Below are 57,671 nucleotides of genomic sequence, written 5' to 3'. Positions count from 1 at the left end.
AAAACTATTTGAATTAAGTAAGAAAGATTAGGGCATTATGTCGGCAATTAAGAGACGCAAATCAATACAGGTAATGGTTGGGCACGTACCCGTTGGGGGAGATGCTCCGATTGTGGTTCAATCCATGACAAACACCGATACAGCAGATATCGATGAGACGGCAGATCAGATTGAACATTTACACCGGGCCGGTTCCGAGCTGGTTCGTATCACCGTAAATAACGATGAAGCTGCTAAAGCTGTCCCACATATAAAAGAGAAACTGATGAACCGGGGAGTTACCGTTCCCATTATCGGTGACTTCCACTATAACGGGCACAAGCTACTGACTCAATATCCTGATATGGCCGAGGCGTTGGCCAACTTCCGCATTAATCCGGGAAACACTGGCACCAAAACCCGGGACGAAAACTTTACAACCATTGTAGAACAAGCCATCAGATATGACAAATCAGTTCGTATCGGGGTAAACTGGGGTTCACTGGATCAGCAGCTGCTTGCAGACAAAATGGATGCCAACAACGAATTGCCTAAACCAAAATCGGCTAAGGAAGTTATGTTGGATACCATGGTGGAAAGCGCCAAACGCTCATCTAAACTGGCCGAAGAAGTAGGACTTGCTTCCAATAAGATCATAATAAGTTGTAAAATGTCCGGCGTGCAGGATGTTATTACTGTGTACGAGCGTATAGCTAAAGAAGTGGATTACCCGCTTCATGTTGGGTTGACGGAAGCCGGAATGGGGATGAAAGGTATTGTAGCCAGTTCTGCAGCGTTATCTGTTATTTTACAACAAGGGATTGGAGACACCATCCGGGTTTCACTGACTCCACAACCCGGAGCAGATCGAGCATTGGAAGTTCAGGTAGCCCAGCAGATTCTCCAATCACTTAAAATAAGAAGCTTTATTCCGCAAGTAACCTCATGCCCGGGCTGCGGAAGAACCAAAAGCACCTATTTCCAGGAACTGGCTGAAGAAATACAGGATTATATTGTTGAATCTATGCCGGTGTGGAGGAAAGCTTATCCCGGTGTGGAAGAAATGGATGTAGCCGTGATGGGATGTGTGGTAAACGGACCGGGTGAATCCAGGAATGCAAATATCGGGATTTCTCTGCCCGGAACCTTCGAAGAGCCCAAAGCCCCTGTTTATGTAGATGGAGAACATTTCACTACGCTGAGAGGGGATAATATCGGTCAGGAATTCCAGGATATTCTGGATAACTACATTCAGAAAAATTACGGGAAGAAGAAAGCGGTAGAGTTTGAATAGATAAAAAACTTGTAAGCACTTTCATACATTCTCAGGATTTTGATCTCGGAAATGAAAAAAACTTACATTTTGATTTCATCCATCGAAAGAAGTGGTTAAAATTTCGAGATTATCTTTAGGTTAAAGAGCTGTTAATTAATTACTAATACTCAGCTAAATCACACCAATAAAATTGCCGGTTAGTCAACATTAGAAAAGCGGTTTTTTGAAAATAATCCTTGAAAATTTGTAAGCGCTTACATTACATTATATTTCAAGAACCGGAATAAATAATGTTGGATTAATGCGCTATCTCTTCATACTCTTTTTTAGCCTTACCACCGCGACTGCCTTTGCTCAATATGGGAAAATTCGTGGAGTAGTTACCGATTTTGAAACAGGGGAAACAATTATCGGTGCCAGTGTAATAATTGAAGGGACAACCAAGGGTGATGCAACCGATGTTAACGGAGAGTACATTATCACAGGTGTTGAGCCGGGCAGCTACAACTTGTTGGTTTCATACATTGGGTACAGCCAGACTACCGTACAAGATGTGCGTGTTTCCATTGATCTGACTACAGAAATTAATGTTGAACTTCGGGCTCAGGTATTGGAAGGGGAAGAGGTTACGGTTACCGCAGGGCGGGAATTAATCAGAAAAGATGTAACAGCAAGCCTTTCTTCAGTAACAAGCGATCAGATTGAAGCTATTCCCGTAGAAAATTTCTCAGAAGTTGTTGAGCTGCAAGCCGGTGTCGTTGACGGTCACTTTAGAGGAGGCCGTACCGGTGAGGTAGGATATTGGGTGGATGGAGTTCCCGTAACAGATGTTTTTGATGGCAGTCTTTCCGCCGGTGTTGAGAATAGCTCAGTTAAGGAAGTACAGGTGGTTACCGGTGCTTTTAATGCTGAATACGGGCAAGCCATGAGTGGAATCGTGAATATTGTGACCAAAGATGGAAGCAATAATTTTACAGGATCGGTAAATACTTTTTTGGGTGATTATGCTTCAACCCGTACAGATTTATACAGAGGTATAGGTCAGATTAACCCCATTGCTGTACGAAATCTTGAAGCAAGCCTTGATGGTCCTATCATTAAAGATAAATTGTTCTTTTTTGTGAGTGGCCGGTACTTTGGTAACGACGGCTGGTTCTACGGCCGGGAAGTGTTCGACTATAATGATGTCGGGATTAATTCACTCGGTCAGCTTGGGCTGGTTGATACTTTAGGCTCCGGTGATTCTTCATTAGTGAATATGAATCCCTATGAAAAACTGAATGCCCAGATGAAGTTAACCTGGCGTCCTGTTTCAGGGGTGAAGATTGCAGCTAATGCTATTTTTGGTGGAGAAGAGTTCCAAAATTACAATCATTCCGCTCAGTTCATGCCACAGTTTTCGCGGCAGGAGTTTACCAGGAATTACAGCGCCTACCTGAAAGGCACCCACACGCTTTCAAGCAATACTTATTATGATGTAAGCGTATCGAATACGTATAAAATGTATGAGTCGTACTTATTTGAAGACCCCAATGACTCAAGATATCTGCCGAATGATTATGCGGGATTCCGGGCAAGCAACATTACATCCAACTTTATAGTTGGGGGAACCGATAACGGACGCACCAGCCGGGAAACCAGCACGTTGATCGGTAAGTTTGATATTACCAGCCAGGTAAACAGCGCCAACCAAATTAAATCCGGTGTTGAGTACAGGTATCACACCCTTAAGTACAGCGATAAAACCTCTATCGTTAACAATCCTAATGGCGGGGTGGCAACCGTTTTTGTGAACTCGAAATATGATGTAAACCCTATTGAGATTTCCGGTTACATACAGGATAAGGTGGAGATCGGGAACCTGATTATTAATGCCGGAGTGCGTTTCGACTACTTCGATTCAAATTTCAAGGTATTTACAGACCCAACCGATCCTAATGTTGTATTTGAAGAGCAGCGTCCTGAGGATGAAAGTCAGGTATTTGAATCTTCAGAGCCAACCTGGCAATTCAGTCCCCGTTTAGGAATTGCTTTCCCGATTTCGCAGACCGGAGCTCTGCACTTTTCTTATGGTCACTTTTTCCAGATTCCAAACTTCAACCTGCTGTACCAAAACCCATTCTTCCGACTGGGAAGCGGGTCGGGACTTATTGGACTGCTTGGTAACGCAAACCTGAAGCCTCAGAAAACCATTAACGGTGAATTGGGATATAAGCAGGAATTAACCAGCAGTTCAGCTGTAGAGGTAACCGCTTTTTTCCGGGACATCAGAAACCTCGCGGGTACGGCCACCGATCCTACCGTTGTTGATGGTACCTCTGTGCGATATGGTATTGTAAAGAACTCTGACTTTGGTTTTATCAAAGGGGTAGTGTTAAGCTTCGAACAGGCGCTTTCAAGCGGACTCTTTTTTACCGCAGATTATACCTTTCAGATCGCCAAAGGAAATGCCTCCGATCCATCTCAGGCATACAACGCAGCGGCTGCCAAAACAGAACTTGAAAAGAGGATTGTACCTCTGGACTGGGATCAGCTGCACACGGTTAATCTGACAGCTAATTATACTTCCAGAAATGGTTGGGGATTTGGTGCTATTTTTAATGCGGGTTCCGGTTTCCCATACACCCCGGATTACACCCTGCGCAGTGGAACAACACCTCCATCCGTAAATCCATTAAACAGCCAGCGACGCCCGCCTAAGTACAACCTGGATTTAAACCTTACCAAGAACTTTGAAATGGCCGGCAATCAAAGGCTTCAGGTTTATGCCAAGATTGACAACGTGCTCGACACCGGTAACGAGCAGGGAGTGTTTTCTGATACAGGAACTGCAGAATATTCGCTCTACAGAAATGAAGACCTGAAAACGTTCAGGGGAGATATCCGATATCTGAATGAGAATTACGACCGACCTGATTTTTATAATGAACCGCGACGTGTGGTTTTCGGAGTCCGATATAATTTTTAATTGAATACCAATATGCATTCGTTTGATACTCAAAAAAGCATGAAAAAATTTACATCCAGCTTAGTTTTTTTATTTGCGGTCCTGTTTTTTGCGCAGGATTATGCAACCGCTCAAAATGTGCCCGACTTCCTTAAAGATCCACAATACCGCTCCAGCCGGGAGTACCGAAAAAGTGCTGAATCGGATGGAAATCGCGTGTGGATTACCTTCCACAATACCGGTCTGTTAGGTGGCGTAGGTGAAATTCGAGGACAGTGGCCGCGCGGTTCGGATGTGAATTACATCGGTGATGTATCTCCGGTAATCTCTTTGGAAATTCCGGTTGATACCAATGGTGATGGAGAAGCAGACTCATTGGTTCAGCACTCTGTTACAAACTTTGGTCCACGGGCAGGGCAGGGTATTCGTCCCGGCCAAACCCGTTTCTGGGGTTTTGAGCCTATGGGAGGTTTTGCAAATGATGATGGCGAAAACGACCGACCGGCAATCAGTGTGGATGAATCGACCTGGCCGAATCGCTGGCCCGATCAGCCTACCTGGATAGCTCCCGATGGAAGCCCGGAGTGGAATGGTTTCTTTGGCCGCGGTATTCAAAATGCTGACTTCGAGACGTATTTCTGGACCGACGATCACAATGACAAGTATATGAACGATCTGGCCAACCAGGGGGAAATTTCACCCTTCCAGCCAGACAGTACCGATCCTTCCAGGGATGGACAGGGGCTGGCTATGAGCGTGCGTGGCCTTCAATGGTCTCAGTTCCTGGCTCAGGACGCCATGTTTTATATCTACGAATTGACAAACACCAGTACCACGACCTATCCGAGGGTATCTGTCGGTTTGGTTGTAGGTACAGCTGCCGGAGAAAGTGCCGTTACCGGTTCAGGAGATACGCAGGATGACCTGGCTTTCTTTGATCAGGCTAACCGAATTGTGTACTCATGGGATGCCGATGGAACCAACAACGACGGTAACGACGTGGGATATGTAGGGTACGCCTTTATGGAAAGTCCCGGCGACCCTGAAGATGGTATTGATAACGATGGTGATGGCGATCCTAATGAGTTAAACATTGACGGATTCCCTTATATTGACCCATCCCTTGCCGGACAAGGTAACGTGTTTCAAAGTCAGGATTTTCAGCCTCGCACTTTAAGTGAAGGCGATCCCATTATTTTGATTGATCAAGAGACAGGCGAACGCTCGTTTGTATTCCTGGGAAGCGGAACTACCACGGTAACATCTCAGGGTATAGAGTATCAGCTTTCTCCCGGAATGACTCTTGAAGAAGTAACTAAAGAGGTTCAGAACCGAAACGAGACGATTACAGTAACCGAGAAGAATCTTATTGACGATGACCTGGATGGATTGATTGATGAAGATCAGCTGCTGCACTTTGAGCGACGCCAGCAGGAAATTACCGGTGGCATTCGCTTCCTTCCTGCATTGTATTACAAAAATTACCTCGGTTTTGCCGAAGATGTGGGTAATGGTGCACCAACCCGCCAAGATTCTATCACCCATGGTCTGTTAAACCCTATGATTGATGAATCCGGTTCGGACGGAATTGACAACGACTCTGACTGGAACCCGCTTACCGATGATGTGGGTGCAGATGGTGTATCCGGAACCGGTGATGCCGGTGAAGGAGATGGCGTACCCACCGTTGGTGAACCCAATTTTGAAAACCTTGATGTGGACGAGACAGATCAGGTTGGTCTTTCAAGTTTCTATTATTTTACACCTCCGGGTGCTGTTCGCCTGAATGAAGACTCCCAGGTTTGGGATGCGATGTCTCCGGGCTTCTTCACCCCAAATAATCAGCTTAACGAAGACAGGCAGGCTGGTGGTGTAGATGGTGACTTTATCTTTAGCTCGGGATATTTCCGACTTGAACCGGGCGAAACCATTCGATTCTCACTTGCCCTGGTATTTGGTGAAGACCTTGCCAACATCACCAACAACGTGCAGACTATTCAGGAAATCTATAACCGGAATTATAACTTTGCCCGTCCGCCTGAAAAACCAACCCTTAAAGCAGCCGTTGGAGATGAACGGGTTACCCTGTACTGGAATAGTATAGCCGAAGAAAGTATTGACCCGATTTTAGGACAGGATTTTGAGGGCTACAAAATCTTCAAAAGTACCGATCCCAACTTCCTGGATCCGGGCCGTATTACAGATGCCTTTGGGAATGATGCTCTTTTGGAGCCGATCGCACAGTTTGATCTGGATAATGGAATCAACGGATTATGGCAGGCAGCAGAAGACACCTCAACCGGACAGAACGACCCGACTTATGTGTACAATCCCGATCTTGCCGATCGTGTACGTGGCGTTCCATTCTATTTAGGGGATGATACCGGCCTTAAACACTCCTTTGTTGATACCAATGTTGTGAACGGACAAACCTACTATTATGCACTTGCTGCATACGACAGGGGAAGCATCGATTTTTATCCCGCTGAGAATAACTTCTCGGTAACTATTCGGGATGATGGTTCCACGGTAACAGATATTAATGTTGTTGAAGTTGAGCCAAACACACCTGTTCTTGGTTTTCAGGCCGGATCGGTTGTTGGAGATGTAGGCCACCCACAGGGTAATGCAACCGGTGATGTATTTGTGGAAGTACTGGACCCGGTATTCCTGAAGGAGAATGCAGAGTATGAAGTACGCTTCCCGGGGAATACCTACCCGGCAACAACCTATTCTGTGGTTAACAATGGCGACATCATACTTTCCGATGTGCCACTTTCTGATTCAGAATCGAATATTTTTGACGGAATGAGACTGGCTTTCCAGAATGATGAAACCCGTATAAATCAGGACGAATCAGGCTGGGCAGACGATGATTCCCTTAAAATTGATGTTCTGGTTCGTGATGGAACGTTGAGTAACAGTCCGTTTTGGCAGTTTACCGCTCTCGAAGCTCCATATGATTATGAAATTGAATTTTTTGATCAGGATGTTGCAACCTCTCTTGATACGGTGAATGGTACCGGACCAAGTGCCAGAAATACACCGGCTGTGGATGTCAACTTCACCGTAACCAATACCGTTACCGGAGAAGAAGTGCCATTCGCTTTTGATGAAACCCAGGGCACTCAGGACGGAAGACTGGGCGATCGTGAATTCGTCTATATCTACGACAGCTTTGGTGATTCTCTAAGCCCGGTTTTTGAATTCCGAATTGTATATGAAACAGTGCTGGGACAAGGGCGCGTGCCAACCGGAGACCTGCCGGAAGCCGGCGATATTTATGAAATCAAGACGTATAAGTCTTTTGGTTCCAGTGATACCTATTCGTACACCACCAAATCATCTAACGTAGATAATGAGTCAGCTAAAGACAGGCTCGATCAGGTAAGAGTGGTGCCGAATCCATATGTAAGCGCAGCCAGCTGGGAAGGGAAATTACCGCCAACTATCACAAGTGGGCGAGGGGAACGCAAAATTCAGTTCCAGAATGTACCCGAGGGTTCAACGATACGAATCTTCACAGTTAGGGGGGAACTGGTACGTGAACTTCAGCACGATGCTTCCATCGATCGCGGATATGTTGACTGGGACTTGCGCACAAGAGAAAATCTTGATGTGGCGTATGGAGTCTACTACTATCACCTGAAGGCTCCGGGCGTTGGTACTAAAACAGGAAAAATTGCACTTATTAAATAATGAAAGGTCAAACAATGAACATAGTTAAGGCAGTCAAGTACTGTTTGTTGTTAGCAACCAGCGTGGTTTTAGCAGCGAATGTGCAGGCACAAGATAAAGTTGGAACTACAGCCGCCGCTTTTTTAAGTATTTCGTCTGGCGCCAAGGCTACGGCCATGGGTGGTGCATATGTAGCTATTGCTGATGACGGAAGCTCCATGTTTTGGAACCCGGCAGGCATGGCACAGCTCGAAAACAACACGGTGACATTCTCGAACATGAACTGGTTCCTCGACTCCCAGATTCAGGATGCTTCGGTAGTTATAAATGGGGGTAATCTTGGTAATTTTGCCCTTTCCGTACGCGCCATCGATCACGGTGAAATTGAGGTGAGAACCATTGAGATACCGGAAGGAACCGGAGAGGTGTTTACCCCGACTAACCTGGCTGTTGCTGTTTCTTATTCAAGATTTATCACCGACCAGTTTTCTATCGGAGCCAACACCAAGTTTGTACAGGAAAAGATCTGGAATGAGTCGGCCACCGGTTTTGCGGTTGATCTCGGCGTATTTTACCGTACGGATTTCAAAAACCTGAGAATTGGGATGTCGATGACCAATTTCGGAAACGAAATGAAAATGTCGGGTGATGATCTGAGGCAAGCCATCGATATTGACGAAAGTATAAATGGGAATAATGACCGGCTGGAAGGGTATCTCGGTACCGATTCCTGGCCAATGCCGCTGCTGTTTAAAGTAGGGGTTGCCATTGATGCCCTGGATATTGAAAGCCATAAAGTTGAGTTAGCCATTGATGCTAAACACCCAAGCGATAACTCGGAAAGTATAGATCTGGGAATTGAATATGGGTTCAATGATCTGTTGTTTTTGAGGGGAGGATACCGAAGTTTGTTTTCCACTCAGATAGAAGATCAGGGACTGACCGCAGGATTTGGCCTGAAGTATGATTTTAACGGGATAGGCGCCAATTTTGGAGCGACCTATATGACCCATGAGTATTTGGAAGATCCCATTCTTTGGACCTTACAAATAGATTTTTAATAAGAAACTGCACACGCAGAAACAATAACAATAAACATAGGAGCAACTATGAAAAAGGTTACAACCTTATTCAGTGCTGTACTTTTCGCCCTTTTAGGGTTTGTAAATGTACAGGCACAAGAAGCCCTTATTATTTCTGAGTACATAGAAGGCTCAAGTAATAACAAGGCGATAGAGCTATTTAATGCAAGTGGTGATACACTAAATTTAGATGACTACCAACTTGCACAGTCGGTAAATGGTGGTGGCTGGGAGTATTATCATACATTTCCAACAGGAGCCAGTCTTGCACCATACCAAACATATGTTCTTGCAAACAGCTCAATCGATTCAGCACTATATGACACTACAATGGCTGATGAAGTACTAAGCTACCCAAGTGCTGTTCATCACAATGGTGATGATGCACGTGCTGTCATCCATATTTCAGGAACAGACACAACAATTATAGATGTGTTTGGTGACCCTGACAATGATCCCGGAAGTGGTTGGGATGTTGCCGGTGTATCAAACGGTACCCAAAATCACACCTTGGTACGAAAGTCTAACGTATTTAGTGGTAACACTACTGCTTTAGCCTCTTTTGGAACCGATGCTGCATCTTCAGAATGGATTGTTAAAGATGAGAACGACTTTTCTGATCTTGGAATGCACACATTCGGCTATGAAATCACATTCCAGGCTGATATGAACGATATCATTGACTCCGCTGCATTCGTGCCGGGAGAAGATTTTGTTACTATCCCCGGATCAATGAACGGCTGGGATACTGCTGCTGATACTTTAACAGACAGCGATGAAGATGGTATTTATACCAAAGCTCTCGTTCTGTCGCCAGGCGAATACGCTTTCAAATATCACATCTATTCCAATTCAGGTAGAATTAATGGTGGATATGAAGGCCGAAATGATAACCGAACCTTTACAGTAAGTATGGATTCTACCCTCGGAGCGGAAATGCCTGAGTTTGATTACGATGACTTAAACAACGCTACTTTTGGTGAAGTTGAGTTATTCTTCCAGGTAGACATGTCTATTCAGGAACTGAACGGAAACTTCGACCCACAAACAGAATCCGTTTCTGTTACAGGTGCATTTGAAGCTGACTGGAGTGCTGGAGAATACAACCTCACTGAGTCTCAAACCGAAGGTATCTACGAAGGTTCTGTTACTTTCAGTACCGATAAACCAATCCCAAGTACCTACGCATATAAATTCACTATTGTGAATGATGATGAATCTGTAACATGGGAAAGTGGTGATAACAAAATGATCACTGTTACTGAAGAGGGACTGTTTGAAGGCCGATACCTGGCTCAGAACGCACCTGATGGTAACATCCCTTACTTCGATGGAATTACACCTAACGATGTATTCTCTGAAGATACCGATGTTGTATTTGAGGTAGATCTTCGTGCAGCTTACTACCACCTTGCAGATAGTTCAGCACTTCCTGCTGATGTTCAAGCCGGTGGTGGACAGGATTCAACCATTAATTTCCTTTCCGGTAACGGACCATTGTTGGCCGGTGGATGGGAAGATTGGGGCCCAGTTCTCGGTGGAGCTGAAGACCTGAAGTTTAATGACAGCGGAGAAGGTAACGACGCAGTTGCCGGAGACTCTCTGTGGACGTTAACCAAGTCTTTTGTAGCCGGAGATGCCCGTGTAGGTGCCTTCAAATTAGGTATCAACGGTTATGATAACGAAGCCGGCTTCGGAGCTGACCACAATGTTCGTATCGGCGGTTCTAAAGTAGAAGTAGTATTTGGTGGATTTGTTCGCGGAGATTCTGTTTATGATGATCTGTATGACGAATACATCCTTGCTACTACTGAAGGACCAGTTGTAGTACGTAACGGTGGTAAAGGTGATAACGATGTAGTTGTTTCTAACGAAAACGAAGATATCACTACTACACCGGAAGAATTCTCACTGAGCCAGAACTATCCAAATCCATTTAACCCGACAACAAACATTAACTTCACGTTGCCATCTGCAACTCAGGTTACGTTGACGGTTTACAATATTCTTGGACAGCAAGTAGCTCAATTAGTAAATGGCCGCATGACAGCCGGACAGCATACTGTTCAGTTCGATGCGTCTAAACTTGCATCTGGAATGTATCTCTACCGAATTGAGGCAGGTACATTTACCCAGAACAAGAAAATGATGTTAATCAAGTAGATTGATTACTCGATAATAAGTCTTTATTCGCAGGTACTTTGACCGGTGCCTGCGTTTTTCTCAATAACACACTCGATTTGCCAGCAACTATATACGATATCGCCAAAAAAGCAGGTGTAAGTATTGCCACGGTTTCCCGTGTATTCAATAACAGCGCCAACGTGTCTGACAAAGCCAAAAAGAAAGTTCTGGCTGTGGCAGACGAAATGGGGTATCACCCGCAGGCATTTGCACAGGGACTCGCCAGCCGTAAGAATAATACGGTGATGATTGTAGTACCCGTTATCTCGAACTATTTCTTTATGGAAGTACTGGGAGGGATACAGGATAAGCTGAGCGAAGAAAATTACGAGCTTAGCATCTTCAATATTTCCCCGAATAAAGATATTCAGGAGCAGGTAGAGCACGTTCTTAAACGCAGGTGGGCAGAAGGATATCTCTTCATTTCCATTCACCTGAACGATAAAGACTGGAGCAAACTCCAGAAGTATAATGTCCCCATAACCCTTGTGGATGAACACTACGAAGGATTTGATTCTGTGAGTGTTGATAACGCCCAGGGTGCTTACAGGGCTGCAAAAAGCTTGTTTAAAAATGGATACCAACGGGTGGCCATGCTTTCTGCACTGGAGACGTCCAAGCCCATCCAGGATCGAATTTTGGGTTATAAAAAAGCCTTGAGCGAATTTGGAATAGCCTTTGACAAAAACCTGGTAATTACCGGTGATACCATGTACCGGGACGGGTTTACCGAACGGGCCGGCTATGAGGCTATGATTAAAATTCTGACTATGGATCCGATGCCGGAAGCCTGTTTTTGTGCCTCAGATATTCAGGCCGTGGGAGCACTCAAAGCCATGCAGGATACCGGCAAACAAATTCCCATAATCGGCTACGATGATATTGAACTGGCTGAATATATGGGCCTTTCCACCATTCGTCAGCCTATGAGAGATATGGGCTTTTTTGCCACTCAAAACCTTATTGAGCGGATGAACAAACCGGACAAGGCTATCTCCCAAACCATTTATACACCGGAATTAATTACCAGAACTTCCACCGAAGTAAACGGAAAGAAAATTGACGCTTAACCTAAGCTCCATGAAGTACTTGAAGTCAATATTATTGCTGCTCGTCTTTTTGTTAACCCAAAGTATATCTGTAGCCCAAAGCACCATTGACGTCACCTTTCGCTACTACCCAAACGATGATGCCGTGAGGGCTTTTGTTCCTGGTGAGTTTAATAACTGGGGAAATAACAGCAGTGGCCGGATCAGTACAACCGATGGTTCTTTAATGGAGGAAGATCAGGCCAACGGGTTTTGGTATAAAACCATCAGCCTGACAGTTGGCGGCGGTAACTCAACCTATGAGGGCCGATCAGGATATGCTTATAAATTTCATGAGCAGTACAATGCCAGCGGCTCGGAATGGCAGTGGTTCACCGATCCGCTAAACGATATTGCTATCGGAAATAACAATGACTCATTCATCGAAGTAACAACTCCGCTCATTTTTCAGCTTCAGCCTTCCAATAACCAAATTGTGGGAGAGGAAGATGAAATCTGGGCAACCGTTGCCTCAACCGATAGCGACCCCATTGACTTGAATGCTTCGGAATTTATAGTGAATGGAACCTCAGAAGGCTCATTTGCCGGAAAGTATGATACCGAACGGCAGTTATTTTCAATTACGGATTTATCTTCTGCTTCACTAACGGTAGGGGAAAACACCATCAAACTGGTAGCCGTAACCGAATCGGGTGCTACACGAACTGATTCGGTTACCTTTGCCTATCTCCCGGATGTGAGCCCTGAAAAAGCCGATCGCCCTCAGGGTCTGCAGGATGGGATAACCTACAGTCAGGACGGTACCACAGCTACGCTTTCCTTATTTGCCCCGGGCAAAGATTACGTGTTTGCGCTCGGGGATTTCAATGAGTGGAAGGTAGATGAGAATTACCTCATGAAAAAGGACTCACTGAATCCCGACAGCGTATGGCACTGGATTGAAATTACCGGATTAACCCCCGGTGAGGAATATGGCATGCAGTACCTGGTTGATGGCGAACTGCGGATTTCGGATCCCTATTCAGAATTGGTGCTCGACCCGTTTAATGACCAGTATATTCCGGAATCTACTTTTCCAAACCTTTTAGCCTACCCGTCAGATAAAACCCAGGGATGGGTAACTGTTCTTCAGCCGGGGAAAGATGAATACCAATGGGAGGCAACCGATTATCAGCGACCGGAAAAAACCGAGATGGTGATTTACGAATTACTGATCCGCGATTTCCTTTCAACAAAAAACTTCCAGACGTTAACTGATACGCTTGATTACCTCGAAAACCTGGGTGTGAACGCCATTGAGCTGATGCCCGTCAGTGAGTTTGACGGTAACCTTAGCTGGGGATATAACCCGAATCATCACCTGGCTCTCGATAAATTTTACGGCACACCAACTGCTTTTAAAAAGTTTGTGGATGAAGCCCACAAAAGAGACATGGCTGTCATTTTGGATGTGGTAATGAATCATGCCACCGGTGCAAATCCGCTTTATCAGCTTTATGGAAATGATGACGACTATTATTTTAATTCACAGCCTCGGCATGCGTTTAACGTATTCAACGATTTTGATCATTCGTATTCCGCGACTCAGTACTACACAAAACGGATGATTGAGCACTGGATCAATGAGTATGAAATTGACGGATTCCGCTGGGATTTGACCAAAGGCTTTACTCAAAATTGTACCGAAAGTAATGGTTCGTGTACCAGTGCGTATCAACAAGATCGGGTTGACCTGTTGAAAAAATACGCCGACTACCAATGGGCGGCTGATCCTGATTTTATTGTGATTTTTGAGCATCTGGGAACCGAAAACGAAGAAAAAGAGTGGGCCAACTATCGGGTTCATGAAGGCAAAGGAGTAATGCTTTGGGGCAATATGAATTTTGCCTACGGAGAAGCCTCCATGGGGTACAACGAGAATGGTAAGTCCAACTTGTTTGGGGTGCTTTCCGCATCAAGAAGCAGTTTTCAGCAACGGCATCTTGTCGGGTATATGGAAAGCCATGATGAACAGTGGCTGATGCTGAAAAAGAAGAAATTTGGGAATTCTTCCGGTAATTATGACATCAAAGATTTAGGAACCGCACTGGCTCGCCAAAAGCTGGTAGGTGCATTTTTCTTCCCGATGCCCGGGCCAAAAATGATATGGCAATTCGGTGAACTCGGCTACGGATGGGGCGAAGACGAGTGCCTGAAGCCCGGCGGCAGTTCTAATGGAGATTGCCTGGCCAGTGATCCGGGAAGAGTAAGCGAGAAACCCATCCGGTGGAATTACTACGATGATAACGAGCGGTTGAAAGTATATAAAACATGGAGTTCGTTGATCAACCTCAGAAAAAGCAGTCCGGTGTTTACCAATCCTGATGCTTCTTCATATAAACTTAGTGAAGCCATTAAAATATATGTTCTGCAGCATGATGATTCGGATGCATTGGTAGTCGGGAATTTTGGAGTTACTGAAGCCGATGCAGAGGTGACTTTTCCGGCATCCGGTGAGTGGTATAACTTCTTTGAGGGGACTTCCATTACCGTAGGTGATCCAAATATGACGTTTACGCTTGCTCCCGGAGAATTCAGGATTTATACCACCCGTCAGTTTGAAACTCCCGAAGAAGGATTGCTGACATCTGCCGAGAACGCATCAGGCGATGATCTGCCGGATTCCTTTCGGTTAAAACAGAATTACCCGAATCCCTTCAACCCAAGTACCACTATTGCCTTTGATGTAGCCAAAGCGGGGGTGGTAAAGCTGGAAGTATTTGATGTATTGGGGCGAAAAGTGACGGAGCTTGTGAACGGAAGAAAAGCCGCCAGCTCTTATTCTGTGAGTTTTAATGCAGATAATTTAGGCAGCGGAATGTATATCTACCGTTTGCAGGCAGGGGAAAAGGTTTTCACACAAAAAATGATGCTGGTCAAATAATATCAGGTGTTCATGATGAATAAGATTTTAAAGTTTACAATAGCAGCATTAGCCTTATGGGCAATGGGGTGTTCTTCTTACATAGACGCACCGAAAGACTCACAGATCATCGGGCAGGCTTCGCCCATTAGTCTCGAATTTGATAAAACCACCATCATAACAGCCGATTACTTTATTTCTCCCTCACTCATCGATTCCGTTGTTGTGCCGGCTTCACTGTCCGCAGCTTTGTCTCAGGACAGAGAAGAGGTGGTTTTATCAGGTTCGTTAGACAATCCTTTGGACGTTATGACTTTTTGGGTGGATGGCTATGGATACGATATCCTCCTCAAAAAGTCGAATCAACAGGAAGTCACTATCACTTTTGACCCGGAAGGTAAGCAGTATGAAACGGTTCAGCTAAAAGGTGAAATGAATAACTGGAATCCTGCAGCGGCTCCCTTTACAAAAGAAGAAGGCGTCTGGAAAACCACGATGCTGGTGAATGAAGGAGTCTATCAATACATCCTGATGCTGGATGGAAAGGAAACACCGGATCCGGCAAATCCCAATACCGTAAGCAATGGTATGGGAGGAACGAACTCCGTTCTGACTGTCGGGGATGTGGAGGCTGAAAAGCCCATGCTGGAAACTTACGACCACTCTGAGCCGGTGGTTTATCTGAAAACCCCGGCCATAGAAAACACGATTGTATTCTGGGAAAATTACCAGCTGGAAACACGCTATAAAGACAACATTCTCAGTTTTGAGATACCTGCTAACGCTCAAAGTATGGAGCGGTCACATATCCGGGCCTGGACTTACGAAAATGGCCGGCTTTCTAATGATGTATTAATTCCACTGAGCTACGGAAAGGTAATACGGGATACCGAAGAACTTACCCGCCACGATAATCACAACTGGAATATGTATTTCGTGCTAATTGACCGCTTTAAAGACGGTAATCCTGCGAATACCCGAAAAGTGGACGATCCTCAGATTCACCCTAAAGCGAATTATTACGGGGGCGATTTTGCGGGAATCACCCAAACCATCCAAAGCGGATATTTCAAGGATATCGGGGTGAATACGCTGTGGCTTTCTCCCATCACCCAGAATCCGGAAGATGCGTATGGCTTGTGGGATAAAGGAGGGGTGACCACGACCTTCTCCGGGTATCATGGCTACTGGCCGGTGTCATCATCCAAAGTGGACGACCGTTTTGGTACGGAAGAGGAATTCAGGGAGCTGCTGGATGTAGCCCACCAAAACGGGATGAATGTGATTCTTGATTACGTAGCCAATCACGTGCATGAACTTCACCCTGTATATCAGCGAAACCCGGATTGGGCAACCGAGCTTTATTTGCCGGACGGGCGGCTGAATACAGAGCTTTGGGATGAGCAGCGACTCACCACCTGGTTCGACACCTTCATGCCTACACTGGATTTTTCCCGGGAGGAAGTCATTGAAACAATGACGGATTCTGCACTCTATTGGGTGAAAGATTTTGAGCTGGATGGATTCCGCCACGATGCCACCAAACATATTCAGCTGGAATTCTGGAGGACGCTCACCCGCAAGATCAAAGACTCCGTAACCGTACCTACCGGAAGACAAATTTTCCAGATCGGAGAGACTTATGGAAGCCGTGAGCTGATTGCAAGTTACATCAATTCTGGGATGCTGGATGCCCAGTTTGATTTCAGTTTGTATGATGCCGGACTGAATACCTTCGGGCAGGGTAACTCTTTTGAAGGACTGGAAACGCAACTACAGGAAAGTTTTAACTATTACGGTTACCACAACCTGATGGGCTATATCTCCGGAAATCACGACAAAACCCGGTTTATCACCTTAACAAGCGGGGAAGTAAGCTGGAGCGAAGACGGTAAACTGGCCGGCTGGACCCGGGAAATTGAAGATCCTCAGGCTTTTGCCTACGACCGTTTGAGCATGTTTCATGTCTTTAACCAAACCATTCCGGGAATTCCGGTGACGTACCAGGGCGATGAATACGGACAGCCCGGAGCCAACGACCCGGATAACCGCCGATGGATGGAATTTGAGGAAGACGAGCTCAGCTCACTGGAACTCAGGAACCGGAGCGTGTACAGCACGTTAACCGACCTTCGCAACACTGAAATGACCCTGACATATGGCGACTTTCGATTCCACACCGTTACAGAAAATACATTGGCGTATTCCAGAGCATATTTCGAGGAGCAGGTAATTGCTGCCTTCAATAAATCAGATCAACAGCAGGTGGTAGAGGTGCTTTTGCGGAATGAATTTGATTACTCAAACCTGGAAGCCCAATTCGGAAACGATTTTGTGATAGAGGACGGGGTACTCAAAGTAACCCTGCCATCAAACAGTTTTGAAATACTAATTCTATAAGAAAACTAAGTTCATGAAGAAATTTATAAACAACCTGCTTCCGGTTTTACTGGCACTAAGTGTGATTGTTGGCGGTTGCAATCAACCCAAACAAAATTCAGACAAAGCTACTGTAAGTTCGGTAGAGCAGCTGGAATGGAGCAAGAATTCCAGCATTTACGAAATTAATGTCCGCCAGTATTCGGAAGAAGGTACTTTTGAAGCCGTTCGAAAAGACCTGCCGAGAATTCGGGAAATGGGCGTTCGTATTTTATGGCTGATGCCCATTCACCCCATTGGTGAGAAGAATAGAAAGGGGCCGCTCGGTAGCTATTATTCAGTTCAGGATTATAAAGACGTGAACCCGAACTTTGGCACCAAAGCCGACTTTGCCCGCTTTGTGGATGAAGCCCATCAATTGGGTTTTAAGGTGATTATAGATTGGGTGGCTAATCATACCGCATGGGATAACCCCTGGACCGAAAACCCGGAGTGGTACGAATTGAATGAGGAAGGAAACTTTATGCCTCCAAGAGGTACCGATTGGTCTGATGTAATTCAGCTCGATTATGAGAACGAAGAAATGCGGGCAGCTATGACCGACGCCCTCGAATACTGGGTGCGTGAATTTGATATTGATGGATACCGATGTGATGTGGCAGGTATGGTTCCGACCGACTTCTGGAAAGAAGCTATTGATTCTCTGAACACGATTAAACCGGTGTTTATGCTGGCTGAAGATGGCGAGCCTGAATTGGTAAAAGAGGCTTTTCATATGAATTATGCCTGGCAGTATGCGCATACTATTCGTGAAATTGCAGCAGGGCATCAAACATTTCAGGATTTGGATAGCCTGATGCAGGCTTCCGAAGCCAACTTTCCTTCCTCTTCCTACCGCATGTATTTCACCTCCAACCACGATGAGAATTCATGGAATGGAACTGATCCACAAATGTATGGGGATAATTTCGAGAACTTCGCGGTACTTTCGGCAACCATCGATGGAATGCCGTTGATTTATAACGGGCAGGAATCAGGATTAGACAAGCAGCTTGAATTCTTTGAGAAAGACCCGATTGAATGGAAAGAGTATAAGTATCAGGATTTTTACACAACACTTGTAGGCCTGAAACGAGATACTCCCGCTTTGTGGAATGGAGATTTTGGGGGAGATCTGGAGTTTATCCGGGTTCCTGAAGGCTCAGAAGGAGTATTAGCTTACAAACGCCAAAAAAATGAAAGTGAAGTTGTTGTGGTTCTCAATTTCAGCAGCGATCGGAAAAGTGTACCTCTTTCAGAAGTAGGGGTTGATGAATCGTACACCACCTACAATTCCACCAGTTTAATGGTTACCTCGCAAGAGATCAGTTTCGGCCCCAACCAATGGGTTATTTTTGTTAAATAATTAATCATACAGGAAGCATGGAAAAATCTACCACACGCCCTCGCCTTAGCTTTTGGGAAATTTGGAATATGAGCTTTGGCTTTTTGGGGATCCAATTTGGCTTTGCTCTTCAGAATGCAAACGTAAGCCGTATTTTTGAAACGCTTGGTGCCAGTGTAGATGACATCCCCATACTGTGGATTGCAGCTCCTTTAACGGGACTTGTGGTTCAGCCAATCATTGGATATTTCAGTGACCGAACCTGGACGCGGTTAGGCCGTCGCCGCCCGTATTTCTTATTTGGTGCCATTGCAGCCTCTATTGCTTTGGTGATAATGCCGAATTCGCCCGTTCTCTGGGTAGCAGCGGGCATGCTTTGGATCATGGATGCTTCCATAAATGTATCTATGGAGCCGTTCAGGGCATTTGTTGGGGATATGCTCCCTTCCGAGCAGCGGACAAAAGGTTTTGCCATGCAGAGTTTCTTTATCGGAACCGGAGCTGTGGTGGCATCCGCTCTACCATGGATGCTGAGTAACTGGTTCGGAGTGGCAAATACAGCCCCTGAAGGAATTATTCCTCCCTCCGTAAAATGGTCGTTCTACCTGGGGGCGGTAGCTTTCATCAGTGCGGTGGCCTGGACGGTCTTCCGTACAAAAGAATACAGCCCGGAAGAACTTGAACGTTTCGAAGAAGCAGAGAAAGAAGAAATAGTAGATGAATCTGTGCTCCGCGAAGTTCCCATCGAAGCCGGAAAGGGGCAGAATAAAATCAATCTGGGAATCATTTTTACCGTTGTCGGGGCAATCACTACGTATCTCACTTTTGCATACGAACTTGAGAAAGAAGTGTATGTGGCAACGGGCGGTTTGATTGCTGCGGGTCTGGTTTCTTTGGTAGCAGGACTGCTTCAGAAAGGCGGTAAAACCCAACACGGACTGGTCGTGGTAATGCATGATTTCATCCACATGCCAAAAACCATGAAGCAGCTGGCCGTAGTCCAGTTCTTTTCCTGGTTTGCCTTATTTGCCATGTGGATTTATACTACCTCCGGAGTAACGGCTCACATTTACGGAACCAGCGATACAACCTCTATGCCTTACAATGAAGGGGCCGACTGGGTAGGTGTGATGTTTGGTGTGTACAACGGCGTCGCTGCGATTGTCGCCTTTGGTTTAGCTCCTTTAGCTAAGCTCTTGAGCCGCAAATGGGTACATGCTTTATCTTTGGTGTTGGGCGGTATCGGCTTGATCTTGATTTACTTCATCTCTGATCCGATGATGCTCATCATTTCGATGATTGGAGTAGGGGTGGCCTGGGCTTCCATACTGGCGATGCCCTATGCAATCCTGGCCGGATCTCTTCCCGCACAAAAAATGGGACTGTATATGGGGATTTTTAACTTCTTTATTGTGCTTCCACAACTGCTGGCTGCAACCATTCTGGGATTTGTAACCCGTACATACTTTGGGGGAGAGGCCGTTTATGCTTTGGTTCTTGGTGGCATCGTGATGATTATTGCCGCAGCCACTATGTATTTTGTGGATGATGTGGATGAAAAAACAGAAGCCAATTAGTTCGCTAACATATCAATAAGTAGATATTGAAAATTTAGTGGACTCTGTTGCAACTTTGTTATAAATTTGTTGCAACAATGAAATAATAAGTCAAAGATGAGTGCAAAAGACAAAAAAGATATTGTCTGGTTTGGGATGAAGTTAACGCCTGAAGAAAAAGCCAAGATTAAACTACTTGCAGAAAGGAAGGGGCAATCCCAAAAAGAAGTAGTAATGAATTTGGTGAATGAAGAAGTCATGGAGTATGAAATTGAAGCCAAACCGGGCTCTTTATTAGATAGAATGCAACACCTTGTTGGAATTATTAAAGACGGGCCAAGAGATTTATCCACTAATCCTAAGTACATGGAAGATTTTGGCAAAGACAGTCTTCATTGATGCGGGTCCGATCGTAGCAATTTTAAATAGGCGAGACCAGCATCACTTATGGGCTTCTGAGAAAATCAGCGGAATAGAAGAAAACCTTGTCACCACCTCCATTATAATTTCAGAAGCTTTTCACATCCTTAGAAAAGTTCCGAATGGCATTAAGGGACTTTTTCGAACAATTGAAGAAGGATTCATCGATGTTGAAGAAGCATATCCAAAGAACATGGATTATATCCATAAGCAGGTGCTTAAATATAGTGACAATGACGCCTCTTTGGGTGATATTAGTATTCTGTCTTTAGTAGAAGATTCAAATAATGCACAGATTTTTACCTTAGACTTTGACTTCCATATATACCGTGATTTAAAGGGAAATCCTCTTGATTTAATTTCTCCGTATAAGCAGTGAATTAGAAGTATAATCTTCTCTATCTTCCCTCAAAAAATATGCGCTTAGAGCAAAAGCAATTTGTTCCTTTTATGGTTGCAGTGGCCGTCATTACCATGCTGGTCATTGTATTTTCTTCCTTTAATTTTGAGCGAAAGCAACGCACACGTTTTAACGAAAATATCGCCACTTCCGACTCGCTGCAAATCATGCCGCTTCGGGTACTGAATTCAGCCGATTCCACTTCCGTAGCAAATCAAAAAGGGAATACAGCCTTGCTGGTATTTTGGGCCAGCTGGTCGGATAAGTCCATATCCATGCTGGATGAGATCCAGAAATACACCCTCGAAAATGATTCGCTGGTTGTGCTTGCCGGTCTGGTAAAAGATGCTGAAGAATCACTCCCGGAAGTCCCCGAATATCCCGGTTTTACCTACCTGGACGGTACGCACTTGTTCAATCACCTTAAGGTTCCTGGTTTTCCGAGTTATATCTTATTTGATAAAGATGGCCGAATCATAACTTCCCAAATCGGTTATGAAAAAGGAGTAGGATACGATTCACTAAAGGTACATTTGGATGAGTAGGTCGAAGTACATGATTTTGAATGGCGAATTGATTCAAGAATCAGCCGCCGTTATTTCTCCATTAAACCGGGGGATGATGTATGGCGATGGTTGCTTTGAAACACTTAGAAGCTATGCCGGAAAGTTTTTAGGGTGGGAAGAGCACATCGGGCGTTTGGAATCAGGGCTCAACTATCTTGATATGAATGCTCCGTTTTCTTCCCCAGATTTACGGAATCAGGTTCATAAGTTATTGAAACAGAATCAGCTTGAACACGATGAAGCTATGATTCGCATTCAATGCTGGAGAGATGGAGGGAGAGGCTATGCTCCCAAAACAAAAGATGCTCATTGGATGATACAGGCATCGGAGTTCCCAACGCAAGAAAAAGAGATAAAGCTGTCGGTGGCAGAAACGCGCTGTATTCCTTCTGAGGCCCTCGAACGCAAATATAAGCTCAGTAACGGGTTGAACTATGTGAAGGCTGCTCAGGAGGCTGTAAAGCACTCCTGCGATGATGCGTTGATGCTTACTGTCAGCGATAAAGTCAGTGAAACAACCTCAGCTAACGTTTTTTGGGTAAAAGAGGGCAAGGTGTACACGCCATCCCCGGCATGTGATTTACTTCCGGGTGTAACCCGGTCGTTGGTTCTTGATGTCATTCGTTCACTTGGACTCCCGTTCGAAGAGTCAGAATACCTTCTTTCAGATATCGGGCAGGCGGAAGCTGTTTTCTGCACGAATTCTCTATTGGAAATAGCGGAAATAATTTCCCTGGACAAAACCCGGTTTGAGGTCAACCACCCGCTGGTAATGAAGGTCAAAATTGGCTTCGAACAGCTGAAGGTGAAGGAGTTTCAGGAATGAAGCCGTTCAATACGATCGAAGACGTCTGGGGTTTTCTTGACTCCATTCCCATGTTTCAAAAGTCGGGTACTTCGGCCGCCAATTTCTCGCTTGAGAAGATCAGGACATTTTGTGAGCGTCTGGGAAATCCACAGAATGAATACCCATCTATTCATGTAGCGGGGACCAACGGTAAGGGGACCACCTGCTATTTACTCGAGAAAATTTATGCGGATGCAGGCTATAGAATCGGGCTGTTTACCTCTCCTCATCTGTTACGTTATAACGAGAGGGTGCGAGTGAATAGGGAAGAAATTACAGACGCTCAGCTGCTTGAATTCTTTCAGGAATCAGCGAAGTTTCTTCAAGAAATTCAACTCAGCTACTTTGAAATTAGCACCGCACTGGCATTTTGTTTCTTTGCCAAAGAGGAGGTTGATCTGGCAATTATAGAAACGGGGCTGGGTGGCCGCCTGGATTCCACCAATATCATTTCCCCGGAAGTATCAGTTATTACCAGCATTGGTTTAGATCATCAAAATGTTTTGGGGGATACGATTGAGGAAATTGCTCGGGAAAAGGCCGGGATCATAAAAAAGAACAAGCCGGTGGTGCTGGGTAATATCACGGGAAGCCCGTTAAACGAAATTTCTAACGTGGCTGTGAATAAGGATGCACAGTTATATAAGGCTGAAAGGTTGCAACCCAAATGGAAGGATGGCGTTATTTCACTGAATGATGCTTCGGTTCAGCTTAAGACTACATTCAAGGAGTCCATAAATAAGTGGAATGTAGCAATGGTCTGGAAGGTAGTTGATATTCTGAACGCCAAATTTAAAGTGAAGGAGGAACAGCTTATACGTTCAATCGAATCTTTTACAGGGGCACCCGGCCGTTTTGAGAAGCTGAACCCTGGGGTTGAATGGTATTTCAGCGGCTCTCATAATGCACAGGCACTGGAATCGTCTCTCAGTGCAGTGGAAGAAATGAAACCCATGCAGGAAGTGGTATTGGTTTTTTCCTGCATGAAAGACAAGATTACCCCGGAGTTCAAGGAACAATTGCAGGGATTTAAAAAGGCGTACTTTGTGGAGCAGGAAGGGGAAAGAGCAGCAAAATTTGGGGATATTCGTGAATTTATAGAAGCAGAATTAATCACGGAAAACGATAAAGAAATTATTTTAAATGAATTAAAGACTGAGTTAGTAATTTTTATGGGAAGTTTTTACTTTTATCCCATCGTTAAGCGGTGGACAACAAACGTATCATAAATTCTCACCGCCTATTTATCCTTACCTGATTGAATGTCCAATAATGCTGCCGGAATAGGGCAGCCCGATGTTCACCCCAAAATTCAGTAAGAATCATATATTTATAACAGCCACATTTTATGTCAGATAATGAAACCGCCGGAATCTCGGCCGGGGAGTTGGAATCCTTAGAGGGGAAAAAGCTTCACGAATTACAAACATTAGCCAAGTCAATTGGAATTAAACGGGTAACCGGAATTCGTAAAGTTCAGCTTATTGAACGAATACGAGAAGAAGCCCAGGATCAAAATTCATCTGATAACAAGGCTTCTGATCAAAAAGATGATCGCCAAAAGAACGATTCTGCTGAAAAAGAATCGGAAATGAAGAGTTATGGTGGTCAGTCTCATATCGTTTCATATAAAAAAGAGGAAAAGAAAGACGATAATTCCTCTAAGAAAAAGCATCAGCATAAAAATAAGAAGCGCCGAAAAGGGCACGAGCACAATAAATTGCCTGAATCGGACGCAACCTCCCTGGAAGAACGCATTAAGGAATTGGAGCCGGATTTAGGCCCTTACCTGTTCAATGAAGGAACACTTGAGATACTTCCCGATGGCTACGGGTTTCTGCGCTCGGTAAACTATAATTACAAAGCCAGCCCGGACGATATTTACGTTTCGCCTTCACAAATTAAGAGATTCAGACTGAAGCAGGGAGACGTAGTGATTGGGGTCATTCGTCCACCCAAAGTGGGAGAGCGGTATTTTGCACTGCTTCGCATTGAAGGAGTGAACGGCCGTATTCCACACGACATGGACAACCGTCAGGATTTTGAAGAGCTGCTTCCGGTTCATCCCGATCAGCGTTATCGTCTGGAGTTTGATCCACAAAATCATTCAACCCGACTTATTGATTTATTTGCCCCGGTAGGTAAAGGACAGCGTGGATTGATTGTTGCGCAGCCTAAAACCGGTAAGACGACTATTCTCCGGAATATCGCGAATGCTGTTTCAGCAAATCATCCAGATACCAAAATTTTGATTGTGTTGATTGATGAGCGTCCGGAAGAAGTGACCGAAATGGAGCGAAATGTTAAAGGGGCTGAAGTTGTGGCTTCTACTTTTGATGAGCGCCCGGAAAATCATGTTGGATTGGCCGAGATTGTGTTTGAAAAAGCCAAGAGATTGGTTGAAAGCGGACATGATGTACTGCTACTGATGGACTCCATCACCCGGCTTGCACGAGCTTATAATATCACCGCTTCCAGCAAAGGCCGAACCATGACCGGTGGTGTGGATTCTGAAGCCCTCAAAGCACCCCGCCAGTTGTTCAGTTCTGCACGGAACATCGAAAACGGCGGTTCGCTTACCATTCTTGCTACTGCTTTGATTGATACCGGCTCTCGCATGGATGATGTGATCTTCGAAGAATTCAAGGGAACTGGTAACATGGAAATTTACCTGGATCGCCGAATCTCAGATCGTCGTCTGTATCCTGCCATTGATATTTTCCGAAGTGGAACCCGCCGCGAAGAATTGCTGGTTTCAGATGCAGAACGTGAAAAAGTAGTGCTTTTACGCCGCTACCTCACGAATATGAGTCCGTTTGAAGCCATGGACTTCCTGCTCGAGAAAATTAAAGGCACGAAGAACAACGAAGAGTTTCTGATTTCGATGAATAAGTAGAGTGGTGTCTGGAATCTGATTCAGATTCTTCCTCAGACTTTGAGAAAAGATTTACCCATTTATCTCTCTAAGTATAAACTTCTTGTCTTTATCCTGCTCCAGCATGCCGGCTTTGGCGTGAACCGAGTGGTAAAACAACATCAGTGATTTCTCTTTAACAGCTTGCCGCAGAATCAGGGTTTTCGCTTTTTTAGATTGAATGGGATCAACATCCATGTGACGCATGGCATAGTGATTCAGGTGGTGTTCGGAGGGGACTAAATCACCCAAAAAATAAGCTGTTTCTCCTGAATCCTGGATTTTTACAATTTGATGTCCGGGAGTATGCCCGCCGGTTCTGATGAGTTCAATTCCGGGAAGCAATTCAAAATAGGTGTCGGTGATCATCACCAGTTTATCTTCAGCGGCAAGCTTATAAAACTCATCCAGCTCATAACCGGCTCCTGAAATCTGCTTCTTTTTTCCAACCTGTTCCAGCGCATAGTACCACTCTTTCTTCTGGATGAAGTAATTGGCGTAGCTCATGGTTGGCTGGGTGGAGGTGTTGCTGTCCACATAGGTTGAACCGGCCGCATGATCGAAGTGCAGGTGACTGAGCACTACATGGGTGATATCGGAAGGAGCAAGCCCAAATATATCCAGATTGGTTAACAGGTTGGAAGTGTCGGTGTATGAACTTTTGTGATCCAGTCCCCAACCCAGGCCGGTGTCTAATAACACATTGTGTTTGCCATCCCGGATAAGAATGGGGTTTATGCCAATTGCCGATGATTGCTTTTTTATACCCGGTTTTTGCTGGCGGGCTGTGATATCAGCTGAGTCTATTTTCTGGAAAATACCATCATCGAAAACCTCAAAAATTCCTTCGCTGAGCTGTTCAATTTCAAACCGGCCTACTTTCATAAACAGTGAATTAATAGAATGATTAATCAGTTTGTGTAACTTAAAAATTCTTTGCTTTCAAGCAATTCATTTTATCTTTGTCTTCTATGAAAAAATATGACGCTATCATCATCGGATCGGGGCATAACGGCCTTGTCACGGCTTGTTATCTTGCAAAAAACGGATACGAAGTTTTAGTTCTTGAGCGCGACTCAACAATAGGGGGTGCGGTGAGAACCGAGACCATGTTTCAATCTCCGGAGAACCCGAATGGTTTTAGAATGGATGTGGGTTCTTCCGTGCATATTATGATTCACCAGACGGGAATCCTGGAAGATTTAGAACTCACGAAATATGGGCTGGAATACATCGATATGGATCCGATCATGTCGTACCCCGTTCCAACCGGTAAAGGTGTGATTCACTTCTGGAAAGATGTGGAACGTACTCTTGAGTCTATTTCAAAAGTAGCACCCGAAGATGTTGAGAATTATAAAGAGTTCATCAAATTCTGGGGTAAGATAAATAAAGGGGTGCTGAAAGCTTTTATGACCAAACCCTCTGCAGGAGACATCATCGGAACCATGGCAAAAGCCCAGATTAAAGACGGGGCCATGTTCAGGAAAGGCGAACAGGCAGCCGGACTCCAAAAAATTCTGTCCAGCTATGGAAAGGTGGTGGATGATGCGTTTGAAAGTCCCTATATGAAGGCGGCTATCCTTTGGTTTGCCGCTCAATCCGGGCCGTTGCCCGATCATTCTGCGACCGGCGATTTTGCGGGCTGGCAATCGATGCTGCACGAGAGTGGCGCTAAGCATCCAAGGGGAGGAAGCGGCATGCTTACTCAGGCCATGAAGAATATGATAGAAGCTCATGGCGGTGAGGTGAAGGCCGATCATCCCATCCAAAAAATCCTGATTGAAAATGGAAAAGCGATTGGAGTCAAAACCGAAAATGGGGAAGAATTCAAAGCTGATACCATTGTTTCCAATGCCCATGTTCAAACCACCATGATGAAAATGGTTGGGCGAGATCATTTAGACGATTCCATGTTCAAAAAAGTGGAAGATATAAACGTGGGAAATGGGTTTGGAATGGTAATACGATGTGCGGTGGAAGAGCTGCCGGAATATACCGCTGCTCCCGGCGATCCTCATATCCACAATGGGATTCAGCTGTTGGCGCCTTCCGTTCAATACATGAATAACGCCATCGGCGACTATACCAAGAAATTGCCACCGGAGAAACCCGCGGTGTTATGTATGACCTTCTCTAAAATTGATCCGGATGTAGCCAGGGACGGAAAGCACACCCTGTTTGCCTGGGCGCAATGGCATCCTTATGAACTGGCAAATGGAATAAATTGGGATGATATCAGAGAGCGGGAAGCCCAAAAAATTTATGATGTGGTTACCGACTACGCTCCGAATATGAAAGGCAAACTGATTGATTGGTACATTCAGTCTCCGTTGGATATTGAACGTAAGCACGGGCTGCTGAGGGGAAATGTGATGCATGTGGAAATGAGTTTTGATCAGATGTTTATGTTTCGCCCGATTCCTGAAATGAGTCAGTACGAAACTCCTATCAAAAATTTATATTTGGCCAGCGCTTCCTGCCATCCCGGAGGAGGTGTATTCGGGGCTGCCGGTCATAACGCAGCCCGGGTAATCCTGAAAAACAATAAGAAGAAATTCTTTTCATTTAGTTAGCTGAGGTAAATCATTGTCATCAACTCTGTACGTAGATCTTTCAAGGATCGCTCACAATTTAGGTGTGATTTCTGATCAGGTAGGCCAAAACATCAAAAAAATGGCTGTGGTTAAAGACGATGCCTACGGGCATGGAGCCGTGCAGGTAGCTCGACACCTGGAAGACAGCGTTGACTATTTTTGTGTGGCAAAGCTGGCGGAAGCCATCGAGCTTAGAGAATCAGGTATTAAGAAACCCATACTTGTTTTCGAAATTCCTCCTTTAGGAAGTGAACATCTATATCAGGAGCACGATATTACGGCAAGTATTTCAGACTTGTCGGTTTTTGAGCGGCTGGAAGACGGAACACTATGCCATCTTCATTTTGATACCGGCATGTTTCGGCTTGGGATGTTGCCCGAACAGGCTGAAAGTGCCCGGGAGAAAATGAAAGAATTTGATAAGCTGAACTACACTGGCATTTACACGCATTTTGCCAACTCAGATGATCCGGGTCATGAACGGGTGCTTCGCCAGCTGGAAGTCTTCAAATCTATACGATCGAATTTTCCCGATCACTTAATTACCCACGCCTGTAACAGTGGAGGTTTGTTCTTCTATGGTGATGAAGGCACTTACTTTGATGCCGTAAGGTTTGGGGTTTCATTGTTTGGATATGCCCCCGGTGAGACGGAAATAAGCGAGTTGGAACCGGCCGTAGAGTGGGTTTCACATTTGGTACAGGTAAAAAAACTTAAGAAAGGGGATGCAGTTGGATATGGAAGCCGATGGACAGCTCCGGAAGACGGATGGCTGGGTACCATTCCTGTAGGGTATGCTGACGGGGTGTTCAGAACATTGAGCGGGAAGATACAAGTGGAAATAGCCGGTCAATTATATCAACAGGTGGGTACCATAAGCATGGATTACATGACCGTGTATCTCGGTAAAAACTGTTTTGAGCAAGGCGAGCCTGTGGTTATCCTAAGAAACGGAGAGCTCTCTGCAAAAGAATGGGCACGCATTGCCGGCACCATTCCGTATGAAATAACCACGACTATCCATCCCAAGGTTAAAAGAGAATATGGTTCTTAGAGGGCGATACTTTCCAACTCGATGTCTATCCAAACGGTATCATTTGTGTAGGTGTAGGAATTTCCTAAGTAACCAAACACCGGTGGGGTGAGTACCAGTACTCTTCTTTCACCTTCAACCATACCTATAACACCTTCTCTGAATTGGCTTTCGCTGATAACACTTCTTGTACTTGTAGGAGTTACAGGACCGGTATGTGGAAACGTTACTCCATTGGCATAAGAACTTCCAATAATCCGATCCAAATCATCTTTGTAGCGCTTGGTATAGTAAAAAGAAATCTGGTCGCGGGGAATCACTTCAAGATCTCCGGAGCCTTCCTCAATCACGTAAATGATAAGGCCCGACTCGGTTGTATCTACGCTAACCGGATTGTCAATGGAAAAAGGTTCGGGTACATCAGAATAGTCAATGCGTCGGGGATCGTTATTAGTATCGCAGGAAACGATGAGCAAAGAAACAAAAAGGGTGACTAAAATGGAGCTTTTCAAGCGGGTGATATTCATTGAGATGATATTATTCTCTTAGTTTGGTTAGATAGTTGTTTAACTATTGTGCCTTCAATTTATTTCGATCAAAGATAAAGCTTCGCTGGCTTAAAACCATATGAGATGGCAGATTAATCAACGGGAGGAGTCGGATTCTGAAACTCCTGTTATAGCTTCTTCCAATTCCTTCTTTCTTTTTCGCATGGCATACCGGCTAATCCAGATCGAGAGTTCATAAAGAACGGTTAGCGGCAGGGCGATAAGAATCTGGGAAATCGGGTCGGGTGGAGTTAGCATCGCAGATATCACCAATGCAAATACAATGGAATGTCTGCGGTATTTTCTGAGTAAATCCGGCGTTAGTAATCCGATTTTTGAAAGTGAGTAGCTTACCACCGGTATCTGGAATATGATACCACAGGCAACCACCCACATCGAAACGGAGCTGAAGTACTCGTTGATATCAAAGTCGTTGCGAATGATATCCGAGATCTGAAACTGGGCAAAAAACTGCAGGGCAAAGGGAACCAGGATCATGTATCCGAAGGCCACACCCAGCAGAAAGAAAAATGTAATAAAGAAGGTGCTGAAAAAGGTCTTTCTTTTTTCTCTTGATTCCAGTGCCGGCTCCACAAAAGCCCAGATCTGGTAAATGAAAATGGGAGAGCCAATCACAAAACCCATCACGAAAAGGGTGCCCCAAAAGGTGAAGAACTGCCCGGGTAAACGCCGACTCTGAAGCTCAAAGTTGACTGCATCCACACGAAGTATATCATACATAAAGAAGTCGGCACGGGTGGGACCCAGCATTACTTTCTCCACAAAGAAATCTGAGAACACAAAAGCGATGGCCACCCCAACCAAAACCCCAATCAGTCCCTTGATGATGCGCCAGCGGAGCTCTTCCAGATGATCGAGAAAAGACATGGTGCCGGTGCGGTCGGCCGGTTTCTGGGCCTTGGGCGGCTCACCTTGCATGATTTGGCGTTCTTCCAATTTGATTCCTGCCTTATGCGGTTACAAAATCATAGAGAGGGAAACGATCGCAAAGGTCGCGTACTTCCTGTTCTACTTTCTTATGGGTGTCAGCATCTTCCGGTTTTTGCAGTACATGGTCAATCAACACGGCAATTTGCTCAAATTCAGCTTCCTTCAGGCCACGGGTTGTCATTGCCGGAGAGCCAATCCGAATTCCGGAAGTCACAAAAGGACTTTCAGTATCGAAAGGAACCATGTTTTTGTTTACCGTGATGGCTGATTTTCCAAGCGCATCTTCTGCAATTTTACCATTCAAGCCTTTGTTTCGGAGGTCGATCAGAATCAGGTGATTATCGGTCCCGTCACTGACCAGGTTATAGCCCATTTCCATGAACTTAGCCGCCATAGCTTTGGCATTTTTCTGGGTCTGGATTTGATATTCCTTGAAATCATCCTGCAAAGCTTCACCAAAAGAAACCGCTTTGGCAGCAATCACATGCATAAGCGGACCACCCTGAGTTCCCGGAAATACAGCCGAGTCAAAAACTTCACCCCAGTTCTTTGTCCGCCCGGATTTGGAGGCAGTCACCCCGATGGTATTTTCACCATCTTTGCCAACCAAAATCATTCCGCCTCTTGGACCGCGCAATGTCTTGTGAGTGGTTGTAGTTACAACGTGCGCGTGGGGTAGAGGGTCTTTGAGATTACCCGTAGCAATCAGTCCTGCGGTATGCGCCATATCCATCCAAAGTAAAGCACCCACTTCATCCGCAATGCTTCGGAAAGCTTCATAGTCATAATCTCTCGGGTAAGCCGAAGCTCCAATGGAGATCATGGTGGGTTTCACTTCAAGGGCCCGGTCGCGGATGATGTTCATATCCAGTCGGCCGGTTTCTTTGTTCACTCCATAAAACTCAGCATTATAGTTGATACCGGAGAAGTTTACGGGTGAACCATGGGTAAGGTGACCGCCATGGGAAAGGTCAAAACCTAACAGGGTTTCGCCGGGCTTCATACAGGCAAGATAAACCGCAGCGTTGGCCGTTGCACCAGAATGCGGTTGTACATTCACCCAATCGGCTCCAAACAGCTTCTTAGCTCGGTCGCGGGCAATATCCTCCACATCATCAACAACCTCACAGCCGCCATAATAACGTTTACCGGGATAGCCTTCCGCATATTTATTGGTAAGCACGCTGCCCATCGCAGATATGGTAGCTTTGGAAGCGAAGTTCTCAGAGGCGATTAACTCAAGGTTATAATTCTGTCGGTCAGTTTCTTTTTCAAGAAGGTCAAAAATTTGGGCATCTTGCTCTTGAAGGGATTTCATCGGCGGCGGTTACTTTTGGGTTAATGATTCGATTTTATTTACGCGTCGCTCGTGGCGGCCGCCTTCAAAATCAGTGGCAAACCAGGCTTCAATAATTTCTCTGATCTCAGATTCATTCAGTTCCCGGCCGGGCAAGCACATTACATTGGCATTGTTGTGCAGTCTCGTCATTTTCGCAGATTTGGGTGAATAGACCAATCCAGCTCTTATTTTGGGATACTTGTTGGCCGTCATGCATACTCCTTGTCCGCTCCCGCAAACCAGGATTCCCTGCTCATGTTCGCCATTATTAATCACTTCGGATACTTTAACGGCAAAGTCGGGGTAATCGACAGAATCTTCGGAATGTGTTCCGTAGTCAACGGGAGTATGTCCCATTTCTTCCAGTATTTTTTTTACCATTTCCTTGGCAGGAAAACCGGCATGATCGCTTGCTATGGGGATGACCATCACATCTTTGATTTAGGTAAGAAATTGGCCCCAAATATCCACAAAATTTGGTTGATATTAAAGGCGATGAGCAAGGAAATCCCGCTTTTTAATCTCTATCTTTAATCTTTATTCCTCAAACCAAAACCAAAGGGTATAAATTGAATTATTCAAAAGAGCTGGAAGTAGCCAAACAGGCAGCTAAGGAAGCGGCAACAATCATCGGGGAGTATGCCGACAAGACTTCATTAGACGTAAAGCTGAAAGGTAAAAATGACCTGGTTACCGATGCCGATGTGAATTCTGAAAAGAAAATCATAGAGGTGATTGAGGAGGCATTTCCTAATGATCATATTCTGGCCGAAGAGTCACAGGCGAGGGCATCCATCCCGGAGGGGCGTATCTGGATTATTGATCCCATCGACGGGACCACAAATTTTGCTCATTCTTTTCCGGTTTATTGCGTTTCGATAGCTTTGTGGGAAAATAGGGAGCCTAAAGTGGGTTTGGTGTACGAAGTGGCTAACGATGAATTATTCACCGCAACCGAAGGCGGTGGGGCTTATCTGAATGAGGAACGGATATGGATTTCACAGAACGAGGACCCTTCTTCATCATTGATAGGAACAGGATTTCCTTATAATAACCTGAACCTGGTGGATAATTATCTGAAGCTTTTTAAGCGCATGATGGAGAAAACTCACGGTGTTCGGCGACCGGGATCGGCTGCCTGGGATTTATGCAATGTGGCCTGTGGCCGGTTTGAAGGTTTTTATGAATATGGGCTAAGTCCCTGGGATGTTGCCGCCGGTGTGCTCATCATTAAGGAAGCCGGAGGTATTATTACCGACTGGAAGGGAGAAGGCGACTGGCTGTTCGGGCAGAGAATAATAGCAGGCAATGCATCTGTTCACAGTTTCTTGATGAATGAGATCAGAGCATGTTTTGAGGAAGAGGAATTAAAGGGATAATATTTTTTTGAAGGCTATTTTATCCATCAAAAAATAGCGTAAATTAGTTTATAACTAACTGCTTATCCGATGGATGTATCAATCAGAAGTTCGGGGTTAAAAGACCTTGACCTTTTGCTAAAGCTTGAACAAAAAGCTTTCCCTTATTTTCAACAAAGCCCAAAACGAACGCTCGACTTAAGCCTTAAAAGCACTTTTCAGCAGGTTTGGATTGCCGAAACTTTTGATGCCGATGGCCCCACACCTGTAGGTAGCCTGATTCTGTATCTGTATAAAAAGACCATCCGAATATTCTCCATTGTTGTAGATCCGGATTATCAGGGTAAGGGTATAGGGAATTGTTTGCTTGATCACGTTCGGAAGTTAGCTGCTGAGAAAGGGGCAGAAAGGGTTTCTCTTGAGGCATATGCGGAGGACCGTAAACTCATCAATTGGTATAAAAAAGCAGGTTTTGAATCCACGGAATTGCTTAGTGACTATTATGAAGACGGTAAAGATGCACTGAGGATGGTTTGGGAACTACCTCAGCCGGAGGGTAAAACTCGCATTTCGAATGTAATTGTGGTGGACAATCCCAAGAACTGGAAGCTGGAACTCGCCAATGTTGAAGTGGTTTCATCCAAAGAGTACACCTCCAATAATGAACGGTTTGCCGATCGTCCGTTGAGGGTTTTCAACCTGTGCAATTCCTACAAGTATCAGAGCTTTGGCTACTATGTTTCGCTGTTGGCATCGGCCCGGGCACACCGGGCTATTCCTAATGTCACGACCATCCGCGACTTTCGGGATTTGGGAGTAATCCGCTCTATAGCCGATGATATTGATGAGACTATTCAGAAATCGCTGGATAAAATAAAAGAGAGCAAGTTTGTTCTGAATGTGTACTTTGGTCAGACCGTAGATAAAAGCTATAAAGCATTGGGGCTAAGTCTATACCAAATGTTCGAGTCCCCCTTGTTTCAGGTTCATTTCTTAAAAACAAACCGTTGGGACATTAAACGAATTGTGCCGCTTAGCATGAACAAAGTACCCGCTGATGAGCAGCATTACATACAGGATTTTGCCAGGCAATATTTTGAAACCAAACGGTTTCCGCGCACCAAGCTGCAAAACTATAAGTATTACCTGGCTATTCTTGTGAATCCCACGGAAGAAAATCCCCCTTCCAACAAAAAAGCTCTGAAAAAAATAGAAGAGGCAGCAGATGAACTCGACATTTATATCGAATTCATCACCAAAGATGATTACAACCGGCTTTCCGAGTTTGATGCGTTGTTTATCAGGGAAACCACAAACGTAAATGATTACACCTACCAGTTTGCCAGAAAGGCATATGCAGAAGGACTGGCTGTAATTGACGACCCGTGGTCAATCCTTCGGTGCTCCAACAAAATTTATCTTCATGAGCGATTGAAGGTGAATAACATCCCCACTCCCGAAACCTTCGTTTTTTATAAAGGCATGTTGAAAGAGAAAGATTTAGCCGGCCTTAAATACCCAATGATCCTCAAGCAACCGGACAGTGCGTTCTCGATAGGTGTTAGCAAGGTGAAGGATGCACAGGAGATGGAAGAGTCGCTGCAGCGGTTATTCAAGTCCTCTGACCTGGTGATTGGCCAGGAATTTCTCCCTTCTGATTTTGACTGGAGAGTAGGAGTGCTGGATAATCAACCCTTGTTCGTATGCAAGTATTTTATGGCAAAGGGGCATTGGCAGATTTACAACTGGAAAGGGTCAAAGAAGGATCAGTCAGGCGAAGCATCAACGCTTCCTTTGTATGAAGTGCCCAAAAAAGTTCTTAAAGCAGCAACAAAAGCCGCCTCATTAATGGGAGACGGACTTTATGGCGTTGATCTGAAAATGCTGGGCGACAAGGTGTATGTGATTGAAGTGAATGACAATCCAAACATTGATGCCGGCATAGAGGATAAAATTTTGGGTACAGAGCTGTATAAAAGAATCGTTAAATCTCTGGTTACCCGGATCGAGATGTCACGGAATATCGAACGTTTTGTGAGTATTGAGCCGGACTAAGCAAGCCTGAGTTCGAATCTAAGTCGTGTTAAATTGCCTTAGCATCTCGGTCTGACGGTTTAAAGTCCGTGTGACCGTTGTAATTCAGTTTACCCATACGCATTCGGGCGTATCTCATCACTGGGTTTGCTTACGGTTAGAAGCATTCTTTATCTTAAACTCAGATTACCTTAGTTCACAATCGGCTTTAGGCTGATAGCCAATCCACCACCCGGTGCCAGTATAAACTCTCTTTTAGTATCTTTGTTAATAGTAGTTGTGTCAATATTAATACTGGTGGGGTTTTCATCCCAGTGCGCATCCTTGCCATCGGTATAAATAGTGGCTTCATATTCAGTATCTGAATCAAGAAAGCTGAAATCGATGGCTACCGATCGTTCATTTTCATCTGTAATACTGCCCAAAAACCAGTTTCCGGTTTCTTTTTCTTCACGGGCCATGGTTACATAGTCACCTACTTCACCGCTAAGCACTTTAGATTGCTCCCAGTCAACACCTACATCCCGGATAAACTGGAAAGCGGGCTGACCTTGGTAGCTTTCCGGTAAATCTGCAACCATTTGAATGGGGCTGTAAATAACTACATATAAAGCGAGTTGTTGGGCAAGGGTGGTGTGTACCTGGTTGTTGTCTTTATACGGACTCAGTTTGATGTTGAAGATCCCCGGGGTGTAATCAATAGGGCCTGCCAGCATTCGGGTATATGCCACCGTTGGTAAATGTTCCGGAGGATTACCACCATCCGAAGCCCAGGCATTAAATTCTTGCCCGCGCAAACCTTCCCTCGATATAGCATTAGGCAGCGTTCGGCGAATCCCTGTTGCTTTAATAGGTTCATGGGCATTGATGGCAACTTCATAGTCAGCAGCTGTCTCCAGCACTTTTCGATAATGATTCACCATCCATTGCCCGTGATGATATTCTCCTTGAGGGATTATTTTCCCAACATATCCTGTTTTTACCGTATGGATCCCTAATCGGTTCATTAAAGCGTAAGCTGTATCCAGTTGTTGCTCATAGGTACGGGGAGCTGCTGAAGTCTCATGATGCATGATAATCTCTACGCCTTTTTCGGTAGCGTAACGTACAACTTCATTAAGGTCATAATCAGGGTAGGGAGTTACAAAATCGAAAACACCTTCACGATCTTCAAAACCAATCCAACGTTCCCAGCCGGTGTTCCAGCCTTCAATTAATACACCTCCAATATTATTAGCTGCGGCAAAGTCGATATAGCGTTTGGCGTTTTCCGTAGTAGCACCGTGATTGCCACCGGCATAACCCCAGCTGGTTTTACCAAGATGAAGCTCCCACCATATCCCTGCGTATTTCATGGGTTTAAACCAGGAAATATTTCCTAACCTATTAGGCTCATTAAGGTTTACAATCAGGTTTGATTCAATTAACCCGGCAGCGTCTTCAGTGATTTGAATGGTTCGCCAGGGAGTATAAAAAGGCAGAGCTCTTTTAACCTTATAATCGGTTCGCCCGGAACCAACTAACTCACTGCTCATACTAAGATTATCGGGGTCAATTTTGAGCGTCATTCCGGCATAATCCGTTAGGTTTGCTTCATGAAAGCTGAGATGCAAACCATCTTTATCTCTCATGGTAACCGGAGTATTTACGGCATTCTCAGGAATATAAGTTTGAGCTAAGTTGGGATCATTGCGTTTAGCAAGGGCATTAATTTCTGTGAATTTGGTTTCACTATACAAATGCTCGTAAATATCCCAGTCTCCAGGCTGCCACCAGGTTGTATGATCACCTGTTAAATTAAATATGGAATGTTCATCTGTAATTCTGAGTGAATCTACCCCTTCTTGATCAGGGAATTGATATCTGAACCCAACCCCATCATCAAATGCTTTAAAATGGATCGTGAGCTTACGGTTTGGGGATTCCTTTTCCTGAAGTTCAACAATCATTTCATTGTAATGGTTAATCACTTTTCGCTGCTCGCCCCAGGGTTTCTCCCAGGTTTCTTTAAAAGAGGAGAAATGAGCTTCAGTTATCTGGAACCCTGTTAACAGGTCAGGTTGGTGCTTAAAACTAAAACCCATCGATGATGAGTCGATTACGATTTTTCCCTTATGCGTTACCAGGTAGAACGGTGCACCACTATCAGTTAACCCAAAATCAATCTGGATAGTCTTTGAGGGTGATTCTATGGAAGTATTTGCAGCTGGTGGAATTGAACAACCAAAGACCAGAATCCATGCCGACAAAACGATAAGTGAATAACAGAGGGAAGACTTCATTTTGGAGAAAATCTTGAGGGTTTTATGATTCAAAAGTGTTTTAGGTAGAAAAGGTAATAACCTGGAAAATATTAATGATTAACATTATACCGCCATGATTCATCATTATTCTTTATGAATCAACGCGTTGGTGAAGTATTAAAAAAGGAGTTAAAGTTCTTCAGCGGTGCCGGAGACAAGTAATATTTAAAAGCCTCTCCAAAAGTAAAACCTGCAAGGTGCCCAAGGTACCGGGCGCGACCTTCAAGCTGATTGAAATAATTTTCAGTGGAGATATAGGTGGAAGGCTCATCGCCGGGGTCGCTCACATTAAACTGTGTGGTGTAAGCCAGCATGGCCTTTCTCTTTGTTTCCCAATGCTCTGAAATATCATAAATAAAATCAGGTTCCATAGGCCGGTCCTGCATATAGTGGAGGATATGGGAAGGCCTCCAGGTGGACTGTTCATCCCCATTATCATCGGTGGTCGGAAGCTTCTTTAAGCCGGCATAGAAAAGGGCGTCCAGTACAAGCTGTGTTCCTTTGGGGTGATCCGGATGCCTGTCGAAAGGAGCACCTACCAAACAAATGTGTGGCTGGGTTGCCCGTACCTGTTCAATGATTTTAAGCTGGTTCTCCCGGGTGTTGGGCAATAACGAGTCACCCAAATCCAGATTTTTACGATATGAAATAGATAAAATTTCGCTGGCTTTCTTAACTTCCTCAGCACGGGTTTGTTCTGTTCCACGGGTACCCATTTCACCTTTGGTAAGATCAATAATCCCAACTTTCTTTCCGGCAGATGTAAGGGAGGCAATGGTTCCGCCACAGCCTAACTCGGCATCATCGGGATGGGAAGCAAAAACAAGAACGTCTAATTTCATAGAAAATAGTTTTTAGAGAAAGTAAGGAATATTTAGGGTTTCAATGAGGGTAAAAAAACGAACTTTTATTTCAAAAACGGTGTAACGAATTAAATTCAATTGCGTAACAGAGACGTCTTTTCACCCCAAATAATTTCATGAGAATAGTAAACAGTTTTGCAGAAGGATTCAGGATAGCTCTTCGGGCGCTTAAAATAAATAAAATCCGCTCCACACTTACCGCCCTTTGTATCATTATTGGCATCACGATGGTAACCATTGTGGATGCAGTTACCACCGGCATGGATATCTCCTTTGAGAAAAGCATGGCCATGATGGGGCAAAATGTTGTGTACGTGCAGAAGTGGCCATGGGGCATGGGCGGTGAGTACAAATGGTGGGAATACCGGAACAGAAAGGAAATGAAGCTCGAATATGTGGATCAGATTCGAGAGTACAGCCGGTACGCCAATACAGTTACGGCTTCCACAAACAGAAATACATCTATCCGCTACCAGGAGAAAAGTGCCGAAGGTGTTGGGTTAAGTGGAACCACAGCCAATTACCTGGAAATTCAGGGGCTGAATATTAGCCAAGGGCGAATGTTTGTTGAGCAGGAAGTGCGATCGGGTTCAAATGTCGCGGTTATCGGACATACCTTAATGGAATCATTGTTCGAGTTTGAAACCCCATTGGGAAAACAAATTCGGGTGGGCGGTCAGAAATTCACAGTGGTAGGAGTTTTAGAGAAACAGGGCAAATTTCTGGGGCTTGAAGACACCGACAATCGCATTATCATTCCTATATCGGCTTATGGTCAAATTTATGGCTTGAGGTATGGACTCCAAATAGGCGTGCAATTTCCTAACCAGGAAGCTTTCAAAGAAGGAGAATATGAGCTGGAAGGCATTATGCGAAGAATACGTCAGCTTGATGCCACCGAAGATAATGACTTTGCCCTGAATAAACCTGAGGCCTTTAAACAACAGCTGGAAGGAATGAAGGCCGGAATCTATACGGTAGGGTTTATACTCAGTGGACTTTCGTTGTTGATTGGGGGCATTGGCGTTATGAACATCATGTTTGTATCCGTAAGAGAACGAACTAAGGAAATTGGAATTAGAAAAGCGGTAGGGGCCAAAGCCTGGGAGATTCTCACTCAGTTTCTTCTGGAGGCTATTGCTATTTGTTTGTTGGGGGGAATTATCGGGGTGGCCCTTGCGGGTGGTTTAACTGTTCTCATCAACCAGGCCTTTGTAGCTGTAATGAATGTGAGTGTGGTAATATTGGCTTTCAGCATTTGTACCATGGTTGGGGTGATATTCGGATTCATTCCTGCTTACCGCGCCGCTAAATCGGATCCTATTGAATCATTGAGGTTTGAGTAATAATGCATATCAAAGAGACAACCATACAAGCGTTTGATTCCCTTAAAGCAAACAAGCTAAGGTCTTTCCTGACCCTTCTTGCCTTGGTGATCGGGGTGTTCGCGGTTATCGTTTCAACAACGGCCGTGGCTGTTCTGGATAACTATTTCAAAAATACGATGAGCCTGATGGGCAGCGATGTCATTAATGTATCCAAAACCCCGGCAGTACAAATGGGTTCACTAAGTGATGATATTCGAAATCGGAAGGATATTGATTTCAGGACTGCTGAAAGACTGGAAGACCTGATGCAAATCGGAAGGGGAATGAGTCCCGATGAGTACTTCAATACTACAAAAATCAAATTTGGTGATGAAGAAACCGAGCCGAATGTAGGGGTTCGGGGCAGTAATGAAAATTACCTCGCCAACAATTCTTACACCCTTGAAGATGGCCGGAATTTTACCGGTGACGACATCCAGTATGGGCGCAATGTGGTGATTGTAGGAAAAGATGTGCAGGACGCACTTTTTAAAAACGAATACCCGCTAGGTAAAGAAATCCGCTTTGATGGTAAGCCTTATACAGTCATTGGTCTGCTAGAATCTAAAGGACAAATATTCGGGCAGTCGTTCGATAACTTTGTACTCATTCCATATACTGCAGCCTTGAATGCGTATGGTGGAAACCGGAATATCAGCATTCAGGTTCGCGCACCGGAAATTGATTTTATAACGGAAACGGTGGAAGAGATTACCGGGATACTTCGGGTTATCAGAAAGGTAAATCCCGGTGAGAACAACGATTTTGAAATATCCACTAACGATTCCCTCTCCGGAACATTTGATGCTTTCACCGGAGCATTATATATGGGTGGTTTTGCAATCGGACTGATTACACTGCTTGGAGCCGGTATCGGGGTAATGAATATCATGTTGGTATCCGTTTCGGAACGTACCCGCGAAATTGGCGTTCGCAAAGCTGTGGGTGCAACCCGAAAAGCCATCGTCAGTCAATTCTTGATGGAGACTATATTTATATGCCAGCTCGGGGGAATTATAGGGATGGCCTTAGGCATCGGGGTGGGGAATCTGATGGCCGTATGGATCGAGACAGAAGCGGTTATCCCGATGTGGTCGGTAGCCGGCGGCTTTTTCGGAATGTTGATTGTAGGGCTGATATTCGGAGTGTATCCTGCTTTTAAAGCAGCGAAACTTGATCCTATAGAAAGTTTACGCTACGAATAATTTTTTGTAATGGAATGATTTATGCATCCAATGCAATTTCTTATATTGAAATAAAACACAGGGCATTATGAATGAAGAAATCATCCAAAATTTAAACGAACGGCTCGATAGTGCTATAGGCCGTGGCCGAGAAATTCTCGAAGATGAAGAATTGCAGGTTCGCCTGGATGAACTCCGAGAACGATCGGAAAATACCATCCGGAAAAATCCACTCGCTTCTGTTGCTATAGGACTTGCGGTAGGCTTTATTGCTGCAAAAATATTCACCTCAGACGATTAAGCTCTCATGGAAGATGTAGGAAGCAGGATTAAGCAGATTACCCGCGAGCTCAAACATTATGTTGAGACTCGTATTGAGCTGAGTGTGTTGAATATTGGAGATAAAGTCAGTTACCTGATCGGGCAGTCAATACAGCAGTTATTCGGATATGCTATTTTGGGTTTAGGACTGGTTTTTGGCTTAACGGCACTCTCTATTTATTTAGGGGACCTGCTTGATAAAGAATGGGCCGGTTATGCCATTGTCGCTTCTCCATTTATTGTGCTTGGGTTGATCTTTGTGGTGGCAAAGCCAAAATCAATAGCCCGAAAAATACAGCAACAGATATTGGCTGAGTTCCTGGATACACTTCCGAATCAGCAGCAAGAGCAAAAACAGCTTGTACTCAAAGAAAACGAAAAGAAACAAACTGAGAATAATGGCTAAAGAAAAGTTATCAGACCTTGAGAAAAAGAAAAAAGAGCTTGAGCAAGAATTAGCCAACATCCAAAATGGGCTGGATAAATCTATAGACGAGGTAAAAGAGGGAGTGTCAACCGGTTTAGCACCCAAAAACCTGATTAAAAAATACCCGCTCCCCATTGTGGGAGCTTCGGTTGTGGTTGGATTTTTACTCGGTTCAAACCGAAAGAATTCTTCCTCATCGTCATCTAAAGCTTACGGTAGCCGGAGTCAATCTGATTCTGCTATTTCAAAAGAGATAAAGCGAATGCTTGCTAAAAAAGGTCTTAGTTTGGTGCTTGATTACATCGACAATAAAGTTGCCGCCCTGAAAGAAAAAGGGCATGATTCTGAGGATTGATTTAACAACTATTTAGCTCTTCTCTGTAAAAGGATATAAAATTCGAAAATAGGGCAACTAAACTGTAACTATTTTCGTCCAATCTCGTGTACGAACCCGTTAATACAAATACGAAATAATATCATGAAACGACTACTTTCATCTACGCTGTTTGCCCTTCTTTTATTTACCTCACCAATTTTATTAGCTCAGGAAGCGCGCACCATCTCACTCCAGGAAGCGATTCAAATTGCCCTGGATAATAATTACCAACTTAAGCAGGCCAAGAATAATCTGGAGTTAGCCAATGAAAGTATTACTAGTGAGTATGCTGATTTTGCGCCATCCGTTTCTTCAAGCCTGAGTGGTGGCAGATCAACGGGTCAACAGTTTATTGCTGACCGATTGAGTGAGCCCGGTTTGAATCCATTTGTTGATGTTACCTCTCAATCAATTAGCGGAAGAATTGGCGTAGATATAACAATTTTTGATGGCTTCAATAATATACTTTCGCTTCGTGCAAGCCAGCAGTCAAAGGTTTCATCAGAGGAAAGCCTGCAGAGAGCTAAAGAACAAGTGATTTTTAATACGGCCACGAGATATCTTCAGGTACTGCTGGATCTTCAGCTTCTGGAAATTGCAGAAGAGAATCTTGAAAACTCTATGCAGCAGCTGGAACAAGTTCGTGCACAGGTAGAGGTAGGATCTCGCCCAACAGTGGATTTATACAATCAAGAAGCACAGGTAGCAAGTGATGAATTGGCCGTAACACAACAGGAAAACGGTTTGAAATTCAGCAAACTCGTTTTGGTTCGTCAGCTTCAGATTGATCCGCTTGGCGACTACGAATTTATTGTGCCTGAAACAGAAATGGAAGTTACGCAAAGTGTAGGGCACGACTTTAGCCTCAGTGAGCTTATTGACCAAGCTATTCTGAACCGATCAGATTTGAAAAGTGAGATTGCAGATATTAAAACCCTTGAGTATCAGCTTCAAATAGCTCAGGGAAGTTTATATCCTTCTGTATCCGCAAGTGCATCAATGTCTTCTCGGTACAGCGACCAGTATTCTTTGCCGGGGCAGGGAAGTGTTAGTTTCAGTGACCAGTTTTTTGATCAGCAAATTAACCGTTCGTTAGGCTTGTCAGTTAATATTCCGATTTTTCAGAATTGGAACCGTATGTACAATATTCAATCTTCAAAAGTACAGCTGAAGAATGCCGAGCTTTCGTTCGACAATTCTAAACTCCAGGTAATTCAGGAAGTAACGCAGGCTTATAATGATTACACATCGTATGTAAAACAGCTGGAAGCTTCTGAAAAATCAAGAAGAGCAAGTGAAAGAGCATTTGAAACCCAGCAGGAGCGGTACAATGTGGGATCAAGCACCCTTATCGAGCTGAGTCAGGCCCAGGCCAACTATGTTGAGGCACAGTCAAATTATACACAAGCGATGTACAACCTGATTTTCCAGGAAAAACTGCTGGACTATTACCTCGGTAAACTCAGTGGCGACAGCGTAGAATTTTAAACAAAACATATTTAATAAGTAAGGGATAGGATAGGGAAATGGCTAAGAAGAAATCTTCGACATCGAAATTGTTGATGTGGATCGGTGGGGTTCTCGGGGTAATTATTGCTCTGGGATTAACGCTGCGGTTCACCGGAGTAATTGGAAATTCAGAAACCGGTAAGGAAGTCGAGACAGCGACCGCCAAACTGAAAACTATAACTCAACTTGTATCCGCTTCCGGTAAAGTGCAGCCGGAAATCGAGGTAATTATACGCCCGGATGTTTCCGGAGAGATCATCGAGCTTGCCGTGAAGGAAGGCGACTTTGTGCGGGAAGGCGATTTACTGGTTCGCATCAAACCGGATATTTATCAGGCCCAGATCGATAACCTGAATGCAGCTCTGCTTACCCAAAAAGCACGACTGGAGCAGACCAAAGCATCGTTGATAAGGGCAGAGGCTGCTCACCAAAGAGACAAGAAATTGTACGATAAAGATCTCATTTCTGAGATGGATTACATTCAATCCAAGTCGGAGTGGGAATCTCAAAAAGCCAGTTTAAAGGCTGCTGAGTATCAAATTCAGAGTGCAGAAGCACAGTTGCGACAGGCTCAGGAAGAACTGGAGCAAACCGTTATTCGTGCTCCTCAGGATGGAACCGTTACCGGACTTGGAGTTGAAGAAGGCGAACGTGTGTTGGGTAATGCCCAAATGGCCGGAACCGAGATGATGCGTGTTTCCCTGCTCGACCGAATGGAAGTACTGGTTGAAGTAAACGAAAACGATATCGTGAATGTGGATTTTGCTGACACTACCCGAATTGAAGTAGATGCTTATCCTGAGCGACGATTTAATGGTGTGGTTACCGAGATTGCAAATTCAGCTCAGGTTACCGGAAGCGGAACCAACGAGCAGGTAACCAATTATCAGGTGAAGGTTCGAATCATCACCCCGCATAATTTAGACAGCAGCCCGGAAAAATTGGTTCGTAACGAAGCATCAGAAGACCCTGAAGAAATGTTCGTACCTAAATTCCGCCCCGGAATGTCAGCTACCGTAGATATTGAAACACAAACGGCCACTAATGTTGTGTCGGTACCAATACAGGCTGTAACGGTGCGTGATTTCGCTAAGGATGAAAAAGCTCAAAAAGCGGAATCTGATTCTGCGGAAATTATGCTGGCGAGTTCTCAGGACCACAGTGACCTGACTATCCAGGAAGAGGACATCCGAAAGGTGGTATTTGTTGTGGAAGACGGCCAAGCCATTCGTAAAGAAGTGGAGACCGGAATCAGCGATAATACGCACATTCAGATTCTTTCGGGAGTGAATGCCGGCGAAGAAATTGTAATCGGAAGCTATCGAACACTTTCAAATTTGCTTAAGGATGGCGATAATGTAATCGTTAACAACAAGGTAGCCACATTCAATTAATTAAATTACAGCACGGATACGCATCATGTCGAAGAAACCAGTTATTGAAATTACCGAATTAACCAAGGTGTACCAGATGGGAAACACAGAAGTTCACGCCCTTGCCGGTGTAACTTTTGATGTGAAAGAGAACGAGTACATAGCCATTATGGGACCTTCCGGTTCAGGTAAATCGACCCTGATGAATATGATCGGCTGCCTGGATACTCCAACAACCGGAGATTACATCCTTAACGGCAGTAACGTGTCGAACATGGATGATGCCGAGCTGGCCGAAGTCCGTAACCGGGAAATCGGTTTCGTATTCCAGACCTTTAACCTGTTGCCCCGAACTTCCTGCCTGGCTAACGCTGAGCTTCCTTTGATTTATGCAGGGATGAAGTCGGCAGAGCGTAAAGAAAGAGCTACCGAGGTATTGACCAAGGTAGGCCTTGGAGATCGTATCGATCACAAGCCTAACGAGCTCTCCGGTGGACAAAGACAGCGTGTAGCCATTGCTCGTGCGCTGGTCAACAATCCGTCCATTCTACTGGCTGATGAGCCAACCGGTAACCTGGATACCAAAACCGGGGAAGAAATTATGTTATTGTTTGAAGAGTTGTACCGACAGGGTAATACTATTATCGTGGTAACACACGAACAAGAAATAGCTGATCATGCCCGACGGATTGTGCGGCTCCGAGACGGAATCATTGAATCGGATGAAAAGGTTGAGAGACCGTTGCTTGCTGATCATCAGCTTGCCTGAGCTTAGATTTTGAATATATAGCTGCATAAAAAAAGGCGCTCACACGAGCGCCTTTTTTGTTTAATCAGAAAAAATGATTCCGGATTATCTTAAACCAAAACCAACACCTACGTTAAATGTAGAGTAGTTGGAAATCGTGTAGCTGGCTGAAATTCTGAATACTGCAAGGCTGAATCTCAAACCGGCAAAAGCACGCATGGAGTTATTATCCTTAATCTCCAGGTCTATGGGACCTTCCACAGATTCAATTCTCTTTTCCCGAGTCTCCGGATCAGTAGAGTTCGGATTGTAATTCGGGTTGAAAGAGGTAACAGGGTAGGCACCGGGTGTTTTAAGAGAAGTTTTCGAAGTTTCGAAACCAATTCCCCCATAAACAGATACGAATGGCACTGTTTTACCTACAATGGCATTATACGTGGTGGCTGTGGTTTCTAACTCAATTCCCTGCCCGTCCCACTGAGATGCGTTGTAAGGGTTATAAATGTCAGAACCTTCTTCCGGATCTACATTGAAGTTTGCATTCGCATTAAACTTGTTATACCCAATCTGAACGGAAAGGTCGACCGGTAATAATTTTCCGCCTGGTAACCACTGATTGATTCCATGCTTTACACCGACTCCGAATAACCCAACGCCGGCATCAACTACAGGGGCTGTGAATTCCGGGATATAACGCAGACTTATGTCGGTATCTTTAACAATACCAAGGCTTGCCTGAATCATAGGAGCAGGTGCATATGGAAATCCTGATCCGCCAGGAAGCCCAAAACGAGCCACTTCTTCTCTGTTTCCATTTTGAGGATTAGTGGCAAAGATACCTACTTCGGTATTGGTGCTTTTGTCTCCGGCAACCGTAGGCGTTTCAGAACCACCTGAAACCACTTCTAACTGCTGAAGAGCAAGCTGGCTGACATCAAAAATTTGATCAGACCCAGGAATAACAGCAGCCGATACATTCAGGCTTATATCAAAGCCAAGGGTTGGATGAGCTTTAGCGGTATTGAACCATCCTGTATTAAGTCCTGCTCCAAAACCTTTGGTGTAAGGTGCCAGATAGCTTTCCATCAATGTATTCGCATCTTCAGCACCTGCTCTTAGAATTGCTCCAGCATCCCCGAGTTGTGCTTGGGCATTCCCGACTGTAGCGAGGCTTATGACAGATAGGGCACATAAGCCTTTCGTTATTTTTTTGAATTTATTAAACATTCGTACTCCTGATATTTGTTGAGTGTTATGTTCTAATATCTATATAATTTTGCAGAGAGGGAATACCCGTATCCGGCGTTCGGAAAATATCCCTTTTATAGGGAATCAAGCATATTCAGGTATGAATTGTACCTGCTGGCAGCTATTTCACCGTCTTCAAAAGCTTGAGCCACACCGCATTTCGGCTCATGAGCGTGCGTGCAATTGTTGAACTGACATTCCTGTCTGGGTTCCAGCATCTCCGGGAAAAACAGAGACAATTCCCATGGTTCTATATTAACGAGCCCGAATTCCCGGATTCCGGGCGTATCTGCCAGGTATCCACCAAAACTGAGTGGAATCAATTGGGCGTAGGTGGTGGTGTGTTTTCCTTTGTTAGAAAAGTCGGACACTTCTTTCACTTTAAGATCATAGGAAGGATCAATAGCATTCACTAAGCTGGTTTTACCCACTCCGGAGGGGCCAATAAAAGCGGATGTTTTATCTTTGAGTTGCTCTTTCAGCTTTTGCAGTGAATCGGAGTTATCAATACTGGTGATTAAAAAAGTATAACCCAGCCCGGTATATAATTCTGAGAGTTCTTCAGCAAATTCGAGTCCGCCGCTTTTTGCCAGATCAATTTTGTTCAGAATGATAACCGGCTTCACTTCATAGGCTTCACAGGTGACTAAAAACCGATCGATAAACCCTTCCTTTACCTTTGGTTTCTTTATGGATTGAACCACACAAGCCTGATCAAGGTTGGCAACCAGTATTTGTTCACCTCTCTTGCCGTGGGTTGCCTGCCGGGTGATGTAGTTCTCCCGGTCATGGATCTTATCAATATTACCGGTTCCATCGTCATTGAGCTCAAACTCCACCCAGTCGCCAACAGCTATGGGGTTGGTGACTTCTTTCTCATTCAAACGAAAGCGACCCGGCAGACGCGATTCTATAATTTCTTTCCCGGTATCCACATGATACCAGCTACCGGTAGATTGTATGACTCTTCCTTTTTGCATGCGACAAAAATAAGGAAGGAAAAGGGATTAACAAGATGTGTTTTTCAGAAACCTTCAAGACAAATTCTGTAGCGCGATCTTACACTAATATTTAATGTTCATGAAATTCTCCGAGTAAGCTGACTCGATATAGTCTTTCAGGGAGTGGTTTGCCCATTTATCCTGAGACCCTTTTGCTATGAAGTTCAGAGCTTCGGTTACATTAGAGTACTCCCTGAACATGATATTACCCAAATACTGAAGATCTTTACGGATAAAACTGTATAGTTCTTCGGTGGTGCTGGCCACATGAATTCCCCCTTCGATCTCAGCTGTAATATTCTGAGCTATGGCTTTTGCGGTCATTTCAGAGAATGAGTGAGTACACGGCATGGCAATCCCTACTTTACTGTCTGCTTTTTGTATTACAGAAATGGCGCCTCCGGCAACGAATACATTTGGATGGTTAGGATGATAGAACTGGTCAGTTACACGAATCAGGCCGTTTTCATTGCCAAATTTTCGAGTAGTTTTAACAGCATCTATACCGTTAAAGGGAGGGATGATCATGGTAAATGAAGAAGGTAGAACGGTTCCGCCTTTCAGAATTATTTCAGTTGATTTCACCTCATGAATTTCAGCATTCAGATGAACTTTGATATTAAAGCTTTTAAAAAGCTCCATTGCTTTGTCGGAGTCTTCACCGAGTCCGCCAATTCCAAAATGGCCAAGGAAAGGCTCTGAAGTGATGAAATGGATAGGTACGTTGTCCAGTAAATCTGCTTTGTGCAATTGGTATAGTGCATTAAATAAAAACTCGTAGGCTACATAAGAATAACCGCCCCATTGCGAAGTACCTACCACCAAGGGGCCTGGTTTTTTCAAGTACTCTTTCCAGGCCTTTTTAGTAATTTGGGCATGTTCGAAACCACTGAATACGGACCATGTGTGTATGTTGGGATACAATCCCTTAATACTTGCAAATTTCGGGGTGCTACCTGTTGCTATCACAAGATAATCATACTCAATATCTCGATCAGGGGTGTATATTAGCTGATCCTCTAAATCAAACCCATAAACAATACTTTCGATAAAGGTAACCCCTAATTTTTCATATATGGGCCGGGTGTCAAAAGAGCTGTTTTCTATTTTCTTTTTCCCAAAGGGGAACCAGACCAGGGAGGGGGTAAATACAAACTCGGGTTTTTTGTCAATCACACTGATATCATATCTGGATTTTGTAGCCTTTGCCAACTGAACCGCCGTGGTATAGCCTGCAAAACCTGACCCTACTATAATAATTCGCTTTTTCATAACTCCCCCATTTTATTTGTATAGATAATATTGATTACTAATTTTTCTTGAAGATTTTATGAAGGGCCTAAAAAATTTAAAGGCTTTCATCATGGGTTCGAAGAGCAATTTTCTGTTACCAAAATATCTTATGTAGGAATTTTATGGCTTCAAATAGAATGAGAGGAACCAAAGTATCACAAAAACGATAATTTTATAACTGGCAAGAATAGTGAGATGTAAGTGAATCGGATATGATACGAACACAGAAAATCATAGCTTGAGAATATGGTACATATAATTTCTCATTTTTTGGTTCCCTTAATTGTAGCTTGGTTTTTTTACAGGTCGAAATGGAAATTGGCTTTCCTGATCCTGATAGCGACCATGGTAGTAGATGCAGATCATTTGTTAGCCAACCCGGTTTATGATCCAAACCGGTGCTCGATCGGATTTCATCCCTTACATACCATTTGGGCAATAGCTGTTTATATTCTGATGTTTACGATTCCTTTTTATTTAAAGTCCGGGAAGCTTTCAGAAGCGGGAGAGAAGTGGAACTTTCGGATACAACTTACAGGCTTAGGGCTGCTTATTCATATGCTGCTGGATGGATTGGATTGTTTTATATAGAGCAACTAATCAGAAACCGACTCTCTTCAACTCTTTACTATAATTCATGTTGATAAGATATTTTGTTTCATAAGGGATGGAATATTCCGGGTTAGACAAATTTCCCCCATGCCACAAGCTATCTGTTTTAAGAAATTGAATGATTTGTTGATCTACTTTCTCTCCAAATCCTTTAATTATTTCTACAGAATCAACTTCTACATCAGTATTGAAGGTGAGCATATAGTAAGCAGATTCCGTATCTAATTGCAGATTGTTAAGGTTCACGAAGAACTCAGAATAAATGCCCAAATCATAGTATATCCTGTATTCACTATGAAGATTTGGAAAGTTCTTTTTCAAATAGCTCAGTTTTTCTATCTGATTTTGGGCTTTTTCTGCAAATGGAGTTGGCTCCCCTGATGATCCTGAAATAATTAAAGGATTATCACACCAACTAAGAATATAATGCCCGTTTTTTTCTTGCTGAAGGTATAAAAGCCACTTTTGGCCGGGCCTAACCGAAATCTCACATTGTCCGACATAACTCATTTCAAGGGTGCCGGATATAAAGACCGAATCCGGAAATGCTCCTTTGAATGTTTGGACAGAATCAAGTTTGGCTTTGTATACTCTCTTTTCTTGATAATACTCAGATTCTTCAATTGAATTGATCGCAACGACTCCAATAAAATCTTCGACCATATACCTGCCGGTGACATTGGGAGCACCACAACTGCAAGCAGCAGCATTTTGAATTAAAAGCAAGGAGATTAAAAAAAGCAGACAAACTCTCATGAGGGAATGACTGAATCCAACTTGGATTTATCTTAAGGTTATAAATTATGCCGAACAAAAAAAGAGCGGGTAAAACCCGCTCTTTTAATACATCAGTGATGTCGGAAATAATTATTCGTCATCATCGCGACTTACCACTTCCACATCTTTTTGCGGCATTTTACCATTCTTACCGGATACCGAAGCTTTATGAGCTTCGCTTACCTTAAAGAAGTCGGAAGCATCCTGAACGGGTTCATCTTCGAGGATGATATCCAGCAGCGGATCCATACGTTCCAGGTATTCCACTTCCAGGTCGCCGAGGACCTCTTCTTCAATTTCAGCTACATCCTTCTCATTTTTCTTTGGAAGCAGCACTTTCTTAATGCCGGCACGCTTGGCTGCCAGCACTTTCTCTTTGATTCCTCCAACTGGGAGAACAAGCCCGCGAAGGGTAATCTCGCCGGTAAGGGCGATGGTGCCTTTCACTTTACGTTGTGTAAATATCGAGGCGATTGCTGACATCAGCGAAACTCCGGCAGAAGGTCCGTCTTTTGGAACTGCTCCGGCCGGTACGTGTACGTGTAAATCCCAATATTTGAACGCTTCTTCAGGAATACCGATTTCTTCGGAATGTGCTTTCAGATATGAGACAGCGAGCATAGCGGACTCTTTCATTACATCGCCAAGCTGACCGGTAATATTCAGTTTTCCGGAGCCTTTAGATACACTGGCCTCAATGAATAGGATGTCACCGCCGTACGGCGTCCATGCCATGCCTGTAGCCACGCCGGGAACGGTTGTCCGCTCGGCTGCATCGCTGAAGAACTTCCGCTTTCCGAGAAATTCTTCTACATCATCGGCTATTACATCAAACTCTTCGATTTCTCCTGAGGCAATTTTAGCCGCAACTCCACGGCAGCATCCGGCAATTTGTCGCTCGAGATTTCGAACACCGGACTCACGAGTGTATTGATCAATAAGTCGTTCAATGGATTCGTCCGTGAAAGAAATCTGCTCTTCTTTCAGTCCGTTTTCCTCAATTTGCTTGGGTATCAGGTACTTTTTGGCAATTTGAGTTTTCTCTTCCAGCGTATAACCGCTGATGTTGATGATCTCCATACGGTCTTTCAGCGGAGCCGGAATGGTATCCAGCGAATTTGCCGTAGCGATGAACATCACCTTAGAAAGGTCATACTCAAGCTCAAGATAGTTATCGGTAAACGTATCATTTTGTTCCGGGTCAAGAACTTCGAGCAGAGCAGAAGTGGGGTCACCTCTGTAGTCAGCACCAACCTTGTCAATCTCATCCAGCATGATAACGGGATTTCCTTTTCCGGCCTTTTTCATGGAACGGATAATACGTCCTGGCAGGGCACCTATATAGGTTCGGCGGTGACCGCGAACTTCGGCTTCATCTCTGATGCCACCCAGGCTGAAGCGTTCAAACTCTCTGTTTAACGCTCTTGCAATAGATTTCCCTAAGCTCGTCTTTCCAACGCCCGGAGGGCCATAAAAGCAGAGAATAGGAGCTTTCATGTCCTGCTTAAGTTTCAGTACGGCCAGGTATTCAACAATTCGTTTTTTAACCTTCTCGAGTCCGTAGTGATCTTCATCCAGCACTTCTCGAGCATATTTTAGATCCAGTTTATCTTCGGAAAACTCTTCCCAGGGCAGATCCAAAATCCATTCCACATAACTGTATATGATGCCGTAATTTGGGGATGCATTGGGCGTCATTTCCAGTCGCTGCAGTTCTTTTTCAGCCGTTTCGCGGGCACTGTCCGGAAGCTTTTTGCTTTTGAGGCGCTCACGCAGTTTTTCAATATCCTGCTGTTCAGCGTCTTCACCAAGCTCTTCCTGTATGGCCTTCATTTGCTGGCGCAGGTAAAACTCACGCTGCTGGTCATCAATATCCGACTTCACTTTAGTCCGGATTTTCTCACTCATATCCAGCACCTGCACTTCCTTCTCAAGGAACTCCATGACCTTATCCAGGTTCTCGGAAAATTTACGGATCTCCAGCAGAGACTGTTTATCCGAGATAGACACATTCAGGTTGGAGGAAATGAAATTCAACAGAAAAGTAGGGCTGTTGATATTATTGACGGCTATTGATGCCTCCGAAGGTATGTTGGGAGACATGTTGATAATCTTGGACGCCGTCTCTTTAATATTGCGAACCGAAGCATCCAGCTCTAACCCTTCAATATCCATTTCTTTATTGTACGGCTCCACATCGGCCTTAAAATAGGGAGTACTTTGGGTGAATTTCTTAACCTTGAAATTGGACTTGCCCTGAATAACAATGCTCTTACTGCCATCCGGCATTTTGATGAGCTTCAGAATCTGGGCAACGGTTCCAATCTTATGAAGGTCTTTGTACTCAGGTTCTTCTATATCTTCGTTTTTCTGGGTCACAACCCCAATGGTTTTGTCGCCATCGTAAGCCTCTTTTACAAGAGCAAGAGAACGATCGCGCCCAACGGTAATCGGAACAACGACACCGGGAAATAATACGGTGTTTTTGAGGGGCAGGATGGGGAGGGAATCGGGAATTTCAGCTTCTGTCAGTTCTTTCTCTTCTTCTTCGGACATGAGAGGAATGGCCTGCTCAAAATCATCGAAGTTGTCATCAGACTGATCGAATTTTTCAAATAAATCAAAGCGCTGTTTCATAAATAAAAATATCTGCAGTTTTTCGTTTGAATATTAAGGTGCAAATACGAAGCCATATCATTCACACAAAACAAAGCGTCAGAAACACCCGCTGCCTGTCAGTAATGTAGGGCAAAGTGGCAGGCTTTAAAAGTGGAACTGAAGGGTTGCTACCGAAACCCCGGTTATTGTGGGTTGATTGGTGAGGGAGTTGGGAGTTAACAGTGCGGCCACGGAAAAATCCCATTTCTTGGTTTCAATAGCGGTTCCAAGGCTAAGAAAATTGGGTTGTGCTGCTTTAAACTGAATTCCTCCGCGAAGGGGCAAGAACTTCAAAGGGCGAATTTCAACCCCCACAGAAGAAATTATTTTGGTTGAGTTAAAGGCATTATTGGTCAGTCCGATACTGACATCACCCATCAGTTTCAGCCGGTTAATTTCAAGCAAAGCTCCTCCGTGAACAGCCATCGGCAAAAGCGTGGAAAAAGAAGCTCGGCTTCGGTTGGTTCCTGTAAAAGGATTGTCTTCTCCATATTGCTCTATAAACGAGATGTATTGCCCTCGGGTGCCGGTAAACATTTCGTTACTTACGTTAGATGGAACCGCAGCTCCCGTCGTGGTGTCGGTATCCATTGAAATGGTAAGCTTATCGTTGTTATAAGAAACGAAGCCGATGTCGGTCATCGAAAACGAAAGCCGCAGCGATTTTCGGGTGGGCTGTTGATCCGGCCGAATGGCAGACAGGTCACTGCCAAGAGTGAGGAGGTAGGTCACGCCTATATCCAGCCCGGCCCCGATGCCATCAAAAGAGAAATAGTTATTATTGAATGACTGTGTATTGGCGGTTTGGATGTTGCTGCCGCTAAAATAAGCCCCGGTAGAAGCCGAAAATTCTCCGGTGGCATCATAAGAAAAGGATTCAATTCTTTGCACGGAATTACCCTGCTGCTGATATACATTCTCCCAGGCAGCATTTTGGTAGTTACCGCTAACCACGATTTTTGGCGCTATTCCGATAACAAAATTATCAAGCCGGGGGGTTAAGCCCGTTAGAAAAGGAAATGATTCCGCATACCCAAAAGAGAGTTCATGAAGCGTTTGGTACCGGTGGATCAAAGTACGATCAAGTACACTATTACCGTCCCGGTCTTCCTGAAATTCGTTGACATACCATCCTTTTCCGGCTCTGAAATTCGAAGAAGTACGGGTTCGGAGGGCAACAGAGAATGAACGATTTTCCCGTTTCCACTTCATACCCAATACGGTTACATCGTAGCGGGTGGTATTGTCGGAAAGGGTAGCATTACGGGGATAATTATCGTCCAGAATTTCATCCCGGTTTGAACTGAAAGAAGCTCGATTACCGGACTCATAAGCCGATAAATAATCCCGTGCGTTCTCATACTGCAAATTCGGATCGTCAAAACTCTCAAAGGGATTGAAGAAAAAACCGCCGATTCCAACCCCGATTGAAAAATCACCTTCACGGTCACGAATCATTAGGTTGGCAGGATTGTAGAAATTGGCATTATAGTCGGTGATATAGGTACTCCCGCCACCTCCAAGAGCCATATTTCTTGGAGTGATAACAGGCTGTGCAAGCACCGAAAAGCTGCTTAAACACAGGAACAGTAGTAAAGATATTGCCTGCCGACTATACATGATATTCTAACGCTAACGAGGGGAAATCTGTTATTTACTAATCAATTACCTGTAAAGGAGCTGCCCTCAGCATTAACTTTTTTTGTCCTCTATTTTTGAAAAATACAACAACTTTGGCATCTGTTCCTAATCCCGACCTGGAAATGATTTTACCGGGCCCAAATTTAGAGTGCATCACTTTGGTACCAACCTGGAAAGGATCTTCCCCGTCTTCATAGTCATAATGAATGGTAGCCGAGGGAGACTTGTAGGTTTTTTTGGTGTGGGCTTGCTTCCAATCGTAGTCCATGTCCCTGCCGGAATCCCCGGAGGATTTATTCTCAAACCGGTCTTTCTTTTGAGAAATCGTTGCCCCGGTTTCGGTTTGAACAACGCCGGCATCCACTTCGTCCAGAAATCGGGAACGAGACTGGCGCATTTCTTCCCCAAACTTGAACCGGCTCCTGCAATGGCTGAAATACAACCGTTCCTCGGCTCTGGTAATGGCTACATAAAACAGGCGGCGTTCTTCTTCGATGTCCACATCAAAATTATCCCGGGCACCCATGGGGAACAGATTCTCTTCAAGCCCAACAATAAATACACAGGGAAATTCGAGTCCTTTGGAAGCATGAACCGTCATCAGAGTGATAGCCGGTTTGTCTTCGTCGAACTTATCGGTATCGGTAATAAGGCTAATTTCCTGTAAAAAAGCACTCAGGGATGGTTTCTCTTTTCCTTTTTCGTAATAAGAGATCGCATTTTGAAGCTCTATGATGTTATCCCTGCGCATCATCGACTCATGGGAGTTTTCCTCAACCAATGCACGCATGTAACCGGATTGTTCCAGCATGGCTTTCACCGTATCCGAAATGCTCTCACCACCCTCAAGGTTACTTCGCAAGCGGTTGATCATATCTACAAATTCACGCACCCGGGCCTTGGCCGGTTTATAGACATCCAGCTCTTCAATGTTCTGAATGATATTCCAGATAGAGCTGCTTTCTTCCCGCGCCTGCTTGATCAAATCCTGTATGGATTTATTCCCAATTCCCCGCGAGGGTTCGTTGATAATCCGAAGCAGGTTGGTTTCATCATGGGGATTGACCAATAGGGTGAGATAAGCCAGCACGTCTTTAATCTCTTTACGCTGGTAGAAGGAGAGTCCGCCCACTAACTGATAAGCCAAATCCTTGCGCCTCAGGGCTTCCTCAAACACCCGCGATTGGTAGTTTGTGCGGTAGAGAATGGCAAAATTGTTGTTCTTGTAGCCGTGCTTCATCTTCAGATTTTGAATATGACTGGCTACGCGATTGGCTTCATCCCGCTCGTCAAAATTTTCCAGTACGGTGATGCGTTCGCCGTAATCCTGATCAGTCCACAGGGTTTTATCAAGCTGTTTGGTATTCTGCTTGATGATGGAATCGGCACACTGCAGGATGGCTTTTGTGGAGCGATAGTTCTGCTCCAGCGGGACCTGTGTCGCATCTTCATAATCCTCCTTAAAATTCAGGATGTTGGAAATATCTGCTCCGCGGAAGGAGTAAATACTTTGGGCATCATCACCCACCACACAAATATTTTCGTACTTGGCGGCTAATAACTTGGTTACTTTATACTGTGCATGATTGGTATCCTGGTACTCATCAATCAGAATGTATTTAAAACGGTCCTGGTATTTTTCCAGAATGTCCGGATGTTGTTCAAAAAGCTGAATGGGTTTCACCAGCAGGTCGTCGAAATCCATGGCGTTACTCTGCTTCAGCCGCTTGTTATAAATTTTGTACACCCGCGCTGTAATATCATCCAGCGTACTGCTCACAAAACGATCCTGGTAAGTATCGGCTTCAATCAGCTGATTCTTAGAGTCACTGATTTTATTATGGATGGTTTTGGGTTTGATCTCTTTGGGATCAAAATTCAGCTCTTGCAGAATCTGTTTGATTACCGTCTGTGAATCATTGGTATCGTAAATGGTAAAGTCCGCGCCATAGCCAATTTTATCGGCTTCAAAGCGCAGAATTTTTGAGAAGATAGAGTGGAAAGTACCCATCCAGAGTTTTTTGGCTTTATCGCCGATCAGGTTCTGAATACGCTCCTTCATTTCCCGGGCTGCCTTATTGGTAAAGGTTAAAGCAAGAATTTGCTCGGGTGCTGCTTTATACTGCTGCAGCAGGTAAGCAATTCGATAGGTCAAAACCCGGGTTTTTCCGGAACCTGCACCGGCCACAATAAGTAGTGGGCCATCGGTGTGCGTTACGGCCTGTTTCTGCTGCTTGTTCAGCCCGGATAGAAAGTCGGGCCGACCTTTAGGCTCTTCAGATGGAAGTGAAAATGTTTTCATAATATTCTTTTAACCACGAAGGGACAGAACATTCAAGTAGATAGAACTACTGACGTTTGCTCTCTGTATTCCTCAGTGAACGATGTGGTTATTCTTCAAAATCTTTGAGTTGTTCCCGCAGTTTAGCGAGGCTGTCTTCCGTGTCGGTTTTCTTCTTTTTTTCCAGCTCAACGACGTTTTCCGGGGCATTATTGATGAAGCCCTTATTGGCCAGTTTCTTCTCAATGCCCGACAAAAACCCCTCC

45 protein-coding genes (2 of these 45 running past the window's edge) are annotated in these 57,671 nt (G+C 44.5%); 30 read left to right on the top strand and 15 right to left on the bottom strand.

The window, feature by feature from the left end:
• The 17 genes from NM125_RS15260 to rho form a co-directional block, all read left to right on the top strand.
• A protein-coding gene (locus NM125_RS15260; protein WP_255135844.1) for a rhomboid family intramembrane serine protease crosses the window boundary here: on the top strand, nucleotides 1–31 show its end. Its footprint begins 878 nt before the window's first position; only the last 31 of its 909 coding nucleotides appear in the window; the start codon falls outside the window, past its left edge; it ends in the stop codon at nucleotides 29–31.
• Nucleotides 32–37: 6 nt separating this feature from the next.
• Nucleotides 38–1,273, top strand: a complete 1,236-nt coding sequence (gene ispG / locus NM125_RS15255) for a flavodoxin-dependent (E)-4-hydroxy-3-methylbut-2-enyl-diphosphate synthase (RefSeq protein ID WP_255135843.1) — start codon at nucleotides 38–40, stop codon at nucleotides 1,271–1,273.
• A 283-nt stretch (nucleotides 1,274–1,556) separates the two neighbouring features.
• Nucleotides 1,557–4,223, top strand: a complete 2,667-nt coding sequence (locus NM125_RS15250) for a TonB-dependent receptor (RefSeq protein WP_255135842.1) — start codon at nucleotides 1,557–1,559, stop codon at nucleotides 4,221–4,223.
• A gap of 39 nt (nucleotides 4,224–4,262) precedes the next feature.
• Nucleotides 4,263–7,901, top strand: coding sequence for a fibronectin type III domain-containing protein (locus tag NM125_RS15245; protein WP_255135841.1), 3,639 nt, complete (start codon nucleotides 4,263–4,265; stop codon nucleotides 7,899–7,901).
• A gap of 14 nt (nucleotides 7,902–7,915) precedes the next feature.
• Nucleotides 7,916–8,941 (top strand): PorV/PorQ family protein, encoded by a 1,026-nt coding sequence (locus tag NM125_RS15240; protein ID WP_255135840.1) that lies wholly within the window; start codon nucleotides 7,916–7,918, stop codon nucleotides 8,939–8,941.
• A 48-nt stretch (nucleotides 8,942–8,989) separates the two neighbouring features.
• The gene (locus NM125_RS15235) at nucleotides 8,990–11,125 is read left to right on the top strand and encodes a T9SS type A sorting domain-containing protein (protein ID WP_255135839.1); all 2,136 of its coding nucleotides are present in this window, start codon (nucleotides 8,990–8,992) and stop codon (nucleotides 11,123–11,125) included.
• A 77-nt stretch (nucleotides 11,126–11,202) separates the two neighbouring features.
• Complete coding sequence (locus NM125_RS15230) at nucleotides 11,203–12,216, top strand: LacI family DNA-binding transcriptional regulator (RefSeq protein WP_255135838.1); 1,014 nt, start codon at nucleotides 11,203–11,205, stop codon at nucleotides 12,214–12,216.
• A 10-nt stretch (nucleotides 12,217–12,226) separates the two neighbouring features.
• On the top strand, nucleotides 12,227–15,118 hold the full coding sequence (locus tag NM125_RS15225) for an alpha-amylase family glycosyl hydrolase (RefSeq protein WP_255135837.1): 2,892 nt from the start codon (nucleotides 12,227–12,229) through the stop codon (nucleotides 15,116–15,118).
• Between the two features lie 12 nt (nucleotides 15,119–15,130).
• Nucleotides 15,131–17,497, top strand: coding sequence for an alpha-amylase family glycosyl hydrolase (locus NM125_RS15220; protein ID WP_255135835.1), 2,367 nt, complete (start codon nucleotides 15,131–15,133; stop codon nucleotides 17,495–17,497).
• Between the two features lie 13 nt (nucleotides 17,498–17,510).
• Nucleotides 17,511–18,881 (top strand): alpha-amylase family glycosyl hydrolase, encoded by a 1,371-nt coding sequence (locus tag NM125_RS15215; protein WP_255135833.1) that lies wholly within the window; start codon nucleotides 17,511–17,513, stop codon nucleotides 18,879–18,881.
• Nucleotides 18,882–18,898: 17 nt separating this feature from the next.
• Nucleotides 18,899–20,437, top strand: coding sequence for an MFS transporter (locus tag NM125_RS15210; RefSeq protein ID WP_255135832.1), 1,539 nt, complete (start codon nucleotides 18,899–18,901; stop codon nucleotides 20,435–20,437).
• Nucleotides 20,438–20,533: 96 nt separating this feature from the next.
• Nucleotides 20,534–20,815, top strand: coding sequence for a hypothetical protein (locus NM125_RS15205; RefSeq protein WP_255135831.1), 282 nt, complete (start codon nucleotides 20,534–20,536; stop codon nucleotides 20,813–20,815).
• Complete coding sequence (locus tag NM125_RS15200) at nucleotides 20,793–21,215, top strand: type II toxin-antitoxin system VapC family toxin (RefSeq protein ID WP_255135830.1); 423 nt, start codon at nucleotides 20,793–20,795, stop codon at nucleotides 21,213–21,215. Before NM125_RS15205 ends, NM125_RS15200 begins: the two co-directional genes overlap by 23 nt.
• Nucleotides 21,216–21,253: 38 nt before the next feature.
• On the top strand, nucleotides 21,254–21,781 hold the full coding sequence (locus NM125_RS15195) for a TlpA family protein disulfide reductase (protein WP_255135829.1): 528 nt from the start codon (nucleotides 21,254–21,256) through the stop codon (nucleotides 21,779–21,781).
• A complete protein-coding gene (locus NM125_RS15190) occupies nucleotides 21,774–22,628 on the top strand; it encodes an aminotransferase class IV (RefSeq protein ID WP_255135828.1) in 855 nt (284 codons plus the stop codon). Before NM125_RS15195 ends, NM125_RS15190 begins: the two co-directional genes overlap by 8 nt.
• Nucleotides 22,625–23,878 (top strand): bifunctional folylpolyglutamate synthase/dihydrofolate synthase, encoded by a 1,254-nt coding sequence (locus tag NM125_RS15185; protein ID WP_255135827.1) that lies wholly within the window; start codon nucleotides 22,625–22,627, stop codon nucleotides 23,876–23,878. Before NM125_RS15190 ends, NM125_RS15185 begins: the two co-directional genes overlap by 4 nt.
• A 119-nt stretch (nucleotides 23,879–23,997) precedes the next feature.
• Nucleotides 23,998–25,545 (top strand): transcription termination factor Rho, encoded by a 1,548-nt coding sequence (rho, locus tag NM125_RS15180; protein ID WP_255135826.1) that lies wholly within the window; start codon nucleotides 23,998–24,000, stop codon nucleotides 25,543–25,545.
• Between the two features lie 51 nt (nucleotides 25,546–25,596).
• Here the strand turns inward: rho and NM125_RS15175 are convergent, their stop codons facing one another.
• Complete coding sequence (locus NM125_RS15175; protein ID WP_255135825.1) at nucleotides 25,597–26,448, bottom strand: MBL fold metallo-hydrolase; 852 nt, start codon at nucleotides 26,446–26,448, stop codon at nucleotides 25,597–25,599.
• Nucleotides 26,449–26,534: 86 nt separating this feature from the next.
• Here NM125_RS15175 and NM125_RS15170 point away from each other — a divergent pair, with 86 nt between their 5' ends.
• A complete protein-coding gene (locus NM125_RS15170) occupies nucleotides 26,535–28,139 on the top strand; it encodes a phytoene desaturase family protein (protein WP_255135824.1) in 1,605 nt (534 codons plus the stop codon).
• Between the two features lie 13 nt (nucleotides 28,140–28,152).
• Entirely contained in the window at nucleotides 28,153–29,214 is a 1,062-nt protein-coding gene (alr, locus tag NM125_RS15165) for an alanine racemase (protein ID WP_255135823.1), read from the top strand.
• Here the strand turns inward: alr and NM125_RS15160 are convergent.
• The 4 genes from NM125_RS15160 to rpiB form a co-directional block, all read right to left on the bottom strand.
• On the bottom strand, nucleotides 29,211–29,720 hold the full coding sequence (locus NM125_RS15160) for an FKBP-type peptidyl-prolyl cis-trans isomerase (RefSeq protein WP_255135822.1): 510 nt from the start codon (nucleotides 29,718–29,720) through the stop codon (nucleotides 29,211–29,213). The two genes, alr and NM125_RS15160, sit on opposite strands and share 4 nt — an antisense overlap.
• A gap of 117 nt (nucleotides 29,721–29,837) precedes the next feature.
• Nucleotides 29,838–30,698, bottom strand: coding sequence for a twin-arginine translocase subunit TatC (gene tatC, locus NM125_RS15155; RefSeq protein ID WP_255135821.1), 861 nt, complete (start codon nucleotides 30,696–30,698; stop codon nucleotides 29,838–29,840).
• A gap of 13 nt (nucleotides 30,699–30,711) precedes the next feature.
• Nucleotides 30,712–32,010, bottom strand: coding sequence for a serine hydroxymethyltransferase (gene glyA / locus NM125_RS15150; RefSeq protein WP_255135820.1), 1,299 nt, complete (start codon nucleotides 32,008–32,010; stop codon nucleotides 30,712–30,714).
• A 9-nt stretch (nucleotides 32,011–32,019) separates the two neighbouring features.
• Nucleotides 32,020–32,460, bottom strand: a complete 441-nt coding sequence (rpiB, locus tag NM125_RS15145; protein WP_255135819.1) for a ribose 5-phosphate isomerase B — start codon at nucleotides 32,458–32,460, stop codon at nucleotides 32,020–32,022.
• 140 nt (nucleotides 32,461–32,600) lie between these two features.
• Here rpiB and NM125_RS15140 point away from each other — a divergent pair, with 140 nt between their 5' ends.
• Nucleotides 32,601–33,410, top strand: coding sequence for an inositol monophosphatase family protein (locus NM125_RS15140; RefSeq protein ID WP_255135818.1), 810 nt, complete (start codon nucleotides 32,601–32,603; stop codon nucleotides 33,408–33,410).
• A 69-nt stretch (nucleotides 33,411–33,479) separates the two neighbouring features.
• Nucleotides 33,480–35,444 (top strand): GNAT family N-acetyltransferase, encoded by a 1,965-nt coding sequence (locus tag NM125_RS15135; RefSeq protein WP_255135817.1) that lies wholly within the window; start codon nucleotides 33,480–33,482, stop codon nucleotides 35,442–35,444.
• A gap of 170 nt (nucleotides 35,445–35,614) precedes the next feature.
• Here NM125_RS15135 and NM125_RS15130 read toward each other — a convergent pair whose 3' ends face one another.
• Nucleotides 35,615–37,705 (bottom strand): glycoside hydrolase family 97 protein, encoded by a 2,091-nt coding sequence (locus NM125_RS15130; RefSeq protein WP_255135816.1) that lies wholly within the window; start codon nucleotides 37,703–37,705, stop codon nucleotides 35,615–35,617.
• Between the two features lie 119 nt (nucleotides 37,706–37,824).
• Complete coding sequence (gene bshB1 / locus NM125_RS15125; RefSeq protein WP_255135815.1) at nucleotides 37,825–38,568, bottom strand: bacillithiol biosynthesis deacetylase BshB1; 744 nt, start codon at nucleotides 38,566–38,568, stop codon at nucleotides 37,825–37,827.
• Nucleotides 38,569–38,705: 137 nt separating this feature from the next.
• On the opposite strand from bshB1, the gene NM125_RS15120 reads away from it, so the two are divergent.
• From NM125_RS15120 to NM125_RS15085, 8 genes are all read left to right on the top strand, one after another.
• Nucleotides 38,706–39,935 (top strand): ABC transporter permease, encoded by a 1,230-nt coding sequence (locus NM125_RS15120; RefSeq protein ID WP_255135814.1) that lies wholly within the window; start codon nucleotides 38,706–38,708, stop codon nucleotides 39,933–39,935.
• A 2-nt stretch (nucleotides 39,936–39,937) separates the two neighbouring features.
• Nucleotides 39,938–41,161 carry an ABC transporter permease gene (locus NM125_RS15115; protein ID WP_255135813.1) on the top strand — a complete coding sequence of 408 codons (1,224 nt, stop codon included), beginning with the start codon at nucleotides 39,938–39,940 and terminating at the stop codon, nucleotides 41,159–41,161.
• A 67-nt stretch (nucleotides 41,162–41,228) separates the two neighbouring features.
• Nucleotides 41,229–41,441, top strand: a complete 213-nt coding sequence (locus NM125_RS15110) for a hypothetical protein (protein ID WP_255135812.1) — start codon at nucleotides 41,229–41,231, stop codon at nucleotides 41,439–41,441.
• Between the two features lie 6 nt (nucleotides 41,442–41,447).
• Nucleotides 41,448–41,867: a phage holin family protein gene (locus NM125_RS15105; protein ID WP_255135811.1), complete on the top strand. Its 420-nt coding sequence runs from the start codon at nucleotides 41,448–41,450 to the stop codon at nucleotides 41,865–41,867.
• Nucleotides 41,860–42,243 (top strand): hypothetical protein, encoded by a 384-nt coding sequence (locus tag NM125_RS15100; protein ID WP_255135810.1) that lies wholly within the window; start codon nucleotides 41,860–41,862, stop codon nucleotides 42,241–42,243. The genes NM125_RS15105 and NM125_RS15100 overlap by 8 nt, the downstream gene beginning before the upstream one ends.
• Nucleotides 42,244–42,366: 123 nt before the next feature.
• Nucleotides 42,367–43,752 (top strand): TolC family protein, encoded by a 1,386-nt coding sequence (locus tag NM125_RS15095; RefSeq protein WP_255135809.1) that lies wholly within the window; start codon nucleotides 42,367–42,369, stop codon nucleotides 43,750–43,752.
• A 38-nt stretch (nucleotides 43,753–43,790) separates the two neighbouring features.
• Complete coding sequence (locus tag NM125_RS15090; protein WP_255135808.1) at nucleotides 43,791–45,167, top strand: efflux RND transporter periplasmic adaptor subunit; 1,377 nt, start codon at nucleotides 43,791–43,793, stop codon at nucleotides 45,165–45,167.
• Between the two features lie 25 nt (nucleotides 45,168–45,192).
• Entirely contained in the window at nucleotides 45,193–45,915 is a 723-nt protein-coding gene (locus NM125_RS15085) for an ABC transporter ATP-binding protein (RefSeq protein ID WP_255135807.1), read from the top strand.
• Between the two features lie 84 nt (nucleotides 45,916–45,999).
• On the opposite strand, the gene NM125_RS15080 is transcribed toward NM125_RS15085, so the two are convergent.
• From NM125_RS15080 to NM125_RS15070, 3 genes are all read right to left on the bottom strand, one after another.
• Nucleotides 46,000–47,121, bottom strand: a complete 1,122-nt coding sequence (locus NM125_RS15080) for a DUF6588 family protein (protein ID WP_255135806.1) — start codon at nucleotides 47,119–47,121, stop codon at nucleotides 46,000–46,002.
• A gap of 95 nt (nucleotides 47,122–47,216) precedes the next feature.
• Nucleotides 47,217–48,122: a ribosome small subunit-dependent GTPase A gene (rsgA, locus tag NM125_RS15075; protein ID WP_255135805.1), complete on the bottom strand. Its 906-nt coding sequence runs from the start codon at nucleotides 48,120–48,122 to the stop codon at nucleotides 47,217–47,219.
• Nucleotides 48,123–48,206: 84 nt separating this feature from the next.
• On the bottom strand, nucleotides 48,207–49,415 hold the full coding sequence (locus NM125_RS15070) for an NAD(P)/FAD-dependent oxidoreductase (protein ID WP_255135804.1): 1,209 nt from the start codon (nucleotides 49,413–49,415) through the stop codon (nucleotides 48,207–48,209).
• Nucleotides 49,416–49,682: 267 nt separating this feature from the next.
• Between NM125_RS15070 and NM125_RS15065 the strand changes: the two genes are divergently transcribed.
• Nucleotides 49,683–50,027 (top strand): DUF6122 family protein, encoded by a 345-nt coding sequence (locus tag NM125_RS15065; RefSeq protein ID WP_255135803.1) that lies wholly within the window; start codon nucleotides 49,683–49,685, stop codon nucleotides 50,025–50,027.
• Between the two features lie 9 nt (nucleotides 50,028–50,036).
• Here NM125_RS15065 and NM125_RS15060 read toward each other — a convergent pair whose 3' ends face one another.
• From NM125_RS15060 to NM125_RS15040, 5 genes are all read right to left on the bottom strand, one after another.
• A complete protein-coding gene (locus NM125_RS15060; protein ID WP_255135802.1) occupies nucleotides 50,037–50,804 on the bottom strand; it encodes a hypothetical protein in 768 nt (255 codons plus the stop codon).
• Between the two features lie 111 nt (nucleotides 50,805–50,915).
• Nucleotides 50,916–53,462, bottom strand: a complete 2,547-nt coding sequence (lon, locus tag NM125_RS15055) for an endopeptidase La (RefSeq protein ID WP_255135801.1) — start codon at nucleotides 53,460–53,462, stop codon at nucleotides 50,916–50,918.
• A gap of 126 nt (nucleotides 53,463–53,588) precedes the next feature.
• A complete protein-coding gene (locus tag NM125_RS15050; RefSeq protein WP_255135800.1) occupies nucleotides 53,589–55,046 on the bottom strand; it encodes a DUF5723 family protein in 1,458 nt (485 codons plus the stop codon).
• A 94-nt stretch (nucleotides 55,047–55,140) separates the two neighbouring features.
• The gene (locus tag NM125_RS15045) at nucleotides 55,141–57,426 is read right to left on the bottom strand and encodes an ATP-dependent helicase (protein WP_255135799.1); all 2,286 of its coding nucleotides are present in this window, start codon (nucleotides 57,424–57,426) and stop codon (nucleotides 55,141–55,143) included.
• A gap of 88 nt (nucleotides 57,427–57,514) precedes the next feature.
• On the bottom strand, nucleotides 57,515–57,671 hold the 3' portion of the coding sequence (locus tag NM125_RS15040) for a valine--tRNA ligase (protein ID WP_255135798.1). 2,531 nt of this gene lie beyond the right edge of the window; the window shows 157 of its 2,688 coding nt (coding positions 2,532–2,688); its start codon lies beyond the right edge, outside the window — the gene reads right to left on this strand; it ends in the stop codon at nucleotides 57,515–57,517.

It is taken from the genome of Gracilimonas sediminicola (genome assembly GCF_024320785.1).
Lineage (GTDB): Bacteria > Bacteroidota > Rhodothermia > Balneolales > Balneolaceae > Gracilimonas > Gracilimonas sediminicola.
The sequence above is the reverse complement of the archived record's forward strand: the minus strand, read 5'-3'. Positions and strand labels throughout refer to the sequence as shown.

Coding starts and splice junctions, on each gene's coding strand:
- NM125_RS15185 (WP_255135827.1), top strand. CDS start 22,625: ATGAAGCCGTTCAATACGATCGAAGACGTCTGGGGTTTTCTTGACTCC.
- rsgA (WP_255135805.1), bottom strand. CDS start 48,122: ATGCAAAAAGGAAGAGTCATACAATCTACCGGTAGCTGGTATCATGTG.
- NM125_RS15195 (WP_255135829.1), top strand. CDS start 21,254: ATGCGCTTAGAGCAAAAGCAATTTGTTCCTTTTATGGTTGCAGTGGCC.
- NM125_RS15175 (WP_255135825.1), bottom strand. CDS start 26,448: ATGAAAGTAGGCCGGTTTGAAATTGAACAGCTCAGCGAAGGAATTTTT.
- NM125_RS15170 (WP_255135824.1), top strand. CDS start 26,535: ATGAAAAAATATGACGCTATCATCATCGGATCGGGGCATAACGGCCTT.
- NM125_RS15045 (WP_255135799.1), bottom strand. CDS start 57,426: ATGAAAACATTTTCACTTCCATCTGAAGAGCCTAAAGGTCGGCCCGAC.
- NM125_RS15090 (WP_255135808.1), top strand. CDS start 43,791: ATGGCTAAGAAGAAATCTTCGACATCGAAATTGTTGATGTGGATCGGT.
- lon (WP_255135801.1), bottom strand. CDS start 53,462: ATGAAACAGCGCTTTGATTTATTTGAAAAATTCGATCAGTCTGATGAC.
- NM125_RS15070 (WP_255135804.1), bottom strand. CDS start 49,415: ATGAAAAAGCGAATTATTATAGTAGGGTCAGGTTTTGCAGGCTATACC.
- NM125_RS15130 (WP_255135816.1), bottom strand. CDS start 37,705: ATGAAGTCTTCCCTCTGTTATTCACTTATCGTTTTGTCGGCATGGATT.
- NM125_RS15190 (WP_255135828.1), top strand. CDS start 21,774: ATGAGTAGGTCGAAGTACATGATTTTGAATGGCGAATTGATTCAAGAA.
- ispG (WP_255135843.1), top strand. CDS start 38: ATGTCGGCAATTAAGAGACGCAAATCAATACAGGTAATGGTTGGGCAC.
- NM125_RS15245 (WP_255135841.1), top strand. CDS start 4,263: ATGAAAAAATTTACATCCAGCTTAGTTTTTTTATTTGCGGTCCTGTTT.
- NM125_RS15235 (WP_255135839.1), top strand. CDS start 8,990: ATGAAAAAGGTTACAACCTTATTCAGTGCTGTACTTTTCGCCCTTTTA.
- glyA (WP_255135820.1), bottom strand. CDS start 32,010: ATGAAATCCCTTCAAGAGCAAGATGCCCAAATTTTTGACCTTCTTGAA.
- NM125_RS15135 (WP_255135817.1), top strand. CDS start 33,480: ATGGATGTATCAATCAGAAGTTCGGGGTTAAAAGACCTTGACCTTTTG.
- rho (WP_255135826.1), top strand. CDS start 23,998: ATGTCAGATAATGAAACCGCCGGAATCTCGGCCGGGGAGTTGGAATCC.
- NM125_RS15120 (WP_255135814.1), top strand. CDS start 38,706: ATGAGAATAGTAAACAGTTTTGCAGAAGGATTCAGGATAGCTCTTCGG.
- NM125_RS15115 (WP_255135813.1), top strand. CDS start 39,938: ATGCATATCAAAGAGACAACCATACAAGCGTTTGATTCCCTTAAAGCA.
- NM125_RS15100 (WP_255135810.1), top strand. CDS start 41,860: ATGGCTAAAGAAAAGTTATCAGACCTTGAGAAAAAGAAAAAAGAGCTT.
- NM125_RS15220 (WP_255135835.1), top strand. CDS start 15,131: ATGATGAATAAGATTTTAAAGTTTACAATAGCAGCATTAGCCTTATGG.
- NM125_RS15160 (WP_255135822.1), bottom strand. CDS start 29,720: ATGAATATCACCCGCTTGAAAAGCTCCATTTTAGTCACCCTTTTTGTT.
- NM125_RS15105 (WP_255135811.1), top strand. CDS start 41,448: ATGGAAGATGTAGGAAGCAGGATTAAGCAGATTACCCGCGAGCTCAAA.
- NM125_RS15110 (WP_255135812.1), top strand. CDS start 41,229: ATGAATGAAGAAATCATCCAAAATTTAAACGAACGGCTCGATAGTGCT.
- NM125_RS15080 (WP_255135806.1), bottom strand. CDS start 47,121: ATGTTTAATAAATTCAAAAAAATAACGAAAGGCTTATGTGCCCTATCT.
- bshB1 (WP_255135815.1), bottom strand. CDS start 38,568: ATGAAATTAGACGTTCTTGTTTTTGCTTCCCATCCCGATGATGCCGAG.
- NM125_RS15225 (WP_255135837.1), top strand. CDS start 12,227: ATGAAGTACTTGAAGTCAATATTATTGCTGCTCGTCTTTTTGTTAACC.
- NM125_RS15060 (WP_255135802.1), bottom strand. CDS start 50,804: ATGAGAGTTTGTCTGCTTTTTTTAATCTCCTTGCTTTTAATTCAAAAT.
- NM125_RS15205 (WP_255135831.1), top strand. CDS start 20,534: ATGAGTGCAAAAGACAAAAAAGATATTGTCTGGTTTGGGATGAAGTTA.
- NM125_RS15240 (WP_255135840.1), top strand. CDS start 7,916: ATGAACATAGTTAAGGCAGTCAAGTACTGTTTGTTGTTAGCAACCAGC.
- NM125_RS15065 (WP_255135803.1), top strand. CDS start 49,683: ATGGTACATATAATTTCTCATTTTTTGGTTCCCTTAATTGTAGCTTGG.
- rpiB (WP_255135819.1), bottom strand. CDS start 32,460: ATGGTCATCCCCATAGCAAGCGATCATGCCGGTTTTCCTGCCAAGGAA.
- NM125_RS15210 (WP_255135832.1), top strand. CDS start 18,899: ATGGAAAAATCTACCACACGCCCTCGCCTTAGCTTTTGGGAAATTTGG.
- NM125_RS15215 (WP_255135833.1), top strand. CDS start 17,511: ATGAAGAAATTTATAAACAACCTGCTTCCGGTTTTACTGGCACTAAGT.
- NM125_RS15085 (WP_255135807.1), top strand. CDS start 45,193: ATGTCGAAGAAACCAGTTATTGAAATTACCGAATTAACCAAGGTGTAC.
- NM125_RS15095 (WP_255135809.1), top strand. CDS start 42,367: ATGAAACGACTACTTTCATCTACGCTGTTTGCCCTTCTTTTATTTACC.
- NM125_RS15250 (WP_255135842.1), top strand. CDS start 1,557: ATGCGCTATCTCTTCATACTCTTTTTTAGCCTTACCACCGCGACTGCC.